Source organism: Pseudomonas sp. H3_E04, from assembly GCF_054668915.1.
In genome coordinates this window covers 2293504-2350590 of the sequence record NZ_CP162797.1, presented here as the reverse complement: position 1 = coordinate 2350590, position 57087 = coordinate 2293504, and the positions used below count along the sequence as shown (strand labels likewise).

The following is a 57087-nucleotide window of genomic DNA, read 5'->3' as shown; positions in this document are numbered from 1 at the left end:
TGCGAGCCATACTTCTTTTCTTTCAAATCCTCTCCTGTTATCTATTATGTTGTTAACATATGGCGAAAACTCAGAGATTCCATCCAAGTTAAGTATTTTTTATAATCAAGCATTTGAGGCGTTGTTCCTCAGGCATGATGCATACAAAGGCGGCTTTAGCCGAGCCAGACTAACCAAGTTGGATATCCAAGACTTTTCTCGAGTGTTTTCAGTTTTTTCGTTGCAAACATATGATCGCAGAAGTTTCAAAATGCCTAGGACTGCGTGTTTGAAATACATCGAGAAGAGTAAGCAAGCATTAGCAATCGACTTTATAGTAGACGATTACCTTGATGATCTCTTAAGCGCTGCATGCCTTCTGACAGAGGAAGGGTTAGAAATCGCGTTTTCTCACAGGTCATTTCAGGAATATTTCGTTGCTTTGCATATTTCTTCCGCTACGCCAGAAGTTCAGGATAAATTGATTGAGCGCTACTGGCAGAATATGAATTCAGATAATGTAATTCAGCTGCTTTATGAATTGAACCCTGAGTTGGTTGAAAGGTCTTTGCTTATTCCAAAGTTAACCGAGATGTTTAAAGAGTTAGGAGTAAAAAGGGAGGTCGGAATTACTCATGCGGCTAAGGCTTTCAAAAAGCAATTCGAGACTCTGAATATAGAGCCGTCTCGCATAACAGCCTCGTCAAAGAAGGTTACTGCTGGTGTTTATGATTTGGTTTCATTCGTTGCGGTGACTAGTGGGGAGTACGTTTTCCCTGATAGAGAAATTTTTGATGAGCGTGAAGCGGTATTGATTCAAGAGTACGGTGATGGAACTAGCGTCCTTCGAATTCCGACTGGTAAGCTCAGTTACAAACATCCAGTATTTAACGAGCTTCTAAATTGGGAAGGGTCTTTTTCAATCCGTTATTTGCAGGCTGCATATATGGGGTTCAAGAAAATTAAATCGCGGCATGAGAATAGGTTGCAGCGTTTGGATTCACTCTTAGGTATTTGATCTGTTTAAATTTAAGCCTGCTTGATCGGCAGGCTTCACCTAAAGCTTATTTATTTCCCTCTCCTCTACGCCGCTATTCTCAACAACCGTGTCGATTTTCGACACGGTTGAATCAAACCGTCTTAAGCGGCCGTCATCGCATTCCTCCTGATAGCGAATGATCTTGCCCCGCAGATCCGGTTCCACCTTGTTGGGACTGATGGAATACAACCAAGCTGGCAGCTTGCGCAGGGGAAGACAAGTCATCGCGTACTGTTTGCCATCTCCGCCAGTTGTCACCATTTCGGTGATAACTGAATCGAATCGCTCCCTTAGTTTGCGATGTTGGACCTGCCAAGCGAGGCCTATGTTTTCAACAATCGGTTTTATGGATACATAAGGTTCATCGTCCTGGCCTACGAGTACTACGATATCTTCGTAAAACGGAACGGCCATCATTTGGTGGTGCCTCGGCTATTTAAAAAACGTCAAGCGTTGAAAAAAAATCCGTTGAAAAAGCACTTATCCCCCTCCCGCCAGCGGACTTTATATCGGGCGCTTTTGAAAAAGTGAGTTAATGGTAAACCAAGGGTACGAGCGCTGCTGGCGCGGGGGGCGCGAGTTATGTTGGTACATCACTGAGTGAAAGATTTTGAAAAAAAATGCAAAGCTATGTGCTTTACAGACAAAAATCTGCCAAAGCTTCAAGGCCCACAGGGGTGGGGGAATTTGATAAAAAAAGCGACTGTTTCAGGGTTTTTCCAATTTTCGCAACTAGGATTAGAGACATTCAAACACGTTTCGAGATTTTGGAAATCTGTCTGAAACCCCAGCAATTGCGGAGCCTCATGCCAAATTTAGGATTGCAAAATTTAGCAACGCTTGAGGCAGCACAGTTTCACTTGTTGAGGCGTTGGGAGAAAGACTGAAAGTGAAAACGCAGCTCTCTGTGAGAGCCGCGTTTTAGGATATTGTAGTGTGTGAAATGATGCTTGTTTAATTATTCTCTTTGGGCTTTTTGCATTCTCAGTCTTTCTTTAAGTTGAAAGGCTCTGACCTCTCGAACTCGTTTTTTTCCAAGGATCGACGCAAAAGCCGGTGAGTCCGCTGCGCGCTCTAGCCATATTCGATGAAGCTCCAGTATTATCTCAAACTCTGAGTCTAGTGGGTCTAAGGTTCTCAATAGTTTTACCGCAGAAGCGAAGAATGTAACGAATGGATGTTCATGGGGTTTTTCGCTAGAAGAGTTTAGTTCGTAAGCTGTAGTAAGCGCTTCTTCGCCTTCATGAAAGTATTTTAGTGCTTCGATACGGTTGTCGTTTATCAGCCTAATACAATGCCTCATGCAAATAGTGCCGAGGCTAGTGAATGCGAAGGGGTGATGCTCCAGTGAAATCGCTTTTTGTGAATACGAATAGGCCTTTGGGAAGTGACCTTCGTGGCGAGATTCTAATAGTGCCCTCTGATCCCAATATCTTGAACTCCAGCCAAGTTCCGTCTCATGCGACTCATAAAACTTTAGCGCCTTGGGTCCGATACTTAAAGCTACTTGCTCTTGGTCTAAGACCTCCCGGAGAATAAGGTGTTCGATGCCCTTCATTTTTATTACGTCAGGATTAACAAGCGGAGCAAGCGCGGTCACGATCGCTGACATAGCATCGTATCTTTCCTGCTCATTCAAAACCTGTTCCCAAGCATACTCGCTCAAGATCCTGTGTCTTAATCGCAGTCCGCGCTCGTCCCTGACCAATATGCCTTCTGTTTTTAGCTGAATGTCAACAAGCGACGAGAATTTGCCAAATTGCATTCCACAAACCACCATGGCAACTCTTATTGGCAGGGAGAAACCAAAGCGATGCACGCAAATAACTCTGGAAAAAAATAGCCTCTCTTCATCAGAGGTGATTCCAGTAAACACTAGTTTTCGAATGCGCTCTCTAATTGGTTCAGAGAATTCAATGAAAGAAAGGCTTTCTAGAAGTTCTGACTTGCACCGTATTTTTAAAGCTTTGATAAGCTTACTATCAGATTCCGTGATGTGTTTCCCCAAACGCGCAGCTCGTCTGCGCTTCTGAACAAGCTTTACTATGTCAGATTGGGTCATCGGGCCAATTCGGATTTCTTGTCGAAACTCGTCGTCTACATCAATGCGAAAGCCTTTAAGGCGAGAGCTTCTGAGGGATAAGAACATTCTGACGCTCTTGTCCTTCTTTTTGGCTTCACGAAGCACTTTCCCAATAGCAGTCATATGGTTGGCAGCGTCGTCTATAAAGAGCACTGCTTTATCATCTTCTGACAAATAATCTAATACTACGTCCGCATTGAATCCTTCTTCGTGCCTGAACCAGAAAGGTTTATATCCTCGTTGTAGAGCTTGGCGAGCTAGTCTGAGTAGACTGGTGGTCTTTCCAGATACACTATTGCCATGAATCAACACGGCATATCTGAAAGTGGAGCGATCCAGATAGTTTTTGGCTAGGTTAGTGCTAGTAAATGAAGAGTCCTTCTCGCCTAATATGTCATGCCAAGTTGGCTGGTCACCACCGTAAAAATCGGTGCCTTCGATTGCTTGAGTTGAAGTATCTGAATTGTCGAAACGTCTAAATTGTGCGAGGAACCTCTCGTAGGTTCCAGGCTTAAGACGAGCGGATACAGTATCTGCTGTTTTTCGATACTCATTTAACTCTCTAACAAGGACTTCGAAAAACTCGTTCAAAGGGCAAACTACGGGTATCAAATTGAAGCGGCGCATTCTACCTTTTTGGCCTTCATCCAAACCGAATGAAACGATAAATGAAGGATAGCCATTCGCACTAGATAGGTTTTTTGTCCGAATAGCTTCAGCTAGGTCCACTTCTTCCGCCAGGCTTGCACCGCAGACAATGAAAGGCTTATCTATATAGTTGGTTTGGAAGCTCGCATGCCATTGCGGGAACGCTCTGTTTGCTTGGCTGTACTCCGGTATAGAGAAAACCAAGCCGTCCTTGTTAGTGTTCAGATCTTGCGCGCGGCCGTGTAGATAGATGATTTGTATCGCGCCAGGAGCGCTTTCGATTGGGACGAGCTTATCTTTCCAGTCTAGGCTGCGTATCTGTGTTGTTGTATTCCTTGCGCTATCTGTTTCAAAAGCTCTCTCTAAAACATCGTCGATGTTGAAAGTCCAGATCCGCTCCCAGTGCATTCGATATAACAAGTGTTGCCACGTTGGTATGCAACCTATAAAGCGATTACGCAGCCATTTTTTGAGACCGGTTTTGTTTACGTGCTCTGCCTCTTCGTAAGATAATGGAAGCTTCTTTGCTTCGTCAGGATTCAATGGCAAATTAAATTGCGCAGCGATTTGGGTAGATAGAGTGGCACCATCTTTTAGGTCTTCACCATCCCCGCCTTTACATCCGTAACTGGCGCCTGCTCCTAGGAGTAGATTGTACTTACCTTCATGAAGTCCGCGCAGTAAGCGTTCTTGATCATTTTTTGAGATCCCTAAATCCGATAAGCTTTTCATTTTTCACATCCAACTGTCAAAAAGGTCAAGAACGATTGCGCTGGCCTACAAAAACTTGAGACTGCTCGCCGCTGTTGAAAGCCGCTGCTGATACTACCAATATTCCGTTTGCGTGATAGCAGTTTGGCTTGCCTTAGCCAATATGGTCTGCGAAAAAATCGGAAACTGGGGCTGAACGACGTTCAGCAGAGACGAGCTCGGACAGTGTCTTTCGTCACCTCCTTAGCTTTTGTCCGGAAAGAGGTGATGGTGGTCTTGCTAGTCTTACTCGAGCGCTCTGAGGCGCGCTAAACCCTGCTTTATAAACCCAGCATTCTCCCCAATACGCTCAAGCGCCACCCGGGCATTCTCTCCAATGGTCTCGTAGCCCTGCTGCTCGACTAACAGCACCAATTCCATCAGCGCAGCTTCGAGGCCGAGCTGATTTTCGTATATTTTATCGAGGACGACGGTTAGAGAATATTCGCTGGCCATGCATTCGACTCCATTCGGAAAGCAGGAAGCATAGCAGGGCACCTGGGAGCTGATTTCAGTTCGGGGCTGGGAAAAAGGTAATTTTGGTAAGCAGATGCGAAAAAATGGCTGCAGCCCTTATAGGACGTGGCTTCAACGTATTACCTTTGAAGGTAATATTAGGTAAGGGAAGAGGTAATATTTTTCTAAGTTATTGATTTTAAAGGCTTTCGTAGGGGCATGAAATTACTACGCCTAAGGGTAATTTTCTAACTCCTCTATTACCTTTTTATTACCTTTGAATAAGTCGTCTAACCTATTGATTCTATTGGTTTTTATCGTCGATAAAAAAGGAAATTACCAATATTACCTTTTTCCCAGGGGTCAACATGAAAACGGGGTAAGCGAAGATGGGGATGTTTGCTGGCCTTTCATGCACGCGGTTTTAACTCTCACAAAGGCTCACCTTTGCCGACGATAGACAGTGCCAGGATTGGAGCTGAGAACCGCTGCTTAAAAATTGCTAACGCATTCGGCAGAAGGCATGAGAGTAGGAGGGAGGAAAACAGAACTGGTACGCAACTGGTACACGGGCTGGCGACGGGGTGTTCGTCCCTTTATTTACGGGAGGTAAAAGAAGTGTCAGTCCGATCCATCATCGGGGCAACGGAAAAACGGCGGGAGAGTGGGGCGGGTTGTAGGGACATGTAAGGAATCTGGATCAAGAAGGCGAAGGCGCAAGAGTTTATCAGGATTACGGACAGGCAAAGATCCGTACAGCGACGTTATCTGTTCAGGCCGGACGCGGACGCTCCGGCTGATCGGCGGATCTTTGGTTGACGTTGCACCGACACTGACGTCAGTTGGACAACTGGACTGAGTAGTGGCAATTAAGTAGCATCCGTTTTTTTTCAGGATCAGTCCGTCATGGAAGCCTCCTCGCCAAAGCGCCCACTGCAAGCGTTCGTCATGTCCTGTCTGGTGGCCGGCTGGGGGCTGGTCTACGTCGGCCAGGTCAAATGGGCGATACGCATTGCCGCGCTGCTTTATATCGGCGTTGTTCTGATGGGTGTGTGCGGATTAACGACTACGCCGATAGGGCTATATGCTGTGGTCGTGTTCGCCGTACTAGTGAAACTGGGGTCTGCGACTGTGGCGGCGATGCTGGCGCGCAGAAACGACACTTCGGTGGGTAGCCCTGGCATTCGATTCCATGTGCTTTATGTGGCAATTCTTATCGTCATCACGCTTGTATTGCTGGGGCCGTTGAGAGCCGCAACGTTGGGATTCAAAACTTACTTTATACCTTCCGGTTCGATGGTTCCGACTCTATCTATTGGCGATTACATCGTCACCAAACTGCGCATCGGCTCGCCGCAGGTCGGAGACATTGTGGTCTATCGCTATAACGGTTCCGAGGCGGTCAAACGCGTTGCGGCTGTGGGGGGCGATACCTTGTCGATAGTCGACGGGGAGGTCATTCGCAATGGGGAAAACCTGGGGCTGTTTTTTGCTCCGCGAGAGCGAGTGAAGGACCCTCGCTATATGCAAACTGCGCCAACGCTGGTCGAAAAGAATCATGTCTATCTGCTCGGCGACAACCGCGATAGCAGCAATGACAGTCGATTCATGGGGCAGGTGAAAGTTGATGACATCACCGGCATAGTCACAGGGATATGGTGGTCGGAAAATCGGTCAAGGATTGGTACGGTTTTACACTGAGGGGCTCTTGCAGGGACTTGCTTCTCCGACGATTGTGCATCGCCGGAAAGCCATAACGCCCACGCCCTGAATTGCGCCGCCAAAGCATCGGCAGCAGCCTTAATCCAGCTCCGGCATGCTGCACGACGATTAGCAGTTACTGCGCCGGCACCGCAATCCACTCGCTCAACGTCTGCTGATACTTGCCAGTGACCTTGCTCAAATGCAGCCACTGATCGACATACAGTTTCCAACTGATGTCGTCGCGCGGCAGCAAGTAAGCCTTCTCGCCGTATTGCATGTATTGATGCGGATTCACCGCGCATAAACCGGGCTTGAGTTTCTGCTGATACAGCGCTTCCGAGGCGTCGGTGATCATCACGTCGGCCTTGTTGTCGAGCAGTTGCTGGAAGATCGTCACGTTGTCGTGCAGGGCCAGTTGCGCTCTGGGCAGGAAGGCGTGAACGAAAGCTTCGTTGGTGCCGCCGGCCGGTTCGACCAAGCGCACGTTGGGCTGGTTGATCTGGTCGATGGTCTGGTATTTGGACTGGTCGGCGCAGCGCACCAGCGGGATCTTGCCGTCGGTGTCGAGGGTGTTGCTGAAGTAGGCCTTTTTCTGCCGATCGAGCGTGACCGAGATGCCGCCCATGCCGATGTCGCATTTGCCGGCCTGCATGTCGGGCATCAGGGTTTTCCAGGTGGTCTGCACCCATTGCACCTTGACGCCGAGGCTGTCGGCCAGTGAGCGGGCCATGCTGATGTCGATGCCTTCGAAATCGCCATCGCTGCGCTTGAAGGTGTAGGGCTTGTAGTCGCCGGTGGTGCAGACACGCAACTGGCCTTGTTGCTGGATGCTGTCGAGGTGAGTAGTCGGCTCGGCGGCCTGAACGGCAAAAGGTAACGCAAGCAGTGCACCGAGCAGGATCGTGGTTTTTATCGTTGGCATCTGTCGGACTTTTCTCTGAGGTGGACGGAAAGGACGTGTTCGAAGTTAAACACGTTCTCACCTTTGATCCAGTCCGACGTTGTGTGTCAGGGCTGATCCGTTACAGGCCCAGCCCTTGCTGCACCACTTGCAGCAGATTGTTTTCCGTCAGCGCAATCGCATCCAGCTCCTGGCCGGTCTCGATAGTCTGCAACCACCAGTGACTCTCACCATGTTCGTCAACCGTGCGCAGCAACGACTGATCGCGCCCCGGTACCTTGATCTCGACACGTCCACAACCGTCCTCGGTAAACCGCGCAATCGGATCGAACATCAAACTGTGATGGTTCGCTTCGATCACCAATTGGTCGATGGCGTAATCATGGGTTTCGCCGTCCGGCGAACTTTCGCAAACGTGCGTAGGATTTCGCCGAATCTTCAGACCTACTTCGGTGACTGGCTGTAGCCAGGTTTCGATACGGTGATACAAGTCGTACACCTGAGCAGGCCAGCAATCGATTTCCAGCGCCGCATCAGCCTGGGTGTGCCGTGTCTGCTTGAGTCTGGCGGCGAGTTCGTCTGCTTTACTCATGTCGGTTCCCTTGTTGGATGTCTGCCTGTTCAGCGTAGACGTTTGAACGGCGCAGGGCCTTGCCTTGCGTCATGCGCTTGCAATACAAGCGTGTCGAAATCAGCACTGGCCAGGTCTGGCCAACAACGAAAACCACGGACGCAGGCGTCCCAAGGAAAGGGTTAATGAAAAAGCTGTTTACAATTCTGGCGCTGATCGCGCTGACGGCCGGTAGCATCGGCGTGAGTTCGGCGCGTCAGTCGTCATCGAACAAAGCGCAGGCGGAATCGGTGGCGGGGGTCTTCGACTACTACCTGCTGGCGCTGTCCTGGTCGCCGACTTTTTGTCTGACGCACAAGGACGACGCGCAATGCACCGGCAAGGGTTTTGGTTTTGTCCTGCACGGTTTGTGGCCGCAATACGCCCAGGGCGGCTGGCCAGAATCCTGTCCGCCGCTGACCAGGCTATCGGCGGCAGAAACCAGCAAGGGCCTGACGATGTACCCGACGAAGAAACTCCTTGATCACGAATGGGCCAAGCACGGCACCTGCAGCGGTCTTGGCGCGGAGGGCTATCTGGACAAGTCCGATCAGGCCCTTGGCGCGGTAAAGATTCCGCAGGAATTGCAGCCGTTCGGCTCGACGTCGTACTACTTCGAAGCGCAAGAGATTGTCGATCTGTTTCGCAAGACCAATCCGGGTATTCCCGAGGACGGAATTGCAGTGGTTTGCAGCGGCCCGCAGCTGTCGGAAGTGCGGGTGTGCATGGGCAAGGATCTGCAATTCGGCGCCTGTGGCAAAGGGGTGAAGACGCAGTGTCGGGCGGGGGATATTCGGGTGCCGCCGGTACGGTAAGCCATCCGTAATGAGCCAGGAAAAACAGGCGCTCCCGTGAGCGCCTGTTTTTTTGGCCTGAGGATTTGAAGGGGAGGGCAAATTCGCGCATGCTGCGCGCCTCAAAGGATCTGTACGACACATCGCAAGGAGCTGTTCATGAGCGGAAAACCCGCTGCCCGCGTCACCGACCCCACCGCCTGCCCGTTGCCGGGACACGGCACCAACCCGATCGTCAACGGCTCGCCGAATGTCAATTTTGATGGACTGGCGGCTGCGCGCATGACCGACAAGTCCGCTTGCGGCAGTGCGATCAGCGGCGCTGTATCTGGCACCGTGTTCATCAATGGCTTGAACGCGGCGACGCTGGACAGCACCGGTGGCCACGGCAATGTCGTCATCGGCGGTTCAGGCACGGTGATCATTGGCGACACCGTAGTCGCGGCGCCTTTCAGTGGTCTGCTGCCGATGCCGGTGCACTTCACCGACAAGCTGAAACTGGTCAACGATGTGACCGGTGAACCGATGCCCAACCATCCCTACATGATCCAGCGCGCCGACGGGCGCATGGAGCATGGCGTGTCTGATGCCGACGGATTTACCCATGAAGTCAGTTCGCACCTGCCTGAAACCATCAAGCTGTTTCTGGAGGAGTGAGGCAATGACGGCTGAGACGGTAACGTGCGCGAAGGGCAACACTTACAAGCTGCACAAGGAGCATACGCTGACCGACAAGAAGGATGTCAGCGCCAAGCCTGTGCCGGTGGAAAGTACCAAGGCGATCGTGCTTTTTATTGGAGGGGCTGGGGATAAGGAGAGTTATTACTTTTCAGGGCCATTCGAAAACGTCAGCGATGCTAAAACCGTTTTCGATAAGCGAAATGACGCGTTGGAGAAGGCCGGAAAGTATAAGTCCAAGTGGCTTGGTTATAACGAAGTGCGGGGGAAGAAGGATATTCAGAAAAATGTGCTTAGTTTGATTCCCTATAAATCCTGCCCCATCTTCATCGTCGGTCACAGTCTGGGCGGCTGGAATGGTGCGCATCTGTCCAGTGTCATGTCCGGGTGGGGCTACGAAATCAAGATGCTGGTAACGCTCGACCCAGTGGGGGAAGGCACGCTGGTCTGGCTAGGGTCCGACATTTATGGAGACAAGCCAACGCCGGTAGCTAATTACTGGATCAACATAAAGGCTGTGCCATCGAGGCCTGATCAATCCGACTCAGTAGCTGATTTCGGAGAAAAATGGCAGATCAATAGCGGGCCAGATATCAATGTGAATATGAATACGAACCACGCTAATGCTTCAGCGATGTTCTTGTCGCCCATCGCCCAAGGACGGTCAGTGAGTGACCTTATGTACGATGCAATCAACAAGGAAACCTGTTGAATGAAGAAGTTGTCGGTTGGGCTCATGCTCATTTTCTGTACCTCTTGCGCCAAGGATCACAGTGTTCCTCCCGCAAACCTGAACTTTCATACCTTAGAAAGGGAGGGACATAGCTCCCTTTACGCTTTTTATTATGGCTCTGACGTAGATCTATTGGATTTATTCAACAGGGGCAAAAGGGTAGGTGCCGCTTCGACAATGCTGAAGTGTGCACTGGGTGAAGACGAGGATTTTTCGATTACTAACCGGTTCAGGTATTCCGCATACGGTTTAGTCGACGAAGATGCGTCGAACAAAGCACGGGGCAGATTCAACTATGTAACAAGTGCTTTTTTAAGCCAAACCCAAGATAACGGCAGCACGCAGGACAATCTTTCGGTACCAGAACTCAACGATCTGCTATCCCGCAAAAAAAGCATACCCTGCAAAGTCGTCATTACTGCCTACGGCTACAAACCCTACTACTCAAACACCATGAACATCCCCACCGCCGACCTGCTCCGCGAAATCAACAAACCCGAATAAAGATCCTCGGGGGATTCAGGCAAATCCCCCCGCATCCACCCCCAATTCCCCACGCAAAAACTCCACCAGCCCCTGCTGCAACCCGCTCAACACTCCCTCGCGGCTGACCAGCGCCAGTTCCGTCGGGGCCAACTCCGGCAGATCCCTACACACCTCATGCTCTGGCAATACCGCCGAAACCGGCAAAACCGAAATCCCTAACCCAGATGCTACCGCCGCTTGAATCCCGGTCAGGCTGTGGCTGCCGAACGCTACTCGCCACGGTCGCTGCGCCACATCGAGCAGGCGAATAGCCCGCTGTCGATACAGGCAGCCCTGCGGAAACAGCGCCAGCGGCAGCACATCGCGGGAGGTGTCGAAGTCGGGGTTTTTGACCCAAACCAGCCGCTCCGGCCAGGTGGCCCATGCCGGGCCGCTGTCGGGTTCGCGTTTGATCAGGGCGATGTCGATATCGTCGGCGTCGAGGCGCTGGCGCAGGTCGAGGCTCATGCCGCTGATGGTTTCCAGGCGCGCTTGCGGATGGTTGCGGGTGAAGCCGGCGAGGATAAGTGCCATGCGTCGGGCGTCGAAGTCTTCCGGCATGCCGATGCGCAGAACTTCCAAGTCGACGTCGCTGGCCAGCGCTTGGGTGGCTTCGGCGGAGAGCGCCAGTAACCGGCGCGCATAGTGGATCAGCAGTTCGCCGTGTTCGGTGACCGCGACGTTCACTCCGGTGCGGTCGCGCAGGAGTAGCGGGTGGCCGACCAGATCTTCGAGTTTGCGCACCTGCTGGCTCACCGTCGATTGCGTGCGGTGCACACGCTCGGCTGCGCGGGTGAAGCTGCCTTCGTCGACTACGCAGACAAAGGTTTTCAGCAATTCCAGATCCAGCATGGCGGTGTTCCTGATAGTGGATTTACGAATGACGATAGCGTTTTTATTTAATTTCACACTATCACCGCGCGCTCATAAGCTGAAGTCATCACTCTGGAGGAATCGACCAATGACCTTGAACAACACGCCGCGCCCGCAATGGCTGACCTTCGATTGCTACGGCACGCTGATTCAGTGGGATGAGGGACTGAAAGCCGTGGTCAAAAAAATACTCAGCGACAAGGGCGAGCACGCAGTCGACGCCGATAAGTTGATCGAAGTCTACGACCGTCACGAGCATCGTCTGGAACAAACGCCGCCGCACCGTTCCTTTCGCGAACTGAGCACACTCGGCTTGCAACTGGCGCTGGAAGAATTGGACTTGCCTGGTCAGCCCGAGGACAGTCAACGCTTGGCGGCGGCCATCCCGAACATGCCGCCATTTGCCGAAGTGGTCGACACCCTCGCGCAGCTCAAAGCGATGGGTTTCAAGCTGTGCATCGTCTCCAACACCGACGACGACATTATTGCCGGCAACGTCGCGCAACTCGTCGGCCATATCGACCGGGTGATCACCGCGCAACAGGCCGGTGCCTACAAACCGGCGCCACGTCTGTTCGACTACGCTCATGAACAATTGGGCGTGACGCGGGATGAAGTGGTGCACATCTGCGCCAGCCCCATGCTCGATCACACGGCGGCGCGGGACATGGGTTTTCGTTGCGTGTGGATCGATCGCGGCACGGGGCGTCAGTTGTTGCCGGACTACCGGCCCGACGCGATCCTGCCCAGCCTCGATCAAGTGCTGCCGCTGTTCAAATCCCTCGGCTGGACCTAAGGAGAATTGCCATGGCTCATGTCTTGAGCGGCACTGGCAAAGCCAGACCCACCGCAACGTTGAACCTGGAAACCGAGGCGATCATCACCGCCCGCAACGAACTCGCTGCGTGCTTTCAACTGGCAGCCCTGCATGGGTTGGAGGAGGGCATCTGCAATCACTTTTCGGCGATGCTGCCGGGGCATGATGATCTGTTTCTGGTCAATCCGTACGGCTTCGCTTTTTCGGAGGTAACGGCACAGAATCTGTTGGTCTGCGACTTCGCCGGTAACGTGGTCGATGGCCATGGCGAGCCCGAAGCGACCGCGTTCTACATCCACGCGCGTTTGCACAAACAACTGCCACGGGTAAAAGTCGCCTTTCACACGCACATGCCGCACGCCACCGCGTTGTGCCTGCTGCAAGGCCCGCCGCTGCTGTGGCTGGGGCAGACCTCGCTGAAGTTCTATGGGCGCACAGCGGTGGACGAGGATTACAACGGCCTCGCGCTGGACGCATCCGAAGGCGATCGCATCGCCAGCGTCATGGGCGACGCCGACATTCTTTTTCTGAAAAACCACGGCGTGATTGTCGCCGCGCCGACCATTGCTGAAGCCTGGGACGATCTGTATTACCTGGAACGCGCTGCGCAGGTGCAGCTGCTGGCCATGGCTACTCAGCGCGAACTGAAACCGCTGCCCCATGTGATTGCGCAGCGCGCTTATGAACAAATGCGTGCAGGCGATGCGCAAAGTGCTCGCGCGCACCTGACCAGCGTGATGCGGCGGCTGGCCCTGCACAACTGATTAACCGTAAAGAAGCAATCGTAAATAAATCGACGAAAAGCGATCATCCAAACTCGCGACGCGCCGATAACTGGGCGGGAGGCGGGCGTTTGCCCGGTACATCCCGGTGGGCTACGCTCACACATACAAGGGTTTCGGGCTCGCGCCCCTGTCGTACCTGCCCAGGACATGCTTTTGCCAATCCCCATTCACGATCCGCATCAAGCCCCCGGCACGCTTAAGCGCCTGCCGCTACGCAAAGCGGCGGTGCTGTTCATCGTTGCGGTGAGCCTGTGCCTGTGCGGTTTGCTGTACCTGCAATTGGAGCAGTCGCGGCGTCAGGATCTGGCGGTGGCGAAGATGGCTTCCGGCAACCTGACCCGGGCCATGGCGCAGCAGGCCGAGGACACCGTGCGGGCGGCGGATCTGGTGATGACCAGCCTCGTCGACTGGATTCAGGATGATGGTTACGGGACGGCGCAGCGACCTCGGTTGCAGCGGATCTTTGCCCGCCGCGCGCAGCAACTGGATCAGTTGCATGGCATCTTTCTCTTCGATCGCGAAGGGCAGTGGATCATCACGTCGTTCGCCGATCTGCCTCGTGGCAATGGCGTGGCCGATCGCGACTATTTCAAGTTCCATCAGCAGAATGCTTCGACGGTCGCGCACATCGGCCCGGCGATTCGCAGCCGCGAAAACGGCGAGTGGATCATTCCGATTTCCAGACGCGTCAACGACCAGCTCGGCAATTTTCAGGGCGTGCTGATGGCCGGCATTCGCATGTCGTACTTCGATCAGTTCTTCAAAAGCTTCAGCCTCGATGACAGCGGCATCATGTTTCTGGCGCTGACCGACGGCACCTTGCTGGCGCGACGCCCCTTCGATGAGTCGCTGATCAATACCTCGGTGGCCCACGGCGAGATCTATCAAACCCTGCTGCCGAACGCTAATGCGGGCACGGCGATGCTCAATTCCGTGGTCGATGGCGTGACCCGCTTGTATGGCTATCGACAGCTCGCCTCGTATCCGCTGGTGGTCTCTGCTGCGACTTCGCAAGACACGATTCTGCAGGGCTGGTATGACCGCGCCTTTCAGTCCAGCGTGATTGTCGCGCTGGTGATTCTCGGGGTTGGCCTGTTCGGCTGGGTGTTCATTCATCAGGTGCGCGACGGCGAGCGTATCGAGAAAAATCTGCGCAAGGCGCAACTGGCGCTGGAGCAGATCGCCACCCACGACAGTCTGACCGGGTTGGCCAATCGGCGCTTGTTCGAGCGCTCGCTGGACATCGAATTTGCCCGTGGCGCGCGCCAGGTCAGCCCGGTCAGCCTGATCATGCTCGATATCGATTTCTTCAAGCGCTACAACGACGCTTATGGTCATGTCGCCGGCGATCAATGCCTGGCGCAGGTGGCGCAAGTGGTGAAGACCTGCTGCCAGCGCAAGTCGGATCTGGCGGTGCGTTATGGCGGCGAAGAATTTGCCGTGCTGTTGCCGGACACGGACATCAACGGCGCGCTGGCAATTGCCGGGCAGATTCGGCGCAGCTTGATCGACAAGCACATCATCCACAGCGGCTCGCCGACCGGTTATCTCACCGTGAGCCTGGGCTGTTATTCCTTTGTTCCGCACGGCAACGACAGCCCGCAGGTGTTTATCCAGCGTGCGGATGCGGCGTTGTATCAGGCGAAAAATGCCGGGCGCAACCGCGCGGCGGTGTTTGCACCGGAAGAAGATTTTGCCGAACTGATGCGGTCGGATCGCTGATTCTTTCAATCAATAAAGCGAAAGTGGGAGCGGGCTTGCTCGCGAATCGGCGTGTCAGCTTGCATCGATGTTGGCTGACAGACCGCCTTCGCGAGCAAGCCCGCTCCCACATGAGATTTGCGAGGTGCCCGGGAATTTGAGTGCAACCGGAATTCTGTGGGAGTGGGCTTATTCACGAAGGCGGTAGGTCAGGCGGATCATCTGTGCCTGACACACTGTTTTCGCGAGCAAGCCCGCTCCCACATGAGATTTGTGAGGTGGCCGGGAATTTGAGTGCTACCGGAATTCTGTGGGAGTGGGCTTGCTCATGAGGGCGGGAGGTCAGGCGGATCATCTGTGCCTGACACACTGTCTTCGCGAGCAAGCCCGCTCCCACATGAGATTTGCGAGGTGCCCGGGAATTTGAGTGCAACCGGAATTCTGTGGGAGTGGGCTTGCTCACGAAGGCGGGAGGTCAGGCGGATCATCTGTGCCTGACACACTGTTTTCGCGAGCAAGCCCGCTCCCACATGAGATTTGTGAGGTGGCCGGGAATTTGAGTGCTACCGGAATTCTGTGGGAGTGGGCTTGTTCACGAAGGCGGTAGGTCAGGCGGGTCACCTGTGCCTGACACACTGTTTTCGCGAGCAAGCCCGCTCCCACATGAGATTTGTGAGGTGGCCGGGAATTTGGGTGCTACCGGAATCCTGTGGGAGTGGGCTCGCTGCAGAAACTGTGGGAGTCATGCTGTCCCCGGGAAGGCAACGTCAGCCATCCAAGACAGTTGCTCCCACATCGGTCCGTGATGGGCTCAAGACTATCTGGGATGGCTCTTGTTCGTTCAGCCGCCCGTGCCACCGCCTGCACCACCTGTGCCGCCGCCGGCCGAACCGGTGCCGCCGCCCGCGCCGGAACCCGAACCGCTGGCGCCACCGTTGGTGCCCGTCCCGGTGCCCATACTCGAACCAGTGCCGGTGCCGTTATTGGTTGCGCCAGAACCGCTGCCACCCGATGGCGAGCCCGGGGTGTTGTCTGGCGGCATGGTCGAGCTGCTGGCGCCGCCGGACTTGGTGCCCGTCGCATCGGTGCTGTCATTGGCAGCGAAGCTGGCGGCGGATGCCGTGGCGAGCAGGCCGGCCAACAATAACGAAGTGAGTTTGCGCGTCATCATGGTACGTCTCCTGATAAAGGGGATTACCTGATATTGGTCTTGCGCGCCCAAGCCTTGGTGCCAGTCGAGTGACGAGCGGTCAATCGCTGCGCCAAGTGGCCTACCGTTCTTCTGCAATATTGGCTATTTGCCGAACCACCCCCGGGGACTAACGTAGCCACACATTCAATCGCTACCCCGGAGCCCACCATGCAACCTCGTGCCGATTTCTACACCGCTTCCCCTGATGCCATGAAAGCGATGATGGCGCTGGAAAATGCCGTCTCGAAACTGTCGCTGGAAAAGAGCCTGCTCGAACTGGTCAAGCTGCGCTCTTCACAGATCAACGGCTGCGCATTCTGCATCGACATGCACACCGCCGACGCCATCAAAGGCGGCGAAACCCCGCGTCGCCTGTTCGCCGTGACGGCATGGCGGGAAGCGCCGTTCTTCAGCGAGCGTGAGCGTGCCGCACTGCTGTGGACCGAATCACTGACGCAACTGAGCCTGACTCACGCGCCGGACGAAGACTATGAAGTAGTCGCTGCGCAGTTTTCGCCCAAGGAACTGGTTGACCTGACCGTGGCGATCAACACCATCAACGGTTGGAATCGCCTGGCGGTGGGCTTCCGCAAATTGCCGCAGGCTTAAGGCATTCACGCAGATCCCTTGTGGGAGCGAGCCTGCTCGCGAAGGCGTCGAGACAGTCACCATCATTGTTACTGACATCCCGCATTGGCGAGCAGGCTCGCTCCCACAGGTAAATCTTCAGTGTGCTTGCGGACCAGGCGCCGCCGGTGGCTGCACCTTGCGCATCAAGGGCACCATCGCCGTGGCGATGATGAAACACACCATGATCATCAGAAACGCATCGCCATAGGTCTGCGTCTGCGCCTCGCGATACGTCAGCAGCCACAATTGGCGCAGGCTGGCGGTGACGCCGGTATCGTCGCTCTGGCCGAGATTGGCGAAGTTGCCGCCGACCTGCGACAGCCACTGATTCATGGCTTCATTGCTGCTGTTCAGATGCTCGGCCAACCGGGTGAAATGCAGGTTGGTGCGGTCATTGAGAATCGTCGCGCAGGCAGCGATGCCAATCGCGCCACCCAGGTTGCGCATCAGATTGAACAACCCCGAAGCGTGCTTGAGTCGCGCCGGTGCCAGCCCACCCAAAGTCAACGTCACCGCTGGCGGTACGGCCAGTTGCTGGGCAATTCCGCGCAACGCTTGCGGCAGCATCAACTCCCCGGCGCCCCAGTCGTGGGTGATCGGACTGAACTCCCACATCGACAAGGCAAACAGGCCGAGGCCGAGCATCATGATCCAGCGCAGATCGATGCGATTGGCGAGAAAGGCATACAGCGGAATCGCCAGAATCTGGAACACGCCGGTGGAAAAAACCGCCATGCCAATGTCCAGCGCGCTGTAGCCGCGCACGCGTCCGAGAAACAGCGGCGTCAGGTAAATCGTCGCGAACAGGCCGATGCCGGTGACGAAGGAAAAGAAGCAGCCGAGGGCGAAATTGCGATCCTTCAACGCACGCAGATCGACGATCGGATTGGCCACGTGCAGCGTACGGCCGATGAAGGCCAACCCGGCGAGTCCGCTGATCCACGCGGTAGTGAGAATCGTCTGGTCACTGAACCAGTTCCAGCGCGGGCCTTCTTCAAGGGTGTATTCCAGGCAGCCGAGAAACAGCGCGAGAAAGAGCATGCTCAGGTAGTCCGCGCCCTTGAGCAGCGACAGTTCCGGCTGATCGATCTTGACCAGCATCGGCACCGCCACGGCGACGAAAATGCCCGGCACCAGATTGATGTAGAACAGCCAGTGCCACGAAGAAATGTCAGTGATCCAGCCGCCGATCACCGGCCCCAGTGTGGGCGCCAGCGAAGCCACCGCGCCGATGGTCGCGGCGGCTATCACCCGTTGCTTGCCAGTGAAGAAAAAGAACGCCGTGGTGAACACCAGCGGAATCATCGAGCCGCCGAGAAAACCTTGCAGCGCACGAAACGCGATCATGCTCTGGATATTCCAGGCCAGACCGCAGAGCAGGCTGGCGAGGGTGAAACCGACCGCCGAGGCACAGAACAACCAGCGCGTGGAAAACACCCGCGACAGCCATCCCGACAATGGAATCACAATGATCTCGGCGATCAGGTAACTGGTCTGCACCCACGCGGTTTCGTCGGTGCCGGCGGACAAGCCACCGCCGATATCGCGCAGCGACGCCGAGACAATCTGGATGTCCAGCAGGGCGATGAACATGCCGATGCACATCGTTGCGAAGGCAAACACTTTGGTCGCCGTGCTCATGTCCGCCGCGTTGAAGGGTTGCGCAGGAGCCGCGACGCTGCTGCTCATGGCGCGACGGCTACGGCGGTGGTTTCAGGCGCGGCGCGGGTGTCTACTTCAGCGGTGACAGACAGGCCCGGGCGTAGATGGCCGAGCACGCTGTCGGCGGGATCCAGAACGATTCTGACGGGCACGCGCTGAACGATTTTAGTGAAGTTGCCGGTGGCATTTTCCGGCGGCAATACGCTGAACAGCGAGCCGGTGGCGGGAGCGAGGTTGTCGAGGTGGCCGTGGAATTCCTGGCCGTGCAGCACGTCGGCGCGGATGCTCACCCGTTGCCCGGGCTTCATTCGCGCCAATTGGTCTTCCTTGAAATTGGCATCGACCCACAGACCCCTGGCGGGCACCACCGACAGTTGCTGCGAACCTGCCTGGGCATAGGCGCCAACCCTGGCGCGGCGATTGCCGATTACCCCATCGACGGGGGCGCGCAGTTCTGTGTAACCGAGGTTCAACTGGGCCAGATCGCGTTCGGCGCGGGCTTGTTGGAGAGCGGCGCGAGCCTGTTGTTTGCGGGTTTCGATCACCGCCAATTGCCGTTGTGCGGCGAGCAGTTCGGCCTGGGCGCGGGCGCTGAGGGCTTGTGCGGTCTTGAAAGTGGCGTCGGCGCGCTGCGCACTTTCCACCGACACCGCGTTGCTGCTCACCAGCCGCTTGTAGCGCGTGTTGTCGTCCCGTGAGCGCGCCGTCTCCGCGCTCGCCGCATCGATTCCTGCGTGGGCCTGACCGATCACGGCGTGCTGCAATTGTTCGGTGGCGTCAAGGTTGGCCAGCAGCGCTTCTTCAGCAGCCACGGCGCCTTCAGCCTTGGCCAGATTGGCGCGATAGTCGCGGGCATCGAGGCGGATCAACACATCGCCGGCTTTCACCGACTGGTTGTCGCCGACCAGCACCTCGTCGATATAACCGGCGACCTTCGGCCCGATCACCGTGACGTTGCCACCGATGTAGGCATCGTCGGTCTCTTCGAGAAAGCGCCCGCTGCCCCACCAGTGCACGGCGTAAATGCCTCCCAGAATCAGCGCAAGCAAAACGCTGCCGCAGATCAATAGGCGTTTGAACAGGGCAGGCCTGGTCTTGACCGGAACAGGATCGGGGGAAGGCATGCTGGTCATGGCGTCGTACCTGAGGAAGTGACTCGTTATTACGGCTGTAATATGACGCGAGTAATATTTAGTGGCAAATCATTTCTGCGGCCAATCGTCAGTTGCTTATTTGAGCCATTGGCCCGGCGTGCTGCCGGTGATGGATTTGAAGAAGGCGATGAACGCGCTGTCGCTGGCAAACCCCAGCGCAAAGGCGCAGTAACTCAGGCTTCTCTCGCTAGCGAGCAGTTCAATGGCGCGCATCAGCCGCCACTGTTGGCGCCATTGCTGATAACTCATGCCGGTTTCGCGCTGGAAGATGCGGCCGATGGTGCGGCTGCTGGCGCCGATCTGTTGTTCAAGCACGTGCAGCGTTGGCGGCAGCCGATCGGGTACGGCCAGCAATGACGTCAGCCGTTTGTCCCGAGGCAATGGCAACAGCATCGGTTGCTGCACTGCGTCATTGATTTCACTCAGACACAGCCCGAGCAGATGGGCGAATCTGCCTGTTTGCCAGTCAGTGTCGAAAGCCGCCGTCGCCATGGGCTCGAGCAACGCGCGCAGCAAGGGGCTGACTTCGATGACGCAAACCTGCTGCGGCAACCCGTGACATAAATCACCGACCAGGTAGATCGAGCGATAGTCGACACTCCGCTGCATCACCGCACGATGGCTGACCCCGGCCGGAATCCACGCTGCCCGCGAGGGTGGCAACAAGCACAACTGCTGCGCCAGATCAATCCGGATGCAGCCTTGGCGCGTGTAGAGCAATTGCCCGCGCTGATGACAGTGCATGCCTGAATCGTGGTCAGCCATGGTCGATGCAAGACCGATCACCGGAGCGGCAAAACTGTCTGCATCAAACGTCGAATGGGCATCGAGCCAAGCCATGGAATTGTCCGATTTCAGCGATAAGTTGGCGGGATCCGGATAATACGCCAAGCACCGGTTTTTAAACTTCTCTGCTTTCGTAGAGGAGTCATTGGAATGAACAAGCGGAGTTTGCTTGCGCTGGCTATTGCCCTGCTGATGTTTGCGCAGATCGCGCAAACGCTATACAGCCCGGCGCTGAGTGATATCGGTCGAGCCTTCGCTGTTGGTCCGCAAACGGCAGCGCAGACCTTGTCGGTGTATTTCCTGGCGTTTGCCTTTGGTGTAGTGGTGTGGGGCCGCGCGTGTGATCGCTTCGGGCGGCGACCGGTGATGCTGGTGGGGATGGCGCTGTATGCAGTTGCGCTGCTGGTCGGTCTGCGAGTCAGCAGTTTCAACGGTTTGCTGTTGGTGCAGGGCGTGGCGGCGTTCGGCGCGGCGGTGGCTTCGGTGGTAACGCAAACCGTATTGCGTGATCGCTTCAAGGGCGCTGAATTGGCCCAGGTATTTTCCGTGGTCGGCATCGCGCTGGCGGCGAGTCCGGCGATTGGACTGTTCAGCGGCGCGAGCCTGGTGCAGGTGTTCGGTTATCGCGGTGTGCTGGGCGCGCTGGTGCTGCTTGCTGCATGTTTATGGCTATGGAGTTGGTACGGTCTGTTGGAATCACGCCCGCAACAGACGCCTGATGTCAGTCTTCCCGACACCCTTTGGCGCATGCTGAGTGACCGCGGAATCTGGCGCTCGGCGCTTTGGATCGCTTGCTTCAACGTTGCGCTGTTCAGTTACTACAGCCTCGCACCGTTCATGTTCCAGCGCTTGGGTTTGAGCGAAAGCTGGTTCGGCTACAGCGGCGTGTTGCTTGCGTTGGGTTCGGGGCTTGGTGCGTGGTTCAACAAGCGTTTGTTGCAGGCCGGGTATGCGGCGATGCAATTGATCCGGCTCGCAGCGTTCTGCGGCCTGGCCGGTGGCATTGGCGTCTGGTTATTGCAGGACAGCGCCGCGTTCGTGTTGCCGATGCTGTTGATCGTGCTGGCATTCGGTATGGCCATCCCCAATATTCTCGGCCTGGCGCTGGTGGAGTATGCCGATCGGCTGGGTACTGCCGGTGCGCTGTTGGGTTTGATGTACTACTTGCTGGTAGGCGCGGGGCTGATACTCGCTGGTTGGTTTCAGGCTTTGGGAGCGACGCTGATCGTATGCAACGGCGTGGCGTTGTTGCTGACAACATTTGTATCCAAGGAATGAATTGCCCGGGTTAATACGAAGCATTACTATTCACGCCCCTTTCTCACCACGCCGCCCATCCCATGCGCTCCCGCAGATCCGGCTTTTTCGAGTATTACGAAGAGTTGATCGGCACCTGGACTCGTCGCCTGCGCAATCGCGCGCAGGCCGAGGATCTGGCGCACGACACCTTTGTGCGGGTGCTCGAGGCGGATTCGGCGACGGTGCAGCAGCCGCGCGCTTATCTGCATCAGACGGCGCGTAATATCGCGGTCGATGGTTATCGGCGGGAGGACCGGCGGGGCGTCATGGAGTCGGAGGCGGCTGACGACAGTGCGTCGTCTGCGGGCGATCCGGAGCATTACATGCACGCGATCCAGTTGGCCGATTCCATCGAACGCGCGCTCACCGAGTTGCCGCTCAACTGCCGCAAGATCTTTGTCTGGCAGAAGATCGAAGGCCTGACGCAGGCGGAAATTGCCGAACGCCTGGGGCTGTCCAAGAACATGGTCGAAAAGTATATGATCCGCACCCTGCGGCATCTGCGTGAGCGGCTGGATGGGTTGCAATCATGAGCGCTCGCACCTTTTCATTCTCAGCCGGACAGGACATTCCATGATGGAGACGGGTGATTGCACCTGTGGACAAGCGGCGGTGCGTGACGAGGCGGCGGCGTGGTTCGTGCGTTTGCAGGAGCCGAATCTCAGCGTCGAGCACCAGCAGCGCTTCGACGCCTGGCTGAACGAGCATCCGCAACACCGCGAAGAATTCCAGTTGCTGCAGGGCTTGTGGGCGGCGGCTGATTTGCTGCCGACCTCACGTCTTCAAGCGCTGGTTGAAACTCCGCCACCTCGTCGCGAACGCCGGCCGTTGCTGCGTTATGCCATGGCCGCGAGTGTTCTGGCCGTGGCGCTGGGGCTTGGCCTGTTCAGTGGTTTGAATCAACCGGGCGCTTACCGCGCCGAATTCGTCACGGCGTTGGGCGAGCGCAAGCATGTGGCGTTGCCGGACGGTTCGGTGATCGATCTGAACAGCCGCAGCCGCTTGCAGGTCCGTTATGAACAGGATCGACGGGTTATCGAATTGAGCGCGGGCGAGGCGCTGTTCAGCGTCGAACATGACGCCTCGCGTCCGTTTATTGTCGAAGCCGGCAGCGGCAAGGTCACAGTCACCGGTACGCGTTTCGACGTGCGCCGCGATGCCACGCAAACCCTCGTGGCGGTGGAGCAGGGCACGGTTAAAGTGCAGGGAAGTGCTGCCCCGGACAACCAATTCATCAACCTCACCGCAGGCCTCGGCACGTCGGTCGATGCGCAAGGCCAAGTCCGGCCGGCCTACGCGGTCAACCCGGCGCAGTTGACCGCATGGCGCAACGGCAAACTGGTGTTCAACAACGCCAGCCTCAGCGAAGTCGCGGTCGAAGTATCGCGCTATCGCGACAAACCGCTGACCGTATCCCAGCCGAACGTGGCCAGCCTGCGCCTGACCAGCGTGTTCAAATCCGACGATACCGACGCCTTGCTCAAAGCCCTGCCGACCATTCTGCCGGTGGCCGTGCGGACTCTCGCTGATGGCAGTCAGGAAATAATTTCCAGATAGCATTCAGGTTTTTTTCCAGTTCATCGTCTTCCTGTTCAACTGCAACTGGTTTGCATTAACAGCCGCACCTTCTTGCGATCCACAGGACTCCGTACGACGTGAACATCACCACAACCCACAATAAAAAATCCTCTTGGTTGCCATTGGCGCTCGCGCTGGCCGTCAGCGCAGCGATGCCGTTGGCGTTTGCCGCTGACGCTATCCATATTCGCGCGCAGCCGCTGGGGCAGGCCTTGAGCGAACTGGGCCAGCAAACCTCGCTGCAGGTGTTTTTCAGCCCTGAGCTGGTGGCCGGCAAACAGGCCCCAGCGGTCGACGGTGACCTTTCGCCAGAGCAGGCTTTGCGGCAGCTGTTGCAGGGCAGCGGTCTCGATTACCAGATCAACGAAGGCTCGGTGACGCTCGCCCCAGCAGCCACCTCCGCAGCCAGCAACGGCCCGCTGGAGCTCGGCGTGACCGACATCAAAGTGGTCGGCGACTGGCTCGGTGACGCCGACGCGGCGGTGGTGCAGAACCACCCCGGCGCGCGCACGGTGATTCGCCGCGAAGCAATGGTCGAGCAGGGTGCGATGAACGTCAGTGATGTGCTCAAGCGCGTGCCCGGCGTGCAGGTGCAGGACTCCAATGGCACCGGCGGCAGTGATATTTCCCTCAACGTCGGCGTACGCGGTCTGACTTCGCGCCTGTCGCCACGCTCGACTGTTTTGATCGATGGCGTACCAGCGGCGTTCGCCCCGTACGGCCAGCCGCAGTTGTCGATGGCGCCGATTTCCTCGGGCAACCTCGACAGCATCGACGTCGTGCGCGGCGCCGGCTCCGTGCGCTACGGGCCGCAGAACGTCGGCGGCGTGATCAACTTTGTGACCCGCGCGATCCCGGAGAAAGCCACAGGCGAAATCGGCACCACCCTGGAAACGACTCAGTACGGCGGCTGGAAACACATCGACACCGCATTCCTCGGTGGCACCGCCGACAACGGCATGGGCGTCGCGCTGCTGTACTCCGGCGTCAACGGTCATGGCTATCGCGAGCGCAACAACGGCAACGATATCGACGACGTGCTGCTCAAGACGCATTGGGCGCCGACCGATCAGGACGATTTCAGTCTCAACTTCCACTACTACGACGCCAGCGCCGACATGCCCGGCGGTCTGACCCAGCGTCAGTACGACGACAAGCCCTACGAATCAGTGCGTGACTACGACCAGTTCACAGGCCGACGCAAGGACGTGTCGTTCAAGTGGGCCCGCCAGATCGATGAGCGCACTCAGGCGGAAATCCTCACCTATTACACCGACAGCTTTCGTGGCAGTACTATCGCCGCGCGCGATCAGCGCACCCTCAGCTCGTACCCGCGTTCCTACTACACCCTCGGCATCGAGCCGCGCGTGTCGCGGGTGTTCGATGTCGGCCCGACCACCCAGGAAGTCAGCGTCGGTTATCGCTATCTGAAAGAGGCGATGCACGAAGAGTCGAGTCGTCTGGCGCTGGTCAACAATCAGCCGGTGGTCACGCCGACCTCCGACGGCCACGTATTCCAGGATCGCACCGGTGGCACCGAGGCCAACTCGGTGTATGTCGACAACAAGATCGACGTCGGCAACTGGACCATCACCCCGGGCATTCGCTTCGAACACATCAGCACCGATTGGCACGACCGCGCCGTGCTCGACACCGCTGGCCGCCCGGTACCGGAGAAAAACCGCAGCATCGAAAGCAACGAACCGCTGCCGGCGCTGAGCGTGATGTATCACCTGTCCGATGCCTGGAAGCTGTTCGCCAACTACGAAACCTCGTTCGGCAGCCTGCAGTATTTCCAGCTCGGCCAGGGCGGTTCGGGTGACAGCACCGCCAACGGTCTGGAGCCGGAAAAGGCCAAGACCTACGAGATCGGCACGCGCTACAACGATGATGTGTGGGGCGGCGAGGTGACGCTTTTCTACATCGATTTCGATGACGAACTGCAATACATCAGCAACGACGTCGGCTGGACCAACCTCGGTGCGACCAAACACCAGGGCATCGAAGCCTCGGTGCACTACGACATGGCCGCACTCGACCCGCGCCTCGATGGTCTGACCGCCAACGCCGGCCTAACCTACACTCGCGCCACTTATGAAGGCGAGATCCCCGGCTTCAAGGGCCGCGATCTGCCGTTCTATTCGCGCCAGGTGGCCACGGTCGGATTGCGTTACGACATCAACCGCTGGACCTGGAACATCGACGGCTTCGCCCAATCGAAGCAGCGTTCGCCGGGCACCGGTGTGAATGCGGATGGCAGTTTCAACGGCAACTACATTACCGAAGGCACGGCGGACGGGCAGTACGGCGACATCCCGGGTTATGTGACCTGGAACGTGCGCGGCGGTTATGACTTCGGCGCGCAGGTGTCGAACCTGAAGCTCGGTGCCGGGGTGAAAAACGTCTTCGACAAGCAGTACTTCACCCGTTCCAGCGACAACAACTCGGGGATGTATGTCGGCGCGCCGCGCACGTTCTTCGTGCAGGCCAGCTTAGGTTTTTAAAGCACAAGATCAAAAGATCGCAGCCTTCGGCAGCTCCTACAGGGGAACGCAAATCCATGTAGGAGCTGCCGAAGGCTGCGATCTTTTGCTTTAGACCTTGAGGACTTTGCCGCCAATCGCCACAGCCACCAGCAACACTGCCATCAATCCAAAGGCAAAACTCAGACTGCTGGCATGCGCGACAAAACCGATTACTGCCGGCCCGGCGAGAATCCCGGCATAACCGAGCGTGGTAATCGCCGGTACCGCGATGCTTTCCGGCATCACCGTCTGTTTGCCCACCGCCGTGTACAGCACCGGCACGATGTTCGAGCAACCGGCGCCGACCAGCGCATAACCCACCAGCGCCGCTTGCCAGCTCGGTGCGAAGGTGGCGAGAAACAATCCCGCCGCCGCCAACAGCCCGCCGAACAGAATGATCCGCGTCGCGCCCAGCTTGCGCACGATGCGGTCACCAAGCAGGCGTCCAACCGTCATGGTCAGGGCAAACGCTGCGTAGCCCAGGCCTGCGTACGCCGTGTCGATCCCGCGTTCCTGAGCGAGGAACACTGCACTCCAGTCCAGCGCGGCGCCTTCGGTGAGAAAAACGATGAAGCACATGCCGCCGATGAACAGCACGATGCCGTGGGGAATGGCGAACGCCGGGCCGGAGCTTTCACTGCCGTAGGGCAACATGTGCGGCACGCACTTGAGCAGGGCGCCGATCAACAACACGACGACGACCAGCATCGCCGCCAGCGGTGTCAGGCCGAGGCCGAGCAGGGCGCTGACGCCCGCCGCGCCGACGATTCCGCCAAGACTGAACAAGCCATGGAAGCCCGACATCATGTGCTTGCCGCTGGCGCGCTCGACGATCACTGCTTGCAGGTTCACCGTCGAATCCACCGTGCCGAGACCGGCGCCGAACATGAACAACGTGGCGATCAGCGCCGGGATCGACGACACCGTCGCCAGCAACGGCAGCGCCGCGCAGATCAGCAACGTGCCGCCGGTGGCCACGCGTCGGCAGCCGAAGCGCGTGGCAAGAATCCCCGCCAGCGGCATCGCCAGAATCGAGCCCACGCCCAGGCACAACAGTAATAATCCCAGCGTGCCCTCATCCAGCCCGGCCCGCGCCTTGGCATACGGCACCAGCGGTGCCCACGCGGCAATACCAAGGCCGGCGATGAAAAAAGCGATGCGCGTGGACATCTGTTGCAGACGTCCGGGGACGAACGTGTCTTGGGGGTTGAGGCTGGTCATATCGATCCTTGGCAAAAAACAACTGCATCCCGAGTGACATTCTCACGGCGTTGAGGTTCGATCTCAGGCCTTTCGGGGCATAACGGTGGACATCCTACCCTGTGGGAGCGGGCTTGCTCGCGAAGGCGGTATGTCAGGCCAGGAATTTTTGACTGGCACACCGCCTTCGCGAGCAAGCCCGCTCCCACAGGGTGTGTATTAATCATTAGAGTGGCGTTCATCCAGACGCAGGGAAAGGGCAGGCAATGACAAGGTTCTACGACGCACGCGGCAATATCTACGCTGTGGTCTCACCCGAAACCTTGCGCGAGGCTGGAATCGCTTTGCCAGCGAGGGCCGCAGACTGCGCCGCATCCAGGCAGCAATGGAGCGAGGCCGCCATCGCTTTGTGCTGTCACTGGCCCGAAGGCCAACGCCCGGCCAACAGCAAACCCCACCGCAGCGATGGCCTGCTGATCGGCCCGTTCCAGGCATCGGCGCCGTTCGATGTGCTGATCGTCAACACCGACGGCAGCCTCGCCGAACGCAGCGGCAACGGCTTGACGATTTTTTCCCAGGCATTGACCGAGCAAGGCTTGATGGCGGCGCAGGGTGCGGTGCTGCGTGTTCATCATGACAAGGGCGAGGCGCTGGAAACCTCGGTGACACCGGCGGAAATCGAAGGCGTGCGCGGTTTCTGGCTCGACCTCGGCCAGCCCGGATTCGGCCCTGAGGCGGTGGGCGCTCAAGCGGTTGAAAGCATTCAGTTCAATAATCGCGACGTCAGCCATGTCCAGGCTCTGGCACAACTCGATCCCGCTTGGACCCACAGCCAATTCGTCCGCATCGGCAATCCTCATTGCGTGACGCTGCTCAGCGATCCGGCCATGTTGCCGAGTAACGAGCAGATGCGTGAATCGCCCTTGAACCAACGGCTTACAGCCATTGCCTATGCCATGCCCACCGGTGCTGGAAATCCCTGCCCGGCGGGCGTCAATCTGCAATGGGCCGCGCTGGCGTCGCCGCAGAAAATCCTCGCCCGGGTATTCGAGCGTGGCGAGGGACCAACCGCGTCATCCGGCACCAGCGCCAGCGCGGTCGCTTGTGCTGCGTGGCGGGTGGGTTGGGTCGAGGCGGGAGAAGTGCGGGTGGTCATGCCCGGTGGCACCGCACCGGTTTTGCTTGAGGTTTCGGAAGGGGAGTTGCTGCGGGTGAAGTTGTTCGGCACGGCGCAGTTGATGGATTGAGTCAGCCGACGCCATCGCTGGCAAGCCAGGCTCCCACAGGTTTTGCGCGGAACACATTCCTTGCCACCAACTGGATCTATTGTGGGAGCGAGCCTGCTCGCGAATACGTCGGCACGTCCAACATCGAGGCGCTTGGCATGGCGCTTTCGCGAGCAGGCTCGCTCCCACAGGTTTTGCTTTCGGCCTATGAGGTTCAGCGCAACTCTCAGCTGAACTCCACCACCGGCATCTGCCGTTTCATCAACACTTTGCCGTCACGAATCGAATACAGCGGCAGGCCCTGGCTGCGGATCACTTCGTAATCGCTGTCCGCCGAAAGAATCAGCAGGTTCGCCGGGCGGCCCTGTTCCAGTCCGTAACGCTCGCCCAGGTGCATGGCCTTGGCGCTGTTGTCGGTGACCAGGTCCAGCGCACTTTGCAGGTTGCGATAACCGAGCATGTGGCAGATGTGCAGACCCGCTTCGAGCACGCGCAGGATGTTGCCATTGCCCAGCGGATACCACGGATCGACGATCGAGTCCTGACCGAAACACACGTTCATGCCAGCTTCGAGCAGTTCATTGACGCGGGTCACGCCCCGGCGTTTCGGGAAGTTGTCGAAGCGCCCTTGCAGGTGAATGCTCTCGGTCGGGCAGGAGACGAAACTGATTCCGGAATGGCCGAGCAGGCGGAACAATTTGGCGCAGTAGGCGTTGTCGTAAGAACCCATCGCTGTGGTGTGGCTGGCCGTGACGCGGGCGCCCATGTCGCGGCTGCGCGCTTCTTCGGCGAGTACTTCAAGGAAGCGTGAGTGCGGGTCATCGGTCTCGTCGCAATGTACGTCGACCAGGCAACCGGTGCGCTCGGCCAGGTCCATCAGGAACTTCACTGAGCTGACGCCCTGATCACGGGTGTACTCGAAATGCGGAATGCCGCCGACGACGTCGGCGCCCATGCGGATCGCTTCTTCCATCAACTCGCGCCCGTTGCGGAACGACTCGATGCCTTCCTGGGGGAACGCGACGATCTGCAGGTCGATCAGGTGACGGCTTTCCTCACGCACTTCGAGCATAGCCTTGAGCGCGGTGAGTTGCGGGTCGGTGACGTCGACGTGGGTGCGCACGTGCTGAATGCCGTGGGCGGCCAGGGCCTGAATGGTCTTCTTGGCGCGGGTCTTGGTGTCTTCTTCGGTGATGGTGACCTTGCGCTCGCCCCAGCATTCGATGCCCTCGAACAGCGTGCCGCTCATGTTCCAGCGCGGCTCACCGGCAGTGAGGGTGGCGTCGAGGTGGATGTGCGGCTCGACGAAGGGCGGCACCACCAGATTGCCGCCGGCATCGAGGTCCTCCGCGCCGAGGGTCGGCGCTTCGGTCTGGCGGGCGATGCTGTGAATCAGGCCATCTTCAAGGTGCAATTCGTGCAGGCCTTCCTGGTTGCGCAGGCGGGCGTTGATGATGTGCATCAGGCGAATCCTTTTTATAGGTCTTGTAGTGGTGCGCTGACGCGACGGGCGCCGAGCATACCGGTGACGATGACATACGTTAGCGCGGCAGCGGCAATGCCTACCAGCGGCGCGACCCAGGGCGAGCTGAACGCAGCGACGGTACCCACCCCGTAGGCCCCGAGGCCCGGCCAGTTGAACGCTGGCAACCGTGCGTCGGCCAGACGCGGATAGTGCCCGCGCCAGCGATAGAAAAAGTCAGCCATGATCACCCCGCCAATCGGCGGAATCACAGTGCCGAGCAGGATGAGATACGGCACCAGCATGTCGTACATGCCGAGCAGGGCGAGCAGGGTGCCGATCACCGCGCCACCGAGCGTCACGGCTCTGCGCCGACCGGTGCGCAGCAGGTTGCAGCCGGCGACGGCGAAGTTGTAGATGGTGTTGTCCTGAGTGCTCCAGATGTTCAGCAACAGCATGGCCATCGCGGCCATGGCGAAGCCCTGCAACAGCAGCACTTCAACCACATCCGGTTGTTGATAGACGATCGCGCCGTACGCGCCGATCAGTACCATCAGGCCGTTGCCGATGAAAAAACCGATCAGGCTGGCCAGCACCGCGACTTTTGCCGAGCGCGAAAATCGCGTCCAGTTGGTGGCTTGCGTTGCGCCGCTGACGAAGGTGCCGAACACCAGGGTGATCGCTGTCGACCAGTCCAGCGAACCGCTCGGCACCACGCTGAGCAAGCCTTCGAAGCCGCCGACTTTCACGGTCGCCACCCACATCGACAGCATCAGCAGCAACATCATGGCCGGCACCGCGATGTACGAAAGAATTTCCAGTCCGCGATAGCCAATGTATGCGGTGGCGCAAAAGCCCAGACCGAACAGCACCATCAGGACCAGCACGGTGCTTTCATCGAGATTGAAATATTTGCCGATCACCACCGCCGCCGTCGCCGTGCCCCAGGCATACCAGCCGATCTGGGTGAAACCGAGGATCAGGTCGCTGAGCTTGCTGCCGACTTCGCCAAAACAGAAACGGCCCATCAGCACCGAATTGAGGCCGCTCTTGAAGGCGATGTAACCCAGGCCCGCAGCGTATAGACCGAGCAGCAGGTTGCCGACGATGATCACCGCCATCATCTCGGCAAAACCGAACGCGACCCCGAGCTTGCCGCCGGCAAACATCGTCGCGGTGAAAAACGTGAAGCCGAGTAACACCATCGCCGTCGAGGCCAGGCCTTTGCGCGCGTGCATCGGCACTTCACTGAGCGGGTAATCGTTGCCGGAGGCGTTCTGCGTCATGGGGCAGTCCTTGCTGGAAGGGGAAGACGCAAAAGGGTTGCAGCGGTCGTGCCAAGCGGCGCAAGTGACCGAATGTGTAGACGCGACTGAGGTTTTCAGCGCGAAAGCAGTGCACTGAATGCACCAGGAGCCCAATGTGGGAGCGAGCCTGTATGTGCATGGCAGATGATTCAAACCTGGCGCCGGACTCTTGTGGGAGCGAGCCTGCTCGCGAATACGGAGTGTCAGTCACCGAATAAATTGACTGGAACGACGCTTTCGCGATCAGGCTCGCTCCCACAGTGGCGGGGAGATGTGTGGTGCTTATTCCCCGCGATAAATGCACCCGCTGGTGCATGTCTCATGAATGCGGATCGCGCTGAGTTCCGGCAGCAAAGGCTTCATCTCGTTCCAGATGAATTTGGCCAGCACTTCGCTGGTCGGGTTTTCCAGGCCGGGAATGTCGTTCAGGTAGTTGTGGTCGAGACGCTCATACAGCGGCTTGAAAATCGCTTTGATCTCGGAGAAATCGCGAATCCAGCCAGTGTGCGGATCGAGGTCGCCGCTCAGGTGCAGCGCGACCTTGAACGAATGACCGTGCAGGCGTCCGCACTTGTGGCCGTCCGGGACGTGCGGCAGGCGGTGGGCGGATTCGAAAGTAAACTCTTTGAAGATTTCCACGGTATTTTCGGCTCTGTTCAGATGGCGTTCGCCGCAGCGATTCGGGCAGGCGGCGAGTTTATCAGCTTGTCTTTGGCCGTGCTGACTAAAGGGTCAGCAACCGGTCGGCGAGGCGACCGTTGGCCGTCAGTTCGAGAAATTCGTCGCCCAGTCGCCGACTCTCGTCCATCGCCGCGTGCCAGTATTTCTGCCGGCTCGGCGCATCGCCCATGAAGCGTTTGAAGTCATTACGATCGGGCAGTTTGCCGTAGGGCAGGCGGGCCAGATATTCCTTCGACGGCGCGACCAGCAGCACATCTTGCAGGCGCTGCACCGAAGCACGGCGCCATGGCAACGTCTTGTCGAACCAGCCGGGAATCACCCGATCGGTGAAGTGCGGATAGAGCACGATGCCGTCGCCGCTGTAGGGCAGGTCGAGGTGGTAGTCGAGCAAACCGCCGTCGCGGAACGTACCCGCGCCGGCGCCGGGCAGGTCGCGCACGCCTTCCATGACCATTGGGATCGATCCCGAAGCGAGCAGCGCCTGGCGCAGGTTGCCGGTATTGAGCGCGACGAAGCGCGAGGGGAAATCGGTCAAGGCATCAAGCGGCGGCGCCAGGCGCGGATCGTGGATGATCAGCCGTTCGAAGTGCCGCGACAGCCGCGCACGGCCGCGCAGGTTGTCGGCGATCACCGAACCCAGCGCCAGACCGAGGCGCCCGCGATGGTCTTCGGCGAGGCGGCCCTGGCTCTTCACCACCATGATGTTCAAGCGGTAATCGGCGTTTTCAAGGATGCTCGCATCGCGGCCGTCGAGCAGATCATTGAGCATGCGCTGCGAGCTCTGGCTGATCTCAGCCATGGTCACGCCTTTGTTGAAATTCTGCTCGGCGTATAGCTGGCCGAGGCGGCGAATGCCCTCGGCGGCGTCTGGCAGGCAGGCGCTGGCGAAGCGCCAGGAACCCACCGAGGCGCCGATCAGCGAACGCTCGCGCGGCGCACTCGGCAGCCACTCGCCGAACAACGCCAGATCGAGCCCCTGAATCCCCAACGCCTTCGGCCCACCGGCCGCACCGGGCAGGGTGCCGACGTCCGCGGCATGCAATCCCTGCGCACGAATGCGCGCCATGGCCCGTGGGCCGGCCTTGAGGGTGAGGGCGGGAAACTTGATGTGGATGGCGGTCATACCGGTCTCGATCGTTAGCAAGCTGGCGATTATAAGCCGATGTTGCGAACCCTTGTAGGAGTGAGCCTGCCCCACAAGGGGGGGCAGACGCAAACCAGTGTGGGAGCGAGCCTGCTCGCGAAAGCGGCGGGTCAGTAACATCGTCGCAGCTGACACTGCGCCTTCGCGAGCAGGCTCGCTCCCACAGCGGACCTTGCCAGCAATGCGGCACAATGATGGCCATTCAGTTTCAGTTAAGTTGACCCCGCTAAGGTGCCCACCGTAAGCAACATATAAGAATTCGGAGACATCATGAAAACCCTGACTGCCCTGACCACTGCCTCGATCCTCGGCCTTGGCGCCAACTCTGCGCTGGCGCGCGATCTCGGACCCGACGAGGCGCTTCGTTTGCGCGACGCTGGTACTATCGTCTCCTTCGAGAAGCTCAACGCCATCGCGCTGGAAAAACACCCCGGTTCGGAAATCACTGAAACCGAACTGGAGGAGGAGTACGGCAAGTTCATTTACCAGATCGAACTGCGCGACCCGAAAGGGTTGAAGTGGGATCTGGAGTTGAACGCGGTCGATGGTGAAGTGCTCAGGGATCATCAGGATACGTAATGAAGCTGAATAGTCGCGCCACCCGCCTGACGGCGCTGGCGCTGGTGTTGTTGTGCAGTACGGCCATGGCCCGCGACCTCGATCAGGACGAGGCGCTGGCCCTGCGTCGCGATGGCGTGATCCTGCCGCTGGAGCAAGTGCTGCAGCAGGCCATGGATCGCTACCCCGGCGCCAAGCTGCTGGAAGTCGAGCTGGAAGAAAAACACGACGTGTACATTTACGAAGTCGAATTGCTGACGGTCGAAGGCGTGGCGCGCGAGCTGCACCTGAAGGCCGATACCGGCGAGTTAGTCAAAGACAAGGAAGATTGATCGATGCGTTTGCTTCTGGTGGAAGACCACGTACCGCTGGCCGACGAATTGCTCGCCGGCCTGCAACGCCAAGGCTACGCGGTGGATTGGCTGGCCGATGGCCGCGATGCGGTGTATCAGGGCAGCAGCGAACCCTATGACCTGATCATCCTCGACCTCGGCCTGCCCGGCGTGCCGGGGCTGGACGTGCTGGCGCAGTGGCGCGCGGCCGGCCTGGCGATTCCGGTGCTGATCCTCACCGCGCGCGACTCCTGGGCCGAGCGCATCGAAGGGCTGAAGGCCGGCGCTGACGATTACCTGACCAAACCGTTTCATCCTGAGGAGCTGTACCTGCGCATTCAGTCACTGTTGCGCCGCTCCAAGGGCCAGGCCAACCAGCCGACCCTGCAGGCTGCCGGCCTGCATCTGGACGAAGGCCGCCAGTGCGTGGTTCGCGATGGCGCCGACATTCAGCTGACCGCCGCTGAATTCCGTCTGCTGCGCTATTTCATGCTGCACCCCGAACAGATCCTCTCGAAAAGCCACCTCGCCGAACACCTCTACGACGGTGAAACCGAGCGTGACTCCAACGTCCTCGAAGTCCACGTCAATCATCTGCGGCGCAAGCTCGGCAAAAGCGTGATCGAAACCCGTCGCGGCCAGGGTTACCTGTTCGGCGGGCAAGCTTCATGAGGTCAATCCAGCGCCGTTTGAGCCTGGGTTTGATCAGTGTGATGGTGGTCGTCGGTGTGGTACTGGCGCAAACCAGCCTGTGGTTGTTCGAAGTCGGTTTGCAGCGCTACCTCGAAGCCGGCCTGCGCAACGACAGCGAAAGCCTGCTGGTGGCGCTGGTGCGCGGCCCGCAAGGTTTGCAGCTGGATGAGCGGCATCTGTCGCCGGCCTATCAGCGGCCATTTTCCGGGCACTACTTTCGCATCGACTTCTCCGACAGTCACTGGCGTTCGCGCTCGCTGTGGGATCAGGAGCTGCCGCTGCTGCCCCACCCGGGGCTGCACAGCAACCTGCAACTGGGCCCGGGTGGGCAGCGCTTGCTGATATTGCGCTCGGACTATCGGCGCCTGGGCCAGTCGATCTCGATCAGCGTCGCCCAGGATTACACGCCGGTCAGCGACAGCTTCCAGCGCATGCGCCAGATCGGCCTCGGCCTGGGGCTGGCGGCGTTGCTGTTGATTCTGTTCCTGCAACGCCTGACCGTGCGCCGCGCCTTGAAACCGCTGGAACGCGCGCGCGAGCAGATCGCCCAGTTGCAGCAGGGCCAGCGCTCGCAACTCGACGATCAGGTGCCGGTGGAGCTGGAGCCGCTGGTGGCGCAGATCAACCATTTGCTCGCCCACACCGAAGACAGCCTCAAGCGCTCGCGCAATGCCTTGGGCAACCTCGGTCACGCGCTGAAAACTCCGCTGGCGGTGCTGCTGAGTCTGGCCTCCAGCGACAGGCTCGATGCGCATCCCGAGCTGCGCAGGATTCTCCAGGAACAACTGGAGCAGGTGCAGCAGCGCCTCAATCGCGAACTCAATCGCGCGCGGTTATCGGGGGATGCGCTGCCCGGCGCGTTGTTCGATTGCGATGCCGAGTTGCCGGGGTTGCTGGCGACGCTGAACATGATTCATGGCGAGCATCTGGCTTTGAGCTACGTCGCACCGCCGGGTTTGCAACTGCCGTGGGACCGTGAGGACCTGCTCGAACTGCTCGGTAACCTGCTCGACAACGCCTGCAAATGGGCCGATGCCGAAGTGCGTTTGAGTGTGATCGAACGGTCTGACGGCTTCGCCCTGAGCGTTGAAGATGACGGCCCGGGGATTCCCGAAGCGCAGCGGGCTCAGGTGTTCAGCCGTGGCACGCGGCTCGATGAGCAGACCCACGGGCATGGGCTGGGATTGGGGATTGTGCGGGATATTGTCGATACGTGGGGTGGCTTGCTGGTGTTGGGCGAGAGCGAGTGGGGCGGGTTGAAAGTGGTGATTGAACTGCCTAAGCGCTGACCCGGCGCCTTGCGCAAATCTTGTAGGAGCTGTCGAGTGAAACGAGGCTGCGATCTTTTGATCTGGTATAGCAACATCAAAAGATCGCAGCCTCGTTTCACTCGACAGCTCCTACATGTCGTCAAAGTCAGACCCGAAATTGATCCATCAAGCGCTGCTGCTGGTTCGCCAGGCTGTTGAGCGACTGGCTGACCCGCGCCGATTCATTAGCCTGCCCGGACAGCGACTCGGTCACATCGCGAATCGTCGCCACGTTATTGTTGATCTCCTCGGCCACCGCGCTTTGCTCTTCGGCGGCGCTGGCGATTTGCAGGTTCATGTCGCTGATCACCGTCACCGCATCGCCGATCTGCCGTAGCGCCGTCACCGCTTGGCCAACTTGCTCGACACTGCCCTGAGCCTGACGATGGCTGTTGCCCATCGAACCGACCACTTCCTGCGTACCGTTCTGCAATTGCTCGATGACCTGGCGGGTTTCCTCCACCGACTCCTGCGTGCGGCGCGCAAGGTTGCGCACTTCGTCGGCGACCACGGCAAAACCGCGTCCGGCCTCACCGGCGCGGGCGGCTTCGATGGCGGCGTTGAGCGCCAGGAGGTTGGTCTGCTCGGCAATGGCGCGGATGGTTTCCAGTACCGTGCCGATCTTCTCGCTGTTGGCGGCCAGGCCCTCGACTTGGACCATCGCTGCGCTCATGTCGGCGGCGAGGGTGTCGATGCTTGCGGTGGTGCGGTCGATCACCGTCAGGCCCTGACGGGTGGCGCGGTCGGCGTCCTTGGCGGCTTCGGCGGCCTGGGCGGCACTGCGTGCCACGTCCTGCGCTGTGGCGCTCATTTCGTGGGACGCGGTGGCGACCTGGTCGACCTGACGATATTGCTGCTCCATGCCGGCGCTGGTCTCGGTGGCGATGGCCGAGGACTGGTCAGCGGTGTTGCGCGCATCCTGCACCGAGCGCTTCACCTCGGCGATGATCGGTTGCAGCTTGTCGAGGAACTTGTTGAACCAACCGGCCAACTGGCCCAGTTCGTCCTGCTTGTCGTAGGCCAGACGCCGGGTCAGGTCGCCTTCGCCGCTGGCGATGTCTTCAAGCATGTGCGCCACGCCGAGAATCGGTTTGGTCACGCTGCGCGCCATCAGCCACACCAGCAGCAAACCGATCAGCGCGGCGAGCAGGCCAAGGCTCAGTTCGATCAGCGTGCCTGAGGTGTTGCTCGCATCCAACTGCTGTTTGAGCGCTTCGGCGCGGCTGACCAGGACTTTCTCCGGCACATCGAGCAACACGCCCCACGCCGGTCCGTCGGGAATCGGCTGGAACGGCGACAGCACTTTCAACTGGCCGTTGCTGTGCAGGCTGCTCACGCCAGTGCTCGAGGCGAGCAGGCGCAGCAACTCGCTGCCGCTGGCCTGATCCACCGCATCCAGGCGCTGGCTGAGTTTGCCGGCATCCGGGCTGTAGCCGGCGAGCAGGCCGGCGGGGCTGACGATACTCACGGCGGTCTGACCGTCATACAGTTTGCGGCTGGCGTTCTGGCTGATCGCTTGCAGGCTGTTGAGGTTGATGTCGACCGACAGCGAAGCGATAACTTTGCCGTTGACCTGCAGTGGGAAGACGATGCTGGTCATCAGCACTTTGTGGCCGTCGATGACGTAGAAGTACGGCTCGATCACGCACGGTTTAAGCGTGGTGCGCGGGCAGGTGAACCAGGCATTGGCGGCCTGACCGCTGGGGCCGGTGCTGGTGTCGCTCATGTCGCTTTCCGGCAGCGCCATCGAAGTGACTTTGCCTGGGGTCGGCTGCGACCAGTACAGGGCAAAACGGCCCTTGTCGTTGCTGCCCAGCTCAGCCTGATCGGCGAACAGTTCGTCCTTGCCGTCCAGCGCGTTGGCTTCGAACACCAGCGACAGGCCGAGCAGATCCGGGTTGGCTTGCAGCGCGGATTTGACCTGACGAGTCATGTCCTCGCGCAGGTCGAAGGCATCGAGAAAACGCTTCTCGGCCTGCTCACGCAAAAACAGCACCTGCCGCGAGAAACCGTGGCCGTACTGATAGGCGTCCATGAACTGCTGGCGAATGCCGGCAGCCTGCACCTCGCCTTGCGATTCGATCCGCGCCTGCGCCGACTCGGTGAGCATCTCCATGCTCGAGGCCTTGACCAGCGCCGAGCTGTGTTCCATGCGATACAGCGAAAGACCGACCAACAGCGTCACGATACCGGCCAGGCAGAGGCCGGCGAGCAGGGTGATTTTCCATTGGATGGAAAGTTGTCTGAGCGACATGGAAAACATCCTTATCCGATAAATATCTGAGACTTTGCACTGTAGCGCCAGAAAAGCAGGTTTCTTGAGCTGCAAGCTGCAGCCATAGGCGCTATGGCTATCACTTTTCGCCTGTTTCTTGCCGCTTGAAGCTTGAAGCTTGCAGCTGCTTCCTTCAAAGTGCGCTCCCTTCTAATAAGACCCTCTGTACAAATCCGCCGGCCAACCCCGGGCGGACTCATCCTGTCTGGCGGTGTGTTTTCACCCGCAGTGTTTTTTGAGGTAGTGAAATGAATGCAGTCATAGCAGCCGTCGGCGTCATGCTGATCCTCAGCCTGTCGCGCGTGCATGTGGTGATCGCGCTGATCGTCGGGGCGCTGGTCGGTGGCCTGACCGGTGGTCTGGGCATCGACGCAACACTCAAGGCGTTCAACAGCGGTCTGGGCGGCGGCGCAACGGTGGCGTTGTCCTACGCCTTGCTCGGCGCTTTTGCCGTGGCGATCGCCAAGTCCGGCCTGGCCCATGCGCTGGCCGACAAGGCCCTGGCCATGGTGGATCGGCAGCATGCAACCGGCGGCGGTAACGTCAAATGGCTGCTGATCGGCCTGCTGTGGGTGGTGGCGATTGCCTCGCAGAACATCCTGCCGATCCACATCGCATTCATTCCGCTGCTGGTGCCGCCACTTCTATATGTACTGACCAAGCTGCAACTCGATCGCCGTTTGATCGCCTGCGTCATGACCTTTGGCCTGATCACCCCGTACATGTTTCTGCCGGTGGGCTTCGGCAACATTTTCCTCAATGAAATCCTGCTGGCCAACGTCGCCCGCAGCGGCGTCGACATCAGCGGCATCAATGTCACCCACGCCATGGGGATCCCGGCACTAGGCATGGTTTTCGGCCTGGCGATCGCGTTCATCAGCTATCGCAAGAAGCGCGTGTATGACCTGGCGAAGATCGAACAGGTCGAGCAGACGGCGGTGCAATACAACCCGCTGAGCCTGATGATCGCCGGTGTGGCCATCGCTTCGGCATTCGTGGTGCAGTTGCTCTTGGACTCGATGATTATCGGCGCTCTGGTCGGGTTCCTGATTTTCTCGGTCTCCGGCATCGTCAAATGGCGCGAGACCGATGACCTGTTCACCGAAGGCATGAAAATGATGGCGATGATCGGTTTCATCATGATCGCCGCCTCAGGCTTTGCCGAAGTGATGAAGGCCACCGGGCAAGTGCAGACGCTGGTCGAATCGTCGGCGGCCTGGATCAATCACAGCAAAGGCGTGGGTGCGTTGTTGATGCTGCTGGTGGGCTTGCTGGTAACCATGGGCATCGGCTCGTCGTTCTCCACCGTGCCGATTCTGGCGGCGATCTTCGTGCCGTTGTGCGTGCAACTGGGCTTCAGCCCGATCGCCATTGTCTGCATCGTTGGCACTGCCGGTGCGCTGGGCGATGCCGGTTCGCCGGCCTCGGACTCGACCCTCGGCCCGACCTCCGGCCTGAACATCGACGGCCAGCATCACCACATCTGGGACACCGTCGTACCGACCTTCCTGCACTACAACCTGCCGCTGCTGGTGTTTGGCTGGGTGGCGGCAATGGTCCTCTAAACATCCACAATTGCCCAATGTGGGAGCGAGCCTGCTCGCGAAAGCGTCGTGTCAGTCGACACACGGGTTACTGACCCAACGCTTTCGCGAGCAGGCTCGCTCCCACAGGGGGCGGCGATGTTTCAAGACTCAACTTTTGCCTCGGCGTGCCGTTAAAGCCTTTAACCACGCCAACAAAATCAAAAGAGTGAGTCCCCCGATGCGCCTGAGTCTCAAGGCTAAAGTCCTGTCCCTTGCCGTTCTGCCGGTGCTGCTCTTCGCACTGGTCATCAGCGTGACCACGCTGTTCATCCTCCAGGAACAGGCGCGCAAGGAGGTCGAACAGACCCGCGAGCGGCTGCTCAGCGACGCCAAGGCCACCCTGCAAAGTTACGTCGCCGTGGCCATGACCACGATCAAACCGCTGTATGACGCCGCCGCACCGGGCGACGATGCGGCGCGGGCGCAGGCGATCAAATTGCTCTCGGGCATCCGCTACGGCAAGGATGGCTACTTCTTCGGCTACGATTCCGAGACCGTGCGCCTGTTCAAGGCCAATGACCCCGATGGCGTGGGCAAAAGCTTCAAGGACAACCGCGATCCGAACGGCGTCTACGTCAACCTCGGCCTGGTCAAAGTGGCCAAGGACGGCACTCACTATCTGCAATACAGTTCGCCGCTGCCGGGCAACGCCAAGGTGCTGGTGCCGAAGCTCGGCTACACCGAATACCTGCCGAAGTGGGACATGGCGGTCGGTACTTCGGTCAACCTCGACGGCATCGAAGCACAAGTGGCGCAGGTCGAGGCGCAAGTGCAGGAGCGCGTGCAAGGCGTGGTCCTGAGCATTGTCGGCGTTGCGGTGCTGGTGCTGTTGGTGATCGCGGCGGCGGGGATGCTGCTGGCCAACACCATTCTGCGTCCGCTGACCCTGATGAAAGCCAACCTCGACGACATCGCGGCGGGCGAGGGCGACCTGACCCGGCGCCTGAACATCACCAGCCAGGACGAACTCGGTGAGCTGGCCGGCTCGTTCAACCGTTTCGTCGACAAGATCCACGGTCTGGTGCGGCAGATCACCGAAATGACCACGCAACTGACCGGGCTGGTCACCCAGGTCTCGGAACAGGCGCAGCGTTCCGATCAGGCCATGGAGCGTCAGCGCCACGAAACCGATCAGGTTGCCACGGCGATCAACGAAATGTCCGCCGCCGCCCAGGAAGTGGCGAAGAGCGCGCAAAACGCCGCCGTTGCCGCTCAGCAGACCGACGAAGAAGGCCAGAGCGCCAAGCGCGTGGTCGCGGGCAGCATCAAGCAGATCCATGCATTGGTCGACGACATCCGCAACAGCGGCGTGTCGCTGGACAGCCTGCAGCAGGACGTCAGTTCGATTGTCGGCGTGCTTGGGGTGATTCGTTCGATTGCCGAGCAGACCAACCTGCTGGCGCTCAACGCCGCGATCGAAGCGGCGCGCGCCGGTGAGGCCGGTCGTGGCTTTGCGGTGGTTGCGGACGAGGTACGCGCACTGGCCAGCCGCACGCAGATCAGCACTCAGGAAATCCAGGGCATGATCGACCGCTTGCAAGCGGGCACGCAGCAGGCGGTCGAGGCCATGCGCCGTTCCAGTGAGGCCGGCGATGGCACGTCCCAGCAAGCCAATCAGGCCGGTGCTTCGCTGGACGCGATGGCGCAGTTGATCGCGACGATCAACTCGATGAACGCGCAGATCGCCAGCGCAGCGGAAGAGCAGACGGCCGTGGCCGAAGAGATCAACCGCAGCGTGCATCAGATTGCCGTGGCGGTGGACAGCGTCGCCGATGAAACGCAACTGGGCGCGCAGACGTCGCGCAGTCTGGCAGAGCTGGGGCAGCGGTTGGGCAAGCTGGTCGGCCAGTTCCGTATCTGACGCAATTCTGGAGCCCTGCATAAACCCTGTGGGAGCGAGCCTGCTCGCGAAAGCTGTGTATCAGACGCTGCTTTGATATCAGACGGACCGCATTCGCGAGCAAGCCCGCTCCCACATTTGGATTTGTGTGGGGTTTAAGGTCGGTCCCAATACGGGACTTCACCGAAGCATTCGATGAAGAAGTCAATCACCGTCCTGACCTTCACCGACAGCCGCCGGCTCCCGGGCCACAGCACCGCGATCTGCTGCGGCTCCAGACTGTTCGACACCTGATACTCACCCAGCACCGGCACCAGCGTGCCTTCGCGTACCGCTTCGCCAATCAGCCACGATGGAAACATCACCAGCCCCAGCCCCTGCTGAGCGGCCTGGGTCAGGGTGTCAGCGTGGTTGCCGGTGATCGGGCCTCTGACGGTGTATGGCGTCCAGTCCTCGCCATCACGGCGGAAAAACCAGCGCTGCTGACCGGCCGCGCCTTTGTAGGCCAGGCACTGATGTTGCGCGAGGTCGTCGGGATGCTGCGGGGTGCCGTGGTGTTTGAGATAGGCCGGGCTGGCGGCGACCTGAAAGCGGTGCGGCGCCACAATGCGTGCCTGCATGCTCGAATCGTGCAGCGCGCCGATGCGAAACAGCAGATCGGCGCCTTCCTGTAGCGGGTCGACGTAATGGTCGGTTTGCTGGATATCCAGTTGCAGCTTCGGATACCGCGCGCAGAGCTCGCCCAGCCAGGGCGTCAGATGGCGCTGGCCGAACACCACCGGGGCGTTGATGCGCACCAGGCCGGTGGGTTCGCTTTGTTGCTCCTGCAACGCCTGTTCGGCCTCTTCCAGTTGCACCAGCAGCAGCCGCGCATGATGGCCGAGCGTGCGCCCGGCTTCGGTCGGGGTGACGGCGCGGGTGTGGCGGTAGAGCAATTGCTGGTTGAGCGCCTGCTCCATCAACTGGATCTGCCGCGAAATGGAGGACGGCGCGACGCCTTCGCGGCGGGCGACTTCGGAAAAACTGCCGTGGTCGAGGACCGCCACAAACAGCCGTAGCGCTTTGAATCCGAGTTCGTTGAGCCCGTGCATACTGTGTCTCGCTGTGCGTGTTGCGCAAAAGTGTTGTCCGGATGCTCCCATTTATCGCACAGCGACGCCAGCCGATAATCCGCGCCATTGTTTATAAGCCTGGAAGATTGTGTATGCGCACGTTGGATGAAGGGGTGGTTGCGGCACCGGTGAAAAGCTCGGTGTTGCGTCTGCTGTTGCTGCCGCTGGTGATCCTTGCCGGCATGGGCTTGTCGGTGGAGGCCGGTTTGCTCGGGCCGCTGGGTGAGCAGGTCGGGCATTTGTGGGCGACGTTGAGCATTTTCGGCGTGGGTTCGGCGATTCTGTTTTTGCTCTTGCTGTTCGCCGGCCCACAGAAAGGTCCGGCGCTGACCGAGCTGCCGCGCTGGCAGTTGATCGGTGGTTTTCTCGGGCCGATCTACGTGGTGGTGTTGACCCTGGCGACGCCGCATATCGGCATTGCCATGACGATGATTGCGATTTTGTCCGGGCAGGTCGGCAAGAGTGTGCTGATTGACCATTTCGGCTGGTTCGGCGCGACGCGCAAGAAGGTCAACGGCGAGCGCTGGCTGGCGTTGGGCTTGATTGTGGTGGCTTTGGTTCTGATTGCGCGGGGGTGAGTGATGGGTCTGGTGATTTTGTTGGCGGTGGTGGTATTGGCCGGTGCGGTGTTGAGTGTGCAGGCCGCGATCAATGGGCGTTTGGGTGAGACGGTTGGCGTGCTGCGTAGCAGTCTGCTGACCTTTGCGGTGGGCGCGGTGGTGACCGGTTTGTTGATCCTGTTTTTCGAGCCGGCGCAGGCGGTGAGTCTGCTTGAGGTGCCGAAGTGGCAGTTGACCGGGGCGCTGTTCGGCGTGGTGTACATGATGGTGATGGTTGGCGCGGTGCCTGTAGTCGGGACGGCTGTGGCGACGGTGGCAGTGATTGTCGGGCAGTTGGGGATGGGGATGTTGATCGACAATTTTGGCTGGTTGGGGAATCCGGCGATCGGCTTGTCTCCGAGTCGGATGTTGGCGATGGTGTGTCTGGCGGTGGCTTTGGTGTTTATGTATCGGAGTTCGCGGCAGGCGCAGTGATTTTTGAGTACATATCCGGTGCTGCGGATGTTGCCCTCCGCTCAGCCTGCCGACGGGCTCTGAGATCAAGATCAAAAGCTATTCGAGCTAACACTCATTGCTTTGTGCGGCGAACACCTGTGGGAGCGAGCCTGCTCGCGAAAGCCATCTCTGTGTCGCCCAATCTCTCAACAGTTGGCCAGCCTGCAACACCACCTTCTACACTGTCCCTCACGGCTTACACTCAAGCCTCAGACAACCACCACGCAAGGAGTCTGTCCCATGTCCGATAAAAAATGCGACTGCCCGGGCTGCAATTGCACGATCAAAGAAGGCGAACATTCCTACGCGGTACACGGTAAACACTATTGCTGCGAGGCTTGCGCTCATCACCACAAACACGGTGAAGAGTGTGCGATGAAGGGCTGCGGTTGCGCTCATCCGAAGTAATCACCGCAAAAAAAAGTGGAGCCTAATCAGGCTCCACTTCCATTTTCAGACTGTCGTCTTCCCTTCGCTCAAAGTGCCTCACCGTGCCTTGCAGCGTTCGCCCCTCGACCTTGACCACCACGATCTTCGCCTGGTCGAGGTCTTCCGGCACCGGAGCCTGGACGCACAAGGTGAAGCGGTAAGGATCATCCGCGACCGTTTCCAGTGCGACCTGACAATCCACCGTTTTGCTGATCTGACCGAAGAAGGTGGTCAGGCCGTAATCCAGTCGGGCCGAGTGATAGGTGTCGGTCATCGTCGATTCCCCCTTTCGATTGCCAAGCCTGCGGTAAAGGCGGTGGGGTCAGTTGGTCTGGCGCCAGGTGACGTTTTCCAGGCCGAATTTTTCTGCCATCGGTTTGCTGGTCTTTTGCACTTTCTCGCGGCCGAAGCGCGGGATGCGACCCACGCCCGCGTCGCAGCTTGCCCAATGCCAGGCTTCGGCGTTGTCCATTTTGTCCGAGCGGATAATGAACGACTTGGGGGTGCCATGCAGTGTGTAGTCGATGACGTAAAGTTTTGCGTTGTTCATAAAGCCCGAATTCCTCCCTGTGGTATTAAACGGATCGCGCTGTGCCGGGAAAATTCATTCGGATTGTCCGACGGTATCTATCGTTGGCGAGGGCGGGGCGTGCTGGTTACCATGGCGGCTTCGCCAACCCCCTGTGAACGCTCGCCATGGCCCTCGCCGCGCCCCCTGATCTGACCGACACCGATGTGCCCGTGCAACCGCTGGCGCGGACCTACCCGCGTGGCTTGTTCATCGAGCCGCACGAGCATGTCTGGGGGCAGTTGCTGTATGCGATGAGCGGGGTGATGTGGGTGGAAACCCCGCACGAAGCGCTGGTGGTACCGCCACAGCGGGCGGTGTGGTTGCCGCCGGGAGTGCCGCACGGGATCCGGGTGGTGTCGGACTTGCAGATGCGCAATATCTACCTGCGCCCGGCGCTGGCGGCGACCCTGGATGCGACGGTGCAGGTGATCGAAGTCGGCGGGTTGCTGCGCGAGTTGATCGTCGGGCTGGTGGCGCAGGGCGATGCCGGCGAGGCTGAGTATTACGAGGCACTGGTCGGGCTGGCGTTGCTGGAGCTGCGCCGGGCAAGGCGTTCGCAACTGAAGATTCCGCTGCCGGACGAGTCCGACCGGCGTCTGATGAATCTGTGTCAGGCCGTGATGGCCGCGCCGTCGCTGGAGATCCCCTTCGAGCAGCATGCGGAAAACGCCGGGGCCAGCGTGCGCACCCTGGCGCGGTTGTTCAAGGACAGCCTCGGCATGGGCTTCGCCGAGTGGCGACGGCAGGTGCAGTTGGCCACAGCGGTGGCGTCCTTGATTCAGGGCGTGGCGGTGAGCGCCATTGCTCGCGATCTGGGTTATTCACCGAGCAGCTTCAGCGACATGTTTCGCCGGGAGCTTGGCATAGCGCCTTCGCAATTCTCCGCAGCCTGAACAGATCCCTGTGGGAGCGAGCCTGCTCGCGAAAGCTTTGCACCAGGCAATGAAGTGCTGACTGGAGGACCGCATTCGCGAGCAGGCTCGCTCCCACACGGTTCTATGGCGGCTGCAGTAGGTTTGTCCGAAATTCAGAAGTCCTTGGCCGATACCGCTCCACCCGTTTCCCTAGACTCTGCCCATCACTTATCGCGGTGGAGTTCCCCACATGAACTACCTCATTTCTCTGGCCATCGGCCTGGGCGTCGGCCTGCTCTACGGCGCGCTCGATTTCCGTTCTCCCGCACCACCGGCCATCGCGCTGGTCGGTCTGCTCGGCATGTTGGCCGGTGAGCAGTTGTGGCCGCTGGGCCGGCAACTGGTCGCTGGCTGGTTGTCCTGAATTTCTCTTTTTCCTTATCGGTGGATGTGCCCATGAAAGCGTTGCAATTCGATCAGACCGGCGACCTGTCTTCCCTGCGTTTCGTCGACGTTCCGACCCCGGTGCCCGGCGCCGATGAAGTGCTGGTGCAGATCAAGGCTGCCGGGCTCAATCCCAGCGATGTGAAAAACGTCCTGGGGCGTTTTCCTTACACCACGCTGCCACGGGTTCCGGGGCGGGATTTTGCCGGGGTGGTGGTCGAGGGGCCGCAAGCACTGATCGGTCAGGAAGTCTGGGGTACCGGGCGCGAGCTGGGCTTCTTCGCTGACGGCGCCCATGCGCAATTCGTCAAACTGCCGGCCAGCGGCGTGGCGCACAAACCGGCGCACCTGAGTTTCGCTCAGGCCGCCAGCTTGGGCGTGCCCTACACCACGGCATGGGATGCACTGGAACGCAGCCTGGTCAGCGCCGATACGCGCTTGCTGGTGATCGGCGGCGGGGCAGTGGCAACCGCAGCTTTGGCCTTGGCAAAAGTGCGCGGCGCGCAATTGCTGGCGGCGGCGCGCCGGCCCGAGCAGGTCGCCGATCTGCAGAAGCAGGGCTATCAGACGATTCAATTGGATAAGCCAGAAGACCTCGGTGCGCAGGTCAATGCGGTGTATCGCGGCGGCGCCGATGTGATTTTCGACACCACCGGTTTCTGGCTGCCGGCCTCGGTCGCCGCACTGGCGACCTTCGGCCGCATCGCCATCATCGCCGCGCCGGTCGACGGCCACGTGCAATTGCCGGCGCTGGCGCTGTATCGCAAGGGCGGCTCGGTGGTCGGCATCAACTCGTTGTTGTACGGCGTTGCGGCCTGCGCGGCGATGCTCGAGCAGTTCGGGCGGTTCTTCGATGAAGACCGCTTGCCGCTGCCGCAGGGCCTGGTGCAAGTGCCGCTGGCTGAAGGGCTGGCGCGCTATGCAGAGGTCAATCAGGGCGGTGGCGACAAGATCATCTTGCTGCCCTGACTCACGCAAATCCCTGTGGGAGCGAGCCTGCTCGCGATGACGGTGGATCAGTTAAACAGTCGGCGACTGACACACCGCTTTCGCGAGCAGGCTCGCTCCCACAGGGGAAATACATAGGATGCGGGATCATTTCCGTAGGATCCCGGCCGTTTCTCTGTGGGTCAGGTCCTTTTCGCTCGCAGGCCGGCAAAACAGGGAAAGGTCTGACTTCACCCATTGCAGCGCACCGTTGCACAGTCCCGTCTTTCAATCAGACACAGGGACAGGTGGATGCGCATCGCTGGCAGGCCCGTTGTTTTCACTCTCGAGATAGAAGGCGTTTCCCACGATCTTCAAGTGTTCGGCTTCCGCACCCGGGAAGTGCTCAACCAGACCTACGAACTGGATCTCGAGCTGGTCAGCGAGCGCCCCGATCTGGATCTGGAAGGCTTGCTGCATCGGCCGGCCTTTCTCTGTTTCGGTGCCGACGGTAGCGGCATGCACGGGCTGGTCTATCGGGTCGGCCAGGGTGATTGCGGTGTTCGGCTGAGCCGTTACCAGATCACCCTTGCGCCGCATCTTGCTTACCTCGCGCATCGGCGCAATCAGCGGATTTTCCAGAACCTGAGCGTGCCGCAGATCATCGCCAATGTCTTGGGCGATCACGGCATGCAGGCCGATGCCTGGCATTTTCAGCTCAGCGCCGAGTGCCCGGCGCGGGTGTATTGCGTGCAATACCAGGAAACCGATCTGCACTTCATCCAGCGGCTGTGCGAAGAGGAGGGCCTGCACTTTCACTTCCGCCACCGCCGTGAGGCGCACCTGTTGGTGTTCGGCGACGATCAAACGGCGTTCCTCAAACACGACGTGACGACGCGCTATGTGCAGGGCAACGGCCTGGTTGCCGATGCGCCGGTTATCGACCAGTTCACTGTGCGCCTGGAGCCACGCTCCAACCGCGTCGAGCGCCGCGACTATCACTTCGAAAAGCCTGCGGTGCAGTTGGACGCCAAGGCCAGTGCAGCGCGAGTTCCGCTGCTGGAAGATTACGAGTTTCCCGGGCAATTCACCCATCGCGAGCGCGGCAAGCACCTCAGCCAGCGTGCGCTGGAGCGCCATGGTGCCGACTATCGTCTGGCTAACGGGCGCAGCAATCAGGCGCTGATGCGCGGCGGCAGTTTCATGACCATGGCGGATTACTCGCGCGCCGATTGCAACGATTTATGGTTGCTGACCGAGGTCGAGCACATCGGCAAGCAGCCGCAAGTGCTCGAAGAAGCGTTCACCGAGCAGGCTGACGCAGATGGTTTCAGTCAGGGCTATCGCAACCATTTCGTCGCGACACCGTGGGACGTGGTGTTTCGCCCGCGGCTCAAGCACGTCAAACCGCGCGTCAGCGGCAGTCAGTTGGCGGTGGTGACCGGCCCGCCCGGCGAAGAAATCTACAGCGATGCCTACGGCCGCGTGAAAGTGCAAATGCTCTGGGATCGCGACGGCCAGCGTGATGAACAGTCAAGTTGCTGGCTGCGCGTGGCCACTGCCTGGGCGCATGACCGCTACGGCAGCGTGCAGATTCCTCGCGTCGGTATGGAAGTGCTGGTGGGGTTCACCGATGGCGATCCGGACAAACCGCATGTGCTCGCCTGCCTGCCCAACGCCGAAACCCCGGTGCCACTGGACTTGCCGGCGCAACAGACGCGCAGTATCTGGCGCAGCCAGAGCAGCCCCGGCGGCGGTGGTTACAACGAACTGCGCATCGAGGACCGGCAAGGCGCGGAAGAAATCTCCATCAGGGCGCAGCGCGACTTGGTGCAGCACGTGCTCAACGACTTGCGTGTGCAGATCGACAACCTGCACAGCCAAGTGATTGGCGGCGTCTCCAGCCTTGAGTTGCGTGACGAGGAACATCACCTGACCCACGGCAATCGCCTGACTGAACTCAAGCAGGACGATCATCTGTGGGTGCAGGGCGAGCAGCATGTGCGGGTCGCCAGTCAGCGCGTCAGTGCGGCGCAGCAGCTGCATTTCGGCGCGGGCGAGCAGGTGGTTTTCAACAGCGGCCTGCAGATCACCCTGGCTGCTGGCGGGCATTGGCTGACGGTCGGCGCCGCCGGCATTTTCAGCAGTGTGCCGGTGGTGCAGGGCGGGGCGCCGACGGTGTGTCTGCCAGCGGAACCCTTGCTGCCGGGGGCCGCGCCGTTGCTCAAGGCGACGTTCGATGCCGTGCAGCAACGGCATGCATTGCTGACCACGCGGACCTCGCGTTGCCTGATCTGCGAGGCGGCCCAGGCATGAGCCTTTTGACGGATTGGCCTGAAGGTTTGCCGTGGGCTGAGCAGCAGGCGTTTGTGCTGCTCGACCGTGCGACGATCGCCGATTTGCCGGCGCAACTGCGACGTCTCGACGCCGCCGCCAACGCTTTTGCGCTGTACGACCAGCCACCGTTTTCGGCCCTGCGTGACGTCTCGCCGCTGCTGGTGGCGCTCGCTGACGCCGACGATCCGGTGGCGCGGTTTTATCGCCAGCACGCCCAACAGGAATGGGGCGTGCTGTTGTTCAGCGCCGCGCCGGCGCATGAAATTGTCGCGCACTTGCGCCAGTTGCTGATCGTCGAGTTGCCGGTCGGCTCGCCGGTGTTGTTGCGGCTGGCGGATGCCGCCGTGGCGCAGGCGCTGTTTGCCAGTGGCGATGCGAGTCTGTTCGGGCCGCTGGGGTGTGTGGTCACGGCGGATGGCGCGCGGCAAGTCTGGCACTGTCAGCGACCTCGGCAAGGGCAGGGTGGGGCTCTGGTGGCGCCGTATCGGTTGAGTGCGGAGCAGGATGCCGCGCTGGATCGGGTGGATCGGCGGCGGGTGTTGCTCGACATCGATACGCACCTGCTTAAGCACTTTCCTGATTTTCATGCCGGGGACACGGCAGTTGAACGCTGGCAATTGCTGGAACGCATCCACGCCCATGCCAGCGAGCTTGCCTTGAGCAGCCCGTCCGAGATTCTGCTGTACGCCAACTTGGTGGCATGGCTGGACGATGCAGCGTGCAGTCGGCATCCGCAGATCCATCAGCTGATGCACACACCTTCGCTGCAATCCCCCGGCGAGCGCGTTGCGATTGCCGCTGCAATGGCCTTCCGATGGGCCTCTGAGAGAAATCAATCATGAATCACCCCGCCAACCTCGATGCGTTAGCCGCGTCGAAAGCACCTATTGGTGCGCCAGCCGCCTGCCCCTTGCGCAACACCCACGTGCAACTGTTACCCCTCGCGTACGGCCTGGTGGAAAAACCCTTCGACCCCAGCACCGAAATCACGCTGCCGTACACCCTGACCACGCGCCCCATGGGCATCCGCCGCCTGCGCGATGGCTGGCTGTACATCGTCGACAGCCTCAGCGGCGAGCTCTACGAATACCGCGTGCGTGAAGGCGTCATCAGCGCATTGCTGCATCGCGGCAAAAGCGTCAGCGAGGATCAGCGCAGCGCCATCGAGGAACGTCCGGCGTTGATCTTCTCGCGCAAAAGCACCCTTTACGTGACCTTTGCCGATGTGCAGTTGAGCGCGGCGAAATGCCGACAGGTGCTGGACAGCGCGGAGGAGCGCGAGCACTTCATGCAGGCGGTCGATCTCGGCCCGGTGCATTGTCTGATCGGCGGCGAGCATCTGCTTACCGTGGCCCAGGCCAAACAGTGGCTGGCGGAAGTGGCCTGCACAGCGAAACCGCTGGCCGAGGCGGACGCCACGCGGATGCCGGCGGTGCAGGTCAGCGATGCGCCGGAGCACGAACGCGAACCCTATCTGTGGGAAAACCCGCGACGTTTTCGCGAGGCGCATATCGGCGAATTTCTCGGGCGGGTGCGCGGGCCTTATCAGGACGACACGCTGTTTCTGCTGGTCAACGACGACCTTGGGGTGATGCGCGATCTGGCCGATTATCAGGATCTGGTGGTCGGCTGGATCGAGCAGTGGAGCAACACCGACAACAACGAGCGCGACTATCTGCTGGCCAGTTACATCGAGTCGCTGAGCCAGCTCGGCGCTCAGGATTTCGACACCCTGGCCAAGGCCAGCGACGATCCGCGCGCCCAGGCATTGTTCGCTGAACTGGAGCAATTGCCCGAGCCGGATCGGGAAAATACCCGGCAGGCGCTGCTTGAGTATTTGAACAAGGGTGGTGAGATTGTCCCGGCAGATACTCAGGCTCGACCTGAACTGCAGCAACAGCGCGAAAAGGCATTGGACGAGTCGCTGGCGCTGAACCGTTTCGACGGCGTCGCCCCGGATTTCACCGCGCACGCTCGCGTCACCGCCGAGGCGGACCGACGCTTTTACACCCGAGAATATTTTCTCGAAGTGGCCCCCGCCGAATTCGTCGAGCGCCACCTGAGCACACTGGTCGACCTCGGCAAGGACCAGAGCCGGCGCATGAAAGACGTGCTCGACGGCCCGCTGCTCAGCGGCAAACGCGGCATCAATGACCTGATCGACCGCCCGGCCATGGACGAGGTGCTGAACAGTCATCGCGACAACCTCGGACGCTGGAATCGCCTGCTCGAACGCATCACCGCCGATCGCGCGCAACTACTGTGCGCCGGGCGTTTCCATCGCTCGGCGTGGTATTTCGACGGGCAAGTGCAGATCGATCAGGCGCTCGCCAGCGAATACGCCTGTCTCAAGGACATCGGCCGCAGCGACGCGGCCAATGAGCAAATGCTCGGATACCTCGAGCAACACCCGCAACTGACCCGCCCGCTGTTCTACACCTTGCCGCTGCGTTTGCAGAGCGAACAGGCCGGGCAATATTCAACGCTGTTCAACGCCGGCATGGCGATGTTCAACAACCTGCCGGACTGGCTGGCCAAATTGCAGAGCATCGAGCAGCCGCAGCTGCCGGCCCTCGACGATCTGCCCGCACACAGCCGCGTCCTCGCCGATGCGGTGCAAGACACCTACAGCCCGGCGCTGAACCTCGGCCTGAGCCGGGCGCTGGAAGGCTTCGATCTTGCCGGCGAGAAAATCCCCGACCTCGACGAACTGTTCCAGCGCTTGCCCAAAGCCCTGCGCCTGCGCGTGTTCGACGCCGCACGAACCAGCGGCGTGACCTTCACCGTGTCCACCCCGGCGGAGCAATCGGCGCTGCAAGCCACGATCAAGGAAGTGCTGCGCGAACGCGACTACCTGAAAACCCTCAACCGCGAACGCAACCAACTCACCCACAACAAAAACCGCCAGGGCCACAAAACCGCCCGGGCGATGGAATTGCAGCAGGAAATCGTCCGCGTGCGCACGCAATTGGCGCTGTTCGAAGGCCGCCTTGCGGCAGCGTTAAGCCCGATTGATGAACTGCCGGATCGCTCGGCCCGACTGTACGGCGCCACCCCGGCGAAAGCGGGATTGACGGTGGTGTTTCCGCCGGCGCAGCACGGGGAATTGCGTGGGTTGCTGGAGAATATTCGCGCGGGGGTGGCGGGAGTTTCGAAGGCGAGTCTGGTGCGGACGGAGGGGATGGGGTTGGTGGTGGTGTTGGTGCAGGTGGTGAATTTGGTGGGGGCTTACCGGGAGGTGATGAAGCAGACGAGGGACAGGAAGAAACGGGCGGATTTTTTTGCGGCTCTTGCCGCTACAGGCGCTGCGGGATTTACCGCTGCGCAGGGGCTTGCTGATACAGCGTTAAGGGCTCGAAGATCCAGCCTTATTGCCAGTTTGCAGCTGGAAGCGCTGCGACAGGTTCGTGTGCAAATGGGTAAGTTGCATGTTGGTTTGGGCTTTTTTACTTATTTTTTTGGTTTAAGAACGTCTATTACCAGCCTCGGAAACCAGGATCGAAAATGGCAAGACGCGATCCGCAGTGGCACTCCATCTGAGCAAAGGGCGGCTGCGCTGGCAACGTTGGGCGCTGCAGGTATGGTTGCAGCTAACGGATATGGAGCGAGTAACACTGTCTACGCTTCTTTCAAAGTGTTCACTGCACCTAATAGCTCGGCACGCACGGCCGCTTGGGCAGCAGCTGGTACACGTCTTTCTTTAGTGTTCTTTCGCTTCAATTTGGCCGGTGCATTGTTCACCGTGCTGGAGTTCGTCGGTACTTGGCTGTTCAATCGTTACAACCTTTCTGCCCATGAGAAGTGGCTGAAAATCACGCCTTGGAGCCGTGATGACGAGATGCGCGGAGACCACTCTCTGGATGACTATCAAAATTATCTGGCGTTTTTGATACACGCTCCTTACGCCCAATCAGGACCTGATCCCAGTGATGCCTGGCTGAAGACTTTATTATTTGGCGCCAAACCCAGTGATATTCATTTGGTTCTGCCGAGGCTGGCACTAAATGATCTTCTGCCGCCGTTAAACGGTAAACCGAGTCAACGCTTGGGAATCGGTGCCCATCGACTTGTTGCACCGCTGCATGGTCGCGGTGTGCCGCAAGTACGCAAGGAAGTCATCAGTGAGGAGATATTGAGCAGTCTGCGAATCGTGAAGTCATCGCCAGATGGTTTGGTGCTTTGTCTTCAGTACCCCATCCGTCACGATTCTGACTATACGCCTGCAAAGGAAACGCTCGAACTTGCCATATGTATCCAGACCGTCAATGGCAAAGGTGGGGCGGAGTCAAGAACGCGCGTGATTCATATTGACCCTCTGGATAGCGGTCATTTTGCTGTAGTAACTCCCGGCTCCGTTAAAGACAACCCTCCGGTTTTGCTGGTAGAAACTCAATACCTCGAATGGGCAGACCATGCTGAATAATCGCAGTAATCCTCTTTCCAGTTCGGAATATGAGTGGGTTAAAAAAGCGGGCGATATTGGGCCGTTCCCAAGCGGGAAGATTACCTATCTTGCACCATTGCCCTTACCTACAGCGATGCCCCCTTACGGACCTCACATCGGAGCGTTCAATGACGGATACATGGACTTTGGTCTCGGCTCACTGGAGGTATTCCCATGGCAGCTAATTTTCGGCGGAACGATCGCAGGCACTTTCATGGTGCTCGTTTTATTTCCTTTGTTCACGGGCTTGCTAGGAATTCTTTTTGGCTATGGAAACGAGGCAATTTGGGAGTCAATGGTAGGTGTATTCGAAGTGGCATTGGAAAATGAGTTAATTTGCGGCCCCTTGACCCTGTTCATCGGCCTAGGCGTCTGGCACCACGTCCACAAAAAACGCCTCTCCCTCATCCCAACCCGCTTCAACCGCCAACGCCGCGAAGTCTGCTTCATGCCCGAAGGTGCCACCGAACCAGTTTTCGTCCCGTGGGAATCGCTCAGCGCCTGGATTATCGAAGCCAAAGGCGCCACCCAATTCGGCATCCACCGCCAATACGGCATGGGAATCGGTTTCTATCAAGGTGAAACCCTCATAAGCCAGGAATTCCAATGCGCCGGCCTGGACCTCGCGATCAGCCACTGGGAAGCGATTCGCGGCTACATGGAGTACGAGGTCAACGACCTCAAATCGATTCAGGACTTGCAGGATCTGCAAGGCCCGGACGACCCGCCTCACGAAGGCCTGCACACTTTCCGTAACGCACGCGCGCGGATGCACCAGCAGATTCGTGAAGGCCGCCGCTCGCGGCTGTCGGGGTTCTTTTGGTACCTGTATCACGTCATGACTTTATGGACGATTCCCAACCGTTTGGTCGAATGGGAAGTGCGCCGACTCGAAAGAATCGGCAAGCAGGCGCTGCCGGAAGTCATGCGCGCCTGGTCCGAGCCGCTGCCGAAAGAGCAATGGGCCAAGCCCAGTGAAGAGTTGCTGCGGCTGAGTGAACAAGTGCGGCGTATGCACAAGCGCCAGCGGCATCGGCCGATTACGCAGATTTTTGCTGAGGTTTGCAGGCGGGCTGTGGACTGATGCAGAGCAGTTTTGTGACCAGAAGGAGGGAGGTTTTTTGCCTGTTTGAGCGCCCTCGCGAGCAGGCTCGCTCCCACAGGGGACCGCGTGGATGCGGATGTTTCGGTTGATCTTGGCCGAGGTGGGAGACCCTCGGGGTGGTAGCCATTTTTCAGTTGTTGCTACCGGGTCGGCCAAGGAAAACCCGATGGTTCTGCTGGTTGAAAATCAATACCTCGAAAGGGCTGACCATGCTGAATAATCGCAGTAATCCTCTTTCCAGTTCGGAATATGAGGGGGTTAAAAAAGCGGGCGATATTGAGCCGTTCCCAAGCGGGAAAATTACCTACCTCGCACCGTTGCCATTACCTACATCAATGCCGCCTTACGGACCTCATATCGGAGCGTTCAATGACGGATACATGGACTTTGGGCTTGGACTGCCAGAGGTATTTTCGTGGCAGGTAATTCTCGGCGCGCCAACCGCAGGCGCCTTTATGATCATCGTTTTATTTCCTTTATTTACCGGCTTGCTAGGTATTATTTTTGGCTATGGAAACGGGGCAATTTGGGAATCAATGATTGGTGTATTCGAAGAGGCTTACAAGAACCAATTAATCTGCGGCCCCTCGATCCTACTTATTGGCCTAGGCGTCTGGCACCACGTCCACAAAAAACGCCTCTCCCTCATCCCAACCCGCTTCAACCGCCAACGCCGCGAAGTCTGCTTCATGCCCGAGGGCGCCACCAAACCAGTCTTCATCCCATGGGAATCGCTGTCCGCGTGGATCATCGAAGCCAAAGGCGCCACCCAATTCGGCATCCATCGTCAATATGGCATGGGCATCGGTTTTCATCACGGCGATACCCTCACCAGCCTCGAATTTCAATGCGCCGGCCTGGAGCTCGCGATCAGCCATTGGGAAGCGATCCGCGGTTACATGGAGTACGAAGTCAACGACCTCAAATCGATTCAGGACCTGCAAGACCTGCAAGGCCCGGACGACCCGCCCCACGAAGGCCTGCACACTTTTCGTAACGCCCGCGCGCGGATGCATCAGCAGATCCGTGAAGGCCGCCGCTCGCGGCTGTCGGGATTTTTTTGGTACCTGTATCACGTCATGACTTTATGGACGATTCCAAACCGTTTGGTCGAATGGGAAGTGCGCCGCCTGGAAAAAATCGGCAAGCAGGCGTTGCCGGAAGTCATGCGCGAATGGTCCGAGCCGCTGCCGAAAGAACAATGGGCCAAGCCCAGCGAAGAGCTGTTGCGACTGAGTGAACAGGTGCGGCGGATGCACAAGCGCCAGCCGCATCGGCCGATTACGCAGATTTTCGCTGAGATTTGCAGGCGGGCTGTGGACTGATGCAGAGCAGTATTGTGACCAGAGGGTGGGAGGTTTTTTGCCTGCTTGAGCGCCTTCGCGAGCAGGCTCGCTCCCACAGGGGACCGCGTTGGATGCGGATGTTTCGGTTGATCTTGGCCGAGGTGGGAGACCCTCGGGGTGGTGGCCATTTTTCAGTTGTTGCTACCGGGTCGGTCAAGGAAAACCCGATGGTTCTACTGGTTGAAACTCAATACCTCGAATGGGCTGACCATGCTGAATAATCGCAGTAGTCCTCTTTCTAGTTCGGAATATGAGGGGGTTAAAAAAGCGGGCGATATTGAGCCGTTCCCAAGCGGGAAGATTACCTATCTATCACCTTTGCCATTGCCTGCACCTATGCCACCTTATGGGCCTCACATCGGGGAATTGAACCAAGGCTACATGGACTTTGGTCTCGGATTGCCAGAGGCATTTACGTGGCAGTTGATTCTCGGCGGGACGACCGCAGGAACTTTTATGGTTCTCGTTTTATTTCCTTTGTTCACGGGCTTGCTAGGGATTCTTTTTGGCTATGGAAACGAGGCGATTTGGGAGTCAATGGTTGGAATATTCGAAGTGGGGTTGGAAAATGAATTAATTTGCGGCCCCTTGATCCTGCTCATCGGTATTGGCGTCTGGCATCACCACCACAAAAAACGCCTCTCCCTCATCCCAACCCGCTTCAACCGCCAACGCCGCGAAGTCTGCTTCATGCCCGAAGGTGCCACCGAACCAGTTTTCGTCCCGTGGGAATCGCTCAGCGCCTGGATTATCGAAGCCAAAGGCGCCACCCAATTCGGCATCCACTGCCAATACGGCATGGGCATCGGTTTCTACCAAGGTGAAACCCTCATAAGCCAGGAATTCCAATGCGCCGGCCTGGAGCTCGCGATCAGCCACTGGGAAGCGATTCGCGGTTACATGGAGTACGAAGTCAACGACCTCAAATCAATTCAGGATTTGCAGGA

52 protein-coding genes and 2 pseudogenes (2 of these 54 cut by a window edge) are annotated in these 57087 nt (G+C 59.0%); 34 read left to right on the top strand and 20 right to left on the bottom strand.

From position 1 onward, the window contains the following. On the top strand, window positions 1–997 hold the 3' portion of the coding sequence (locus AB4N53_RS10515) for an NACHT domain-containing protein (protein ID WP_263220117.1). Its footprint begins 782 nt before the window's first position; the window shows 997 of its 1779 coding nt (coding positions 783–1779); its start codon lies beyond the left edge, outside the window; its stop codon occupies window positions 995–997. A 39-nt stretch (window positions 998–1036) separates the two neighbouring features. On the opposite strand, the gene AB4N53_RS10510 is transcribed toward AB4N53_RS10515, so the two are convergent. The 3 genes from AB4N53_RS10510 to AB4N53_RS10500 all read right to left on the bottom strand — a co-directional run bounded on the left by AB4N53_RS10510 (window position 1037) and on the right by AB4N53_RS10500 (window position 4955). Beyond that, window positions 1037–1435: a phage antirepressor N-terminal domain-containing protein gene (locus AB4N53_RS10510; protein ID WP_460120327.1), complete on the bottom strand. Its 399-nt coding sequence runs from the start codon at window positions 1433–1435 to the stop codon at window positions 1037–1039. Between the two features lie 541 nt (window positions 1436–1976). Further along, complete coding sequence (locus AB4N53_RS10505; RefSeq protein WP_460120325.1) at window positions 1977–4481, bottom strand: P-loop NTPase; 2505 nt, start codon at window positions 4479–4481, stop codon at window positions 1977–1979. Between the two features lie 264 nt (window positions 4482–4745). Then, complete coding sequence (locus AB4N53_RS10500; protein ID WP_460120323.1) at window positions 4746–4955, bottom strand: hypothetical protein; 210 nt, start codon at window positions 4953–4955, stop codon at window positions 4746–4748. A gap of 906 nt (window positions 4956–5861) precedes the next feature. Between AB4N53_RS10500 and lepB the strand changes: the two genes are divergently transcribed. Continuing rightward, window positions 5862–6656: a signal peptidase I gene (gene lepB, locus AB4N53_RS10495; RefSeq protein WP_460120321.1), complete on the top strand. Its 795-nt coding sequence runs from the start codon at window positions 5862–5864 to the stop codon at window positions 6654–6656. A gap of 136 nt (window positions 6657–6792) precedes the next feature. Here the strand turns inward: lepB and AB4N53_RS10490 are convergent, their stop codons facing one another. Both AB4N53_RS10490 and AB4N53_RS10485 read right to left on the bottom strand, forming a co-directional pair. After that, window positions 6793–7581 (bottom strand): transporter substrate-binding domain-containing protein, encoded by a 789-nt coding sequence (locus tag AB4N53_RS10490; RefSeq protein ID WP_460120319.1) that lies wholly within the window; start codon window positions 7579–7581, stop codon window positions 6793–6795. Between the two features lie 100 nt (window positions 7582–7681). Continuing rightward, entirely contained in the window at window positions 7682–8152 is a 471-nt protein-coding gene (locus AB4N53_RS10485) for a hypothetical protein (protein ID WP_460120317.1), read from the bottom strand. Window positions 8153–8316: 164 nt separating this feature from the next. Here AB4N53_RS10485 and AB4N53_RS10480 point away from each other — a divergent pair, with 164 nt between their 5' ends. From AB4N53_RS10480 to AB4N53_RS10465, 4 genes are all read left to right on the top strand, one after another. Continuing rightward, window positions 8317–8985: a ribonuclease T2 family protein gene (locus tag AB4N53_RS10480; RefSeq protein WP_460120315.1), complete on the top strand. Its 669-nt coding sequence runs from the start codon at window positions 8317–8319 to the stop codon at window positions 8983–8985. A 138-nt stretch (window positions 8986–9123) separates the two neighbouring features. Then, window positions 9124–9621, top strand: a complete 498-nt coding sequence (locus AB4N53_RS10475; RefSeq protein ID WP_460145120.1) for a PAAR domain-containing protein — start codon at window positions 9124–9126, stop codon at window positions 9619–9621. A gap of 4 nt (window positions 9622–9625) precedes the next feature. Then, the gene (locus AB4N53_RS10470) at window positions 9626–10354 is read left to right on the top strand and encodes an alpha/beta hydrolase (protein ID WP_133340438.1); all 729 of its coding nucleotides are present in this window, start codon (window positions 9626–9628) and stop codon (window positions 10352–10354) included. Further along, a complete protein-coding gene (locus AB4N53_RS10465; RefSeq protein ID WP_460120312.1) occupies window positions 10355–10879 on the top strand; it encodes a hypothetical protein in 525 nt (174 codons plus the stop codon). A gap of 15 nt (window positions 10880–10894) precedes the next feature. Here AB4N53_RS10465 and AB4N53_RS10460 read toward each other — a convergent pair whose 3' ends face one another. Further along, on the bottom strand, window positions 10895–11752 hold the full coding sequence (locus AB4N53_RS10460; RefSeq protein WP_460120310.1) for a LysR family transcriptional regulator: 858 nt from the start codon (window positions 11750–11752) through the stop codon (window positions 10895–10897). Between the two features lie 109 nt (window positions 11753–11861). On the opposite strand from AB4N53_RS10460, the gene AB4N53_RS10455 reads away from it, so the two are divergent. From AB4N53_RS10455 to AB4N53_RS10445, 3 genes are all read left to right on the top strand, one after another. Continuing rightward, entirely contained in the window at window positions 11862–12569 is a 708-nt protein-coding gene (locus AB4N53_RS10455) for a haloacid dehalogenase type II (protein ID WP_460120308.1), read from the top strand. Between the two features lie 11 nt (window positions 12570–12580). Continuing rightward, complete coding sequence (locus tag AB4N53_RS10450) at window positions 12581–13354, top strand: aldolase (RefSeq protein ID WP_460120306.1); 774 nt, start codon at window positions 12581–12583, stop codon at window positions 13352–13354. 174 nt (window positions 13355–13528) lie between these two features. Next, entirely contained in the window at window positions 13529–15097 is a 1569-nt protein-coding gene (locus AB4N53_RS10445) for a sensor domain-containing diguanylate cyclase (protein ID WP_460120304.1), read from the top strand. A gap of 820 nt (window positions 15098–15917) precedes the next feature. Here AB4N53_RS10445 and AB4N53_RS10440 read toward each other — a convergent pair. Continuing rightward, entirely contained in the window at window positions 15918–16247 is a 330-nt protein-coding gene (locus AB4N53_RS10440; RefSeq protein WP_460120302.1) for a hypothetical protein, read from the bottom strand. A 189-nt stretch (window positions 16248–16436) separates the two neighbouring features. On the opposite strand from AB4N53_RS10440, the gene AB4N53_RS10435 reads away from it, so the two are divergent. Further along, the gene (locus AB4N53_RS10435; RefSeq protein ID WP_150634860.1) at window positions 16437–16877 is read left to right on the top strand and encodes a carboxymuconolactone decarboxylase family protein; all 441 of its coding nucleotides are present in this window, start codon (window positions 16437–16439) and stop codon (window positions 16875–16877) included. A gap of 117 nt (window positions 16878–16994) precedes the next feature. Here AB4N53_RS10435 and AB4N53_RS10430 read toward each other — a convergent pair whose 3' ends face one another. The 3 genes from AB4N53_RS10430 to AB4N53_RS10420 all read right to left on the bottom strand — a co-directional run bounded on the left by AB4N53_RS10430 (window position 16995) and on the right by AB4N53_RS10420 (window position 20554). Further along, entirely contained in the window at window positions 16995–18587 is a 1593-nt protein-coding gene (locus tag AB4N53_RS10430; RefSeq protein WP_460120300.1) for a DHA2 family efflux MFS transporter permease subunit, read from the bottom strand. Beyond that, complete coding sequence (locus AB4N53_RS10425) at window positions 18584–19693, bottom strand: HlyD family secretion protein (RefSeq protein ID WP_460120298.1); 1110 nt, start codon at window positions 19691–19693, stop codon at window positions 18584–18586. Before AB4N53_RS10425 ends, AB4N53_RS10430 begins: the two co-directional genes overlap by 4 nt. Before the next feature lie 96 nt (window positions 19694–19789). Continuing rightward, window positions 19790–20554, bottom strand: a complete 765-nt coding sequence (locus tag AB4N53_RS10420; protein WP_460120296.1) for an AraC family transcriptional regulator — start codon at window positions 20552–20554, stop codon at window positions 19790–19792. A 96-nt stretch (window positions 20555–20650) separates the two neighbouring features. On the opposite strand from AB4N53_RS10420, the gene AB4N53_RS10415 reads away from it, so the two are divergent. The 4 genes from AB4N53_RS10415 to AB4N53_RS10400 all read left to right on the top strand — a co-directional run bounded on the left by AB4N53_RS10415 (window position 20651) and on the right by AB4N53_RS10400 (window position 25881). Further along, window positions 20651–21778: an MFS transporter gene (locus AB4N53_RS10415; RefSeq protein ID WP_129999641.1), complete on the top strand. Its 1128-nt coding sequence runs from the start codon at window positions 20651–20653 to the stop codon at window positions 21776–21778. A gap of 62 nt (window positions 21779–21840) precedes the next feature. Further along, a complete protein-coding gene (locus AB4N53_RS10410) occupies window positions 21841–22332 on the top strand; it encodes a sigma-70 family RNA polymerase sigma factor (protein ID WP_460120293.1) in 492 nt (163 codons plus the stop codon). A 40-nt stretch (window positions 22333–22372) separates the two neighbouring features. Further along, the gene (locus AB4N53_RS10405; RefSeq protein ID WP_460120291.1) at window positions 22373–23356 is read left to right on the top strand and encodes a FecR family protein; all 984 of its coding nucleotides are present in this window, start codon (window positions 22373–22375) and stop codon (window positions 23354–23356) included. A gap of 98 nt (window positions 23357–23454) precedes the next feature. Beyond that, window positions 23455–25881, top strand: coding sequence for a TonB-dependent siderophore receptor (locus AB4N53_RS10400; protein ID WP_460120289.1), 2427 nt, complete (start codon window positions 23455–23457; stop codon window positions 25879–25881). Window positions 25882–25971: 90 nt separating this feature from the next. Here AB4N53_RS10400 and AB4N53_RS10395 read toward each other — a convergent pair whose 3' ends face one another. Next, window positions 25972–27123 (bottom strand): MFS transporter, encoded by a 1152-nt coding sequence (locus AB4N53_RS10395; protein WP_130909827.1) that lies wholly within the window; start codon window positions 27121–27123, stop codon window positions 25972–25974. Between the two features lie 245 nt (window positions 27124–27368). Here AB4N53_RS10395 and AB4N53_RS10390 point away from each other — a divergent pair, with 245 nt between their 5' ends. Beyond that, window positions 27369–28349 carry a diaminopimelate epimerase gene (locus tag AB4N53_RS10390; RefSeq protein ID WP_460120286.1) on the top strand — a complete coding sequence of 327 codons (981 nt, stop codon included), beginning with the start codon at window positions 27369–27371 and terminating at the stop codon, window positions 28347–28349. 205 nt (window positions 28350–28554) lie between these two features. On the opposite strand, the gene codA is transcribed toward AB4N53_RS10390, so the two are convergent. The 4 genes from codA to AB4N53_RS10370 form a co-directional block, all read right to left on the bottom strand. Then, window positions 28555–29790 (bottom strand): cytosine deaminase, encoded by a 1236-nt coding sequence (codA, locus tag AB4N53_RS10385; RefSeq protein ID WP_460120284.1) that lies wholly within the window; start codon window positions 29788–29790, stop codon window positions 28555–28557. A gap of 14 nt (window positions 29791–29804) precedes the next feature. Further along, a complete protein-coding gene (gene codB / locus AB4N53_RS10380) occupies window positions 29805–31076 on the bottom strand; it encodes a cytosine permease (RefSeq protein ID WP_460120282.1) in 1272 nt (423 codons plus the stop codon). A 303-nt stretch (window positions 31077–31379) separates the two neighbouring features. Continuing rightward, window positions 31380–31736 (bottom strand): 6-carboxytetrahydropterin synthase QueD, encoded by a 357-nt coding sequence (gene queD, locus AB4N53_RS10375; RefSeq protein ID WP_007915588.1) that lies wholly within the window; start codon window positions 31734–31736, stop codon window positions 31380–31382. Between the two features lie 85 nt (window positions 31737–31821). After that, window positions 31822–32901: a patatin-like phospholipase family protein gene (locus AB4N53_RS10370; protein WP_460120280.1), complete on the bottom strand. Its 1080-nt coding sequence runs from the start codon at window positions 32899–32901 to the stop codon at window positions 31822–31824. A gap of 291 nt (window positions 32902–33192) precedes the next feature. On the opposite strand from AB4N53_RS10370, the gene AB4N53_RS10365 reads away from it, so the two are divergent. From AB4N53_RS10365 to AB4N53_RS10350, 4 genes are read left to right on the top strand one after another with little or no spacing between them, the layout of a single operon-like run. Then, on the top strand, window positions 33193–33501 hold the full coding sequence (locus tag AB4N53_RS10365; RefSeq protein WP_460120278.1) for a PepSY domain-containing protein: 309 nt from the start codon (window positions 33193–33195) through the stop codon (window positions 33499–33501). Then, entirely contained in the window at window positions 33501–33812 is a 312-nt protein-coding gene (locus AB4N53_RS10360) for a PepSY domain-containing protein (RefSeq protein WP_016775413.1), read from the top strand. The genes AB4N53_RS10365 and AB4N53_RS10360 overlap by 1 nt, the downstream gene beginning before the upstream one ends. Window positions 33813–33815: 3 nt before the next feature. Next, a complete protein-coding gene (locus tag AB4N53_RS10355) occupies window positions 33816–34484 on the top strand; it encodes a response regulator transcription factor (protein WP_016775412.1) in 669 nt (222 codons plus the stop codon). Next, window positions 34481–35794: a sensor histidine kinase gene (locus AB4N53_RS10350; protein ID WP_460120276.1), complete on the top strand. Its 1314-nt coding sequence runs from the start codon at window positions 34481–34483 to the stop codon at window positions 35792–35794. The genes AB4N53_RS10355 and AB4N53_RS10350 overlap by 4 nt, the downstream gene beginning before the upstream one ends. Before the next feature lie 127 nt (window positions 35795–35921). Here the strand turns inward: AB4N53_RS10350 and AB4N53_RS10345 are convergent, their stop codons facing one another. Both AB4N53_RS10345 and AB4N53_RS10340 read right to left on the bottom strand, forming a co-directional pair. Beyond that, entirely contained in the window at window positions 35922–36626 is a 705-nt protein-coding gene (locus tag AB4N53_RS10345) for a methyl-accepting chemotaxis protein (RefSeq protein WP_416220764.1), read from the bottom strand. 201 nt (window positions 36627–36827) lie between these two features. Beyond that, window positions 36828–36884, bottom strand: a pseudogene (locus AB4N53_RS10340) (hypothetical protein); the annotation flags it as partial. Window positions 36885–38338: 1454 nt separating this feature from the next. Between AB4N53_RS10340 and AB4N53_RS10335 the strand changes: the two are divergent. The 3 genes and pseudogenes from AB4N53_RS10335 (at window position 38339) to AB4N53_RS10325 (ending at window position 41537) form a co-directional block, all read left to right on the top strand. Next, entirely contained in the window at window positions 38339–39655 is a 1317-nt protein-coding gene (locus AB4N53_RS10335) for a Na+/H+ antiporter family protein (RefSeq protein WP_324175683.1), read from the top strand. A 199-nt stretch (window positions 39656–39854) separates the two neighbouring features. Further along, window positions 39855–40631, top strand: a pseudogene (locus AB4N53_RS10330) (cache domain-containing protein); the annotation flags it as partial. Window positions 40632–40715: 84 nt separating this feature from the next. Next, window positions 40716–41537 (top strand): methyl-accepting chemotaxis protein, encoded by an 822-nt coding sequence (locus AB4N53_RS10325; RefSeq protein WP_370695145.1) that lies wholly within the window; start codon window positions 40716–40718, stop codon window positions 41535–41537. Window positions 41538–41671: 134 nt separating this feature from the next. On the opposite strand, the gene AB4N53_RS10320 is transcribed toward AB4N53_RS10325, so the two are convergent. After that, the gene (locus AB4N53_RS10320) at window positions 41672–42607 is read right to left on the bottom strand and encodes a LysR family transcriptional regulator (RefSeq protein WP_460120273.1); all 936 of its coding nucleotides are present in this window, start codon (window positions 42605–42607) and stop codon (window positions 41672–41674) included. 113 nt (window positions 42608–42720) lie between these two features. Here AB4N53_RS10320 and AB4N53_RS10315 point away from each other — a divergent pair, with 113 nt between their 5' ends. From AB4N53_RS10315 to AB4N53_RS10305, 3 genes are all read left to right on the top strand, one after another. Continuing rightward, window positions 42721–43206 carry a DMT family transporter gene (locus AB4N53_RS10315; RefSeq protein ID WP_460120271.1) on the top strand — a complete coding sequence of 162 codons (486 nt, stop codon included), beginning with the start codon at window positions 42721–42723 and terminating at the stop codon, window positions 43204–43206. A gap of 3 nt (window positions 43207–43209) precedes the next feature. Beyond that, a complete protein-coding gene (locus AB4N53_RS10310; protein WP_016775406.1) occupies window positions 43210–43662 on the top strand; it encodes a DMT family transporter in 453 nt (150 codons plus the stop codon). Between the two features lie 261 nt (window positions 43663–43923). Then, on the top strand, window positions 43924–44091 hold the full coding sequence (locus AB4N53_RS10305; RefSeq protein ID WP_016775405.1) for a metallothionein: 168 nt from the start codon (window positions 43924–43926) through the stop codon (window positions 44089–44091). Window positions 44092–44113: 22 nt separating this feature from the next. On the opposite strand, the gene AB4N53_RS10300 is transcribed toward AB4N53_RS10305, so the two are convergent. Beyond that, the gene (locus tag AB4N53_RS10300) at window positions 44114–44386 is read right to left on the bottom strand and encodes a hypothetical protein (protein ID WP_460120269.1); all 273 of its coding nucleotides are present in this window, start codon (window positions 44384–44386) and stop codon (window positions 44114–44116) included. A gap of 48 nt (window positions 44387–44434) precedes the next feature. Beyond that, complete coding sequence (locus AB4N53_RS10295) at window positions 44435–44662, bottom strand: DUF6555 family protein (RefSeq protein WP_016775403.1); 228 nt, start codon at window positions 44660–44662, stop codon at window positions 44435–44437. A 146-nt stretch (window positions 44663–44808) separates the two neighbouring features. Between AB4N53_RS10295 and AB4N53_RS10290 the strand changes: the two genes are divergently transcribed. From AB4N53_RS10290 to AB4N53_RS10250, 9 genes are all read left to right on the top strand, one after another. Continuing rightward, window positions 44809–45576, top strand: coding sequence for an AraC family transcriptional regulator (locus AB4N53_RS10290; RefSeq protein WP_460120267.1), 768 nt, complete (start codon window positions 44809–44811; stop codon window positions 45574–45576). Window positions 45577–45787: 211 nt separating this feature from the next. Continuing rightward, window positions 45788–45961 carry a DUF1427 family protein gene (locus AB4N53_RS10285; protein ID WP_073471384.1) on the top strand — a complete coding sequence of 58 codons (174 nt, stop codon included), beginning with the start codon at window positions 45788–45790 and terminating at the stop codon, window positions 45959–45961. A 32-nt stretch (window positions 45962–45993) separates the two neighbouring features. Continuing rightward, complete coding sequence (locus AB4N53_RS10280; protein ID WP_460120265.1) at window positions 45994–46950, top strand: quinone oxidoreductase family protein; 957 nt, start codon at window positions 45994–45996, stop codon at window positions 46948–46950. 270 nt (window positions 46951–47220) lie between these two features. Further along, window positions 47221–49224: a type VI secretion system tip protein TssI/VgrG gene (gene tssI / locus AB4N53_RS10275; RefSeq protein ID WP_460120263.1), complete on the top strand. Its 2004-nt coding sequence runs from the start codon at window positions 47221–47223 to the stop codon at window positions 49222–49224. Continuing rightward, entirely contained in the window at window positions 49221–50087 is an 867-nt protein-coding gene (locus AB4N53_RS10270) for a DUF4123 domain-containing protein (protein WP_460120261.1), read from the top strand. The genes tssI and AB4N53_RS10270 overlap by 4 nt, the downstream gene beginning before the upstream one ends. Beyond that, window positions 50084–53668, top strand: coding sequence for a toxin VasX (locus AB4N53_RS10265; RefSeq protein WP_460120258.1), 3585 nt, complete (start codon window positions 50084–50086; stop codon window positions 53666–53668). Before AB4N53_RS10270 ends, AB4N53_RS10265 begins: the two co-directional genes overlap by 4 nt. Further along, a complete protein-coding gene (locus AB4N53_RS10260) occupies window positions 53658–54773 on the top strand; it encodes a hypothetical protein (RefSeq protein ID WP_460120256.1) in 1116 nt (371 codons plus the stop codon). Before AB4N53_RS10265 ends, AB4N53_RS10260 begins: the two co-directional genes overlap by 11 nt. 200 nt (window positions 54774–54973) lie before the next feature. Next, window positions 54974–56119 (top strand): hypothetical protein, encoded by a 1146-nt coding sequence (locus AB4N53_RS10255; protein WP_460120254.1) that lies wholly within the window; start codon window positions 54974–54976, stop codon window positions 56117–56119. 201 nt (window positions 56120–56320) lie between these two features. Beyond that, window positions 56321–57087, top strand: partial view of a hypothetical protein gene (locus AB4N53_RS10250; protein ID WP_460120252.1) — the 5' portion only. Its footprint extends 373 nt past the window's final position; the window shows 767 of its 1140 coding nt (coding positions 1–767); its start codon is at window positions 56321–56323; its stop codon lies off the right edge, out of view.

Bases quoted from the DNA above. Each gene is read 5' to 3' on its own strand.
- AB4N53_RS10510 (WP_460120327.1), bottom strand. From the start codon at position 1,435: ATGATGGCCGTTCCGTTTTACGAAGATATCGTAGTACTCGTAGGCCAG.
- AB4N53_RS10505 (WP_460120325.1), bottom strand. From the start codon at position 4,481: ATGAAAAGCTTATCGGATTTAGGGATCTCAAAAAATGATCAAGAACGC.
- AB4N53_RS10500 (WP_460120323.1), bottom strand. From the start codon at position 4,955: ATGGCCAGCGAATATTCTCTAACCGTCGTCCTCGATAAAATATACGAA.
- lepB (WP_460120321.1), top strand. From the start codon at position 5,862: ATGGAAGCCTCCTCGCCAAAGCGCCCACTGCAAGCGTTCGTCATGTCC.
- AB4N53_RS10490 (WP_460120319.1), bottom strand. From the start codon at position 7,581: ATGCCAACGATAAAAACCACGATCCTGCTCGGTGCACTGCTTGCGTTA.
- AB4N53_RS10485 (WP_460120317.1), bottom strand. From the start codon at position 8,152: ATGAGTAAAGCAGACGAACTCGCCGCCAGACTCAAGCAGACACGGCAC.
- AB4N53_RS10480 (WP_460120315.1), top strand. From the start codon at position 8,317: ATGAAAAAGCTGTTTACAATTCTGGCGCTGATCGCGCTGACGGCCGGT.
- AB4N53_RS10475 (WP_460145120.1), top strand. From the start codon at position 9,124: ATGAGCGGAAAACCCGCTGCCCGCGTCACCGACCCCACCGCCTGCCCG.
- AB4N53_RS10470 (WP_133340438.1), top strand. From the start codon at position 9,626: ATGACGGCTGAGACGGTAACGTGCGCGAAGGGCAACACTTACAAGCTG.
- AB4N53_RS10465 (WP_460120312.1), top strand. From the start codon at position 10,355: ATGAAGAAGTTGTCGGTTGGGCTCATGCTCATTTTCTGTACCTCTTGC.
- AB4N53_RS10460 (WP_460120310.1), bottom strand. From the start codon at position 11,752: ATGCTGGATCTGGAATTGCTGAAAACCTTTGTCTGCGTAGTCGACGAA.
- AB4N53_RS10455 (WP_460120308.1), top strand. From the start codon at position 11,862: ATGACCTTGAACAACACGCCGCGCCCGCAATGGCTGACCTTCGATTGC.
- AB4N53_RS10450 (WP_460120306.1), top strand. From the start codon at position 12,581: ATGGCTCATGTCTTGAGCGGCACTGGCAAAGCCAGACCCACCGCAACG.
- AB4N53_RS10440 (WP_460120302.1), bottom strand. From the start codon at position 16,247: ATGATGACGCGCAAACTCACTTCGTTATTGTTGGCCGGCCTGCTCGCC.
- AB4N53_RS10435 (WP_150634860.1), top strand. From the start codon at position 16,437: ATGCAACCTCGTGCCGATTTCTACACCGCTTCCCCTGATGCCATGAAA.
- AB4N53_RS10430 (WP_460120300.1), bottom strand. From the start codon at position 18,587: ATGAGCAGCAGCGTCGCGGCTCCTGCGCAACCCTTCAACGCGGCGGAC.
- AB4N53_RS10425 (WP_460120298.1), bottom strand. From the start codon at position 19,693: ATGACCAGCATGCCTTCCCCCGATCCTGTTCCGGTCAAGACCAGGCCT.
- AB4N53_RS10420 (WP_460120296.1), bottom strand. From the start codon at position 20,554: ATGGCTTGGCTCGATGCCCATTCGACGTTTGATGCAGACAGTTTTGCC.
- AB4N53_RS10415 (WP_129999641.1), top strand. From the start codon at position 20,651: ATGAACAAGCGGAGTTTGCTTGCGCTGGCTATTGCCCTGCTGATGTTT.
- AB4N53_RS10410 (WP_460120293.1), top strand. From the start codon at position 21,841: ATGCGCTCCCGCAGATCCGGCTTTTTCGAGTATTACGAAGAGTTGATC.
- AB4N53_RS10405 (WP_460120291.1), top strand. From the start codon at position 22,373: ATGATGGAGACGGGTGATTGCACCTGTGGACAAGCGGCGGTGCGTGAC.
- AB4N53_RS10395 (WP_130909827.1), bottom strand. From the start codon at position 27,123: ATGACCAGCCTCAACCCCCAAGACACGTTCGTCCCCGGACGTCTGCAA.
- AB4N53_RS10390 (WP_460120286.1), top strand. From the start codon at position 27,369: ATGACAAGGTTCTACGACGCACGCGGCAATATCTACGCTGTGGTCTCA.
- codA (WP_460120284.1), bottom strand. From the start codon at position 29,790: ATGCACATCATCAACGCCCGCCTGCGCAACCAGGAAGGCCTGCACGAA.
- codB (WP_460120282.1), bottom strand. From the start codon at position 31,076: ATGACGCAGAACGCCTCCGGCAACGATTACCCGCTCAGTGAAGTGCCG.
- AB4N53_RS10370 (WP_460120280.1), bottom strand. From the start codon at position 32,901: ATGACCGCCATCCACATCAAGTTTCCCGCCCTCACCCTCAAGGCCGGC.
- AB4N53_RS10365 (WP_460120278.1), top strand. From the start codon at position 33,193: ATGAAAACCCTGACTGCCCTGACCACTGCCTCGATCCTCGGCCTTGGC.
- AB4N53_RS10360 (WP_016775413.1), top strand. From the start codon at position 33,501: ATGAAGCTGAATAGTCGCGCCACCCGCCTGACGGCGCTGGCGCTGGTG.
- AB4N53_RS10355 (WP_016775412.1), top strand. From the start codon at position 33,816: ATGCGTTTGCTTCTGGTGGAAGACCACGTACCGCTGGCCGACGAATTG.
- AB4N53_RS10350 (WP_460120276.1), top strand. From the start codon at position 34,481: ATGAGGTCAATCCAGCGCCGTTTGAGCCTGGGTTTGATCAGTGTGATG.
- AB4N53_RS10345 (WP_416220764.1), bottom strand. From the start codon at position 36,626: ATGAGCGCCACAGCGCAGGACGTGGCACGCAGTGCCGCCCAGGCCGCC.
- AB4N53_RS10335 (WP_324175683.1), top strand. From the start codon at position 38,339: ATGAATGCAGTCATAGCAGCCGTCGGCGTCATGCTGATCCTCAGCCTG.
- AB4N53_RS10325 (WP_370695145.1), top strand. From the start codon at position 40,716: ATGACCACGCAACTGACCGGGCTGGTCACCCAGGTCTCGGAACAGGCG.
- AB4N53_RS10320 (WP_460120273.1), bottom strand. From the start codon at position 42,607: ATGCACGGGCTCAACGAACTCGGATTCAAAGCGCTACGGCTGTTTGTG.
- AB4N53_RS10315 (WP_460120271.1), top strand. From the start codon at position 42,721: ATGCGCACGTTGGATGAAGGGGTGGTTGCGGCACCGGTGAAAAGCTCG.
- AB4N53_RS10310 (WP_016775406.1), top strand. From the start codon at position 43,210: ATGGGTCTGGTGATTTTGTTGGCGGTGGTGGTATTGGCCGGTGCGGTG.
- AB4N53_RS10305 (WP_016775405.1), top strand. From the start codon at position 43,924: ATGTCCGATAAAAAATGCGACTGCCCGGGCTGCAATTGCACGATCAAA.
- AB4N53_RS10300 (WP_460120269.1), bottom strand. From the start codon at position 44,386: ATGACCGACACCTATCACTCGGCCCGACTGGATTACGGCCTGACCACC.
- AB4N53_RS10295 (WP_016775403.1), bottom strand. From the start codon at position 44,662: ATGAACAACGCAAAACTTTACGTCATCGACTACACACTGCATGGCACC.
- AB4N53_RS10290 (WP_460120267.1), top strand. From the start codon at position 44,809: ATGGCCCTCGCCGCGCCCCCTGATCTGACCGACACCGATGTGCCCGTG.
- AB4N53_RS10285 (WP_073471384.1), top strand. From the start codon at position 45,788: ATGAACTACCTCATTTCTCTGGCCATCGGCCTGGGCGTCGGCCTGCTC.
- AB4N53_RS10280 (WP_460120265.1), top strand. From the start codon at position 45,994: ATGAAAGCGTTGCAATTCGATCAGACCGGCGACCTGTCTTCCCTGCGT.
- tssI (WP_460120263.1), top strand. From the start codon at position 47,221: ATGCGCATCGCTGGCAGGCCCGTTGTTTTCACTCTCGAGATAGAAGGC.
- AB4N53_RS10270 (WP_460120261.1), top strand. From the start codon at position 49,221: ATGAGCCTTTTGACGGATTGGCCTGAAGGTTTGCCGTGGGCTGAGCAG.
- AB4N53_RS10265 (WP_460120258.1), top strand. From the start codon at position 50,084: ATGAATCACCCCGCCAACCTCGATGCGTTAGCCGCGTCGAAAGCACCT.
- AB4N53_RS10260 (WP_460120256.1), top strand. From the start codon at position 53,658: ATGCTGAATAATCGCAGTAATCCTCTTTCCAGTTCGGAATATGAGTGG.